Here is a 57,671-nt window from a genome sequence, read left to right as displayed (position 1 = left end):
GACTGGCCCATGGTCGGCCTGGCGCCCGGTTCTTCGAACTGCGCCCAGGCCGCGCCGGGCAGGAATACCAGGCACAGCGCGGCGGCAAGCAGGTGTGTCTTCCGCATCGTGTTCACCCAACGATGCTAGGAGATCGGCCCCGGGAGCGCCATGCCGGATAGACAACCCCTCCGCTGCCGGCCCTACCCGCTTGCGGCAGGCAATCGGCGGTCCCTCCTGGCGGTTAATTGCTAAATTTCGATCCAAAAGAAAACCCGCCATCGCGGCGGGTTTTCTCGTTGCGGCCGAAGCTTAGCGCTTGCGCGGCGGCGGCACGTCCGTGCAGACGCCTTCGTAGATCTCGGCAGCCATGCCGATCGACTCGCCCAGCGTCGGGTGCGGGTGAATCGTCTTGCCGATATCCACGGCGTCGGCGCCCATCTCGATGGCCAGGCACACTTCGCTGATCAGGTCGCCCGCATGGGTGCCCACGATACCGCCGCCGATGATCCGGTGCGTTTCCTCGTCGAAGATCAGCTTGGTGAAGCCCTCGTCGCGGCCATTGGCGATGGCGCGGCCCGAGGCGGCCCACGGGAACGTGCCCTTACCGTACTTGATGCCCTGCGCCTTGCACTGCTCCTCGGTCAGGCCGGCCCAGGCCACTTCCGGATCGGTGTAGGCCACCGACGGGATCTGCTTGACGTCGAAGTACGCCTTCTCGCCATGCGCGGCTTCGGCAGCCACGTGTGCCTCGTGCACCGCCTTGTGGGCGAGCATCGGCTGGCCGACGATGTCGCCGATGGCGAAGATATGCGGCACGTTCGTGCGGAGCTGGTTATCGACCTCGATAAAGCCGCGGTCCGTCACCGTCACGCCAGCCTTCTCGGCGCCGATCTTCTTGCCGTTCGGCACACGGCCGACGGACACCAGCACCAGGTCGTAGCGCTGCGGTTCGGCCGGCGCGGCCTCGCCCTCGAACTTCACGTAGATGCCATCCGGCTTGGCTTCCACGCCCACCGTCTTGGTCTTCAGCATCACGTTGTCGAAGCGATGCTTGTTCATCTTGTCCCAGACCTTGACGAGGTCGCGATCCGCGCCCTGCATCAGGCCGTCGAGCATTTCCACCACGTCGATGCGCGCGCCGAGCGTGCTGTACACCGTGGCCATTTCCAGCCCGATGATGCCGCCGCCAATCACCAGCATCTTGTTGGGGATGTCCGGCAGTTCCAGCGCGCCAGTCGAATCGACAATGCGCGGGTCCTCCGGCACGAACGGCAGCTTCACAGCCTGGCTGCCGGCGGCAATGATCGCCTTCTCGAAGCGGATCACCGTCTTCTTGCCGGTCGGGGCCTTGGCGTCACCTTCGGTTTCCTGCACTTCAAGGTGATGCGGATCCAGGAACGTGCCGATGCCGCGCACCACCTGCACCTTGCGGGCCTTGGCCATGCCGGCCAGGCCGCCGGTCAGCTTGCCGACCACGGTTTCCTTGTAGTGGCGCAGGCCGTCCAGGTCGATCTTGGCTTCGCCGAACAGGATGCCGTGCGCGGCCAGCGCCTTGGCTTCGTCGATCACGGCCACGTTGTGCAGCAGCGCCTTCGACGGGATGCAGCCCACGTTCAGGCAGACGCCGCCGAGCGAGCCGTAGCGCTCCACCAGCACGGTGTTCATGCCGAGGTCCGCCGAGCGGAACGCGGCCGAGTAGCCGCCGGGGCCGGCGCCGAGCACGAGCATGTCGCACTGGATGTCGGCGCTGCCCGCATGCGTGGCGGCGGCCGGCGCCGGGGCCGGAGCGGCCTTCGGTGCAGCGGCGGCAGCGGGGGCAGCAGCCGGTGCGGGAGCGGCGGCAGGTGCCGGGGCAGCGGCAGCAGCGGCGCCGGCTTCCACGGTGCAGATCACCGTGCCCTTGGCCACCTTGTCGCCCACCTTGACCTTCATGTCCACGATCTTGCCGGCCGACGACGACGGCACGTCCATGCTGGCCTTGTCGGACTCCAGCACGATCAACGACTGCTCTTCCTCGACCGTATCGCCGGCCTTGACCAGTACTTCGATCACTTCCACCGCGTCGAAATCGCCGATATCCGGCACCTTGACTTCGATCACACTCATACTTTTCCTCCTGGGATGCGCGCCCTGCCCGCCTGGGGCTCAGGCCGCGCCGTCGTTGTTGGTTGCCGCCCCGCCATCCGCGCCGTTCTCACCGTTTGAACCATCCGGTACTGGCGCGGGTGCCGGCTGCGCCTGCAGCCGCACGGTATGCACGTCGATGGGACCTGCCGAACTCTTGTCGAACTCCACGCCTGCGTCCACGCCGATCCGCGCGATCTCCCCGGCGCCGATGCCGGGCCGGTCGTAGACCGCGTGCATGGCCCCGAGCGCATAGTTGCGCCCCGAGCCAATGCCCCAGAAGCGGTCGAACGCGAACACCTCGCGGTAGGAATAGACGCCGAAGATGCCGCCCGGATTGGCGATCAGGCAGACGATCTGCGACGACTCGTACGGATCGTCCTCGTCTTCCTTGGTGTTGATGAAGTACTCGGTCTTGAGCTTTTCATGCACCTTGAGGAAGGTCCGGAACACATCGTCGCGGGTCAGCAGGCGGCATTCGTCGCCCATGCCGGTCAGCAGCGCCCGCATCACCGGAAAGTGCGCGGTGGTGCCGGCCAGCGCGACGAAGCTCTCGCCCACCGGGAACACCTTCTGGTTGCGCTCGTAGGCACGCGACAGCCGCGTGTCGCCGAACGTAACCAGCGCGTCTGCCGCAATGGCTACCTCGGCGCCCTTCCTTACGACTACGCATGTCGTCATGGTTCGCCCCTTGCAGTTCGTACAGGCCCGCGCGCCGGCAACCGAGGCCGCCGGCGCGCGCGTGGGCCGTGCTTACAGCAGAATCCGGCGGAAGTCCGCCAGCAGCTGGGCGAAGTACGTGTTGAAGCGGGCCGCCTCGGCGCCGTCGATGACGCGGTGGTCCCACGACAGCGACAGCGGCAGCGTCAGGCGCGGCGCGAACTGCTTGCCGTCCCAGACCGGCTTCATGTACGACTTGCACACGCCCATGATGGCCACTTCCGGCGCGTTGATGATCGGCGTGAAGTAGGTGCCGCCCAGGCCGCCCAGCGACGAGATCGAGAAGCAGCCGCCCTGCATCTGGTCCGGCTTCAGCTTGCCGTCGCGCGCCAGCTTGGCGAGTTCGCCCATTTCCTGGCTGATCTCGAGCACGCCCTTGCGGTCCGCGTTCTTGATGACCGGCACGACCAGGCCGTTCGGGGTGTCCGCCGCAAACCCGATGTTGAAGTACTTCTTCAGCACCAGGTTGTCGCCGTCCAGCGAGGCATTGAAGTTCGGGAACTTCTTCAGCGCCGCGACGGTGGCCTTGATCATGAAGGCCAGCATGGTTACCTTGACGCCCGACTTCTCGTTTTCCTTGTTCAGCTGCACGCGGAAGGCTTCGAGGTCGGTGATGTCCGCTTCGTCGCAGTTCGTGACGTGCGGGATCATGACCCAGTTGCGATGCAGGTTGGCGCCCGAGATCTTCTTGATGCGCGAAAGCGGCTTGTTCTCCACTTCGCCAAAGCGCGTGAAGTCCACCTTCGGCCACGGCAGCAGGTCCAGGCCGACGCCCGAGCCACCAGCGGCAGCCGCTGCGGCCGGCGCGGCGGTCGAGCCGCTCATCACGCCCTTGACGAAGCCCTGCACGTCTTCCTGCGTGATACGGCCCTTCGGACCGGTACCGGGCACGCGCGACACTTCCACGCCCAGTTCACGCGCGAACTTGCGCACGGACGGGCTGGCGTGGGCGGCCTTGCCGGTCACGCCCTGGGCGGCCGGGGCGGGTGCCGAGCTGGCCGGGGCGGGAGCCGGCGCCGAAGCCGCGGCGGGCGTCGGGGCCGGGGCAGCAGCAGCCGGGGCCGGAGCCGGGGCGGCGGCCGGAGCCGCCGCAGCGCCGGCAGCGCCAGCGGCTTCCAGCACCACGATCAGCGTGCCTTCGGCCACGTTGTCGCCCACCTTGATCTTGATTTCCTTGACGGTGCCGGCCTGCGGGCTCGGCACGTCCATGGTCGCCTTGTCCGATTCCAGCGTGACCAGCGCGTCTTCCGCGTTGATCGTGTCGCCCACCTTCACGTGGATGTCGATCACCGGCACGGCGTCGTAGTCGCCGATGTCCGGCACCTTGACTTCCACGATACCGCCACCGCCGGCAGCCGGCGCAGGCGCCGGGGCCGCTGCGGGCGCGGGTGCGGGGGCCGGAGCCGCCGCGGGAGCCGGTGCCGGGGCGGCGGCCGGAGCCGGGGCAGGCGCGGCGGCGCCGGCACCTGCCGGCTCCAGCATCACCAGCACCGAGCCTTCGGCCACGTTGTCGCCCACCTTGATGCGGACTTCCTTGACGGTGCCGGCCTGCGGGCTGGGCACGTCCATGGTCGCCTTGTCCGACTCCAGCGTCACCAGCGCGTCTTCCGCGTTGATGGTATCGCCCGGCTTCACGTGCACTTCGATGACGGGTACGGCGTCATAGTCGCCGATATCCGGCACCTTGATTTCAATCGCTTGACTCATTCAGTGTCTCTCCTGGGCAGCCGGCACTCGCGTCTACACACGACAAACGCTCGGCGAGGTTACTCTCGCCTCACGCTTCTGTCACGTTGCCACGCCGCAAGGCGCCGCCGGGCCAGCCGGGGGCGCCCGCGGCGCGGCGGGTGCCGCACTGCGGGGGGGTTCAGGCGTGTAAGTCCGGGAATCAGACCGACATCGGGTTCGGCTTGCTCGGGTCGAGGTTGTACTTCTTGATCGCCTCGGCGACCTTTTCACGACCGATCGCGCCTTCGTCGGCCAGCGCCTTCAGCGCGGCCAGCGTGACCCAGTGGCGATCCACCTCGAAGAAGTGGCGCAGCTTCTCGCGGGTATCCGAGCGGCCGAAGCCGTCGGTGCCCAGCACCACATAGCGGCGCGGCACGAACGGACGGATCTGCTCGGCGAACGCGCGGATGTAGTCCGTGGAGGCGATGACCGGGCCGCGCACGCCCTTGAGCTTCTGGGCGACGAACGACTCGCGCGGCGTCTCGGTGGGGTGCAGCAGGTTGTGGCGCTCGGCGGCATTGCCTTCGCGGGCCAGCTCGGTGAAGCTCGGGCAGCTCCACAGGTCCGACTCGACGCCCCAGTCCTTCTTGAGCAGCTCGGCGGCGGCGATCACCTCGCGGAAGATCGTGCCCGAACCCAGCAACTGCACGCGCGGCGCGTTGCTGTTCTCCACGCCCTTCCGGAACTGGTACATGCCCTGGACGATGTCGCGTTCCACGCCAGCCGGCATTTCCGGGTGCTCGTAGTTCTCGTTCATCACCGTCAGGTAGTAATAGACGTCTTCCTGTTCGGCGTACATGCGGCGCATGCCGTCCTGCATGATCACGGCCAGTTCGTACTGGAACGTCGGGTCATACGAGATGCAGTTCGGGATCACGGCGTGGAACACGTGCGAATGGCCGTCCTCGTGTTGCAGGCCCTCGCCGTTCAGCGTGGTCCGGCCCGAGGTACCGCCCAGCAGGAAGCCGCGCGAGCGCATGTCGGCAGCGGCCCAGCACAGGTCGCCGATACGCTGGATGCCGAACATCGAGTAGTAGATGTAGAACGGGATCATCTGCACGCCGTGCGTCGAGTACGACGTGGCGGCAGCAATCCAGTCGCACATGGCGCCGGCTTCGTTGATGCCTTCCTGCAGCACCTGGCCAGTCTGCGATTCCTTGTAGAACATCAGCTGGTCGTGATCCTGCGGCACGTACTTCTGGCCTTCCTGGTTCCAGATGCCGACCTGGCGGAACAGCCCTTCCATGCCGAACGTGCGCGACTCATCGGGCACGATGGGCACCACGTGCTTGCCAATCTTCTTGTCCTTGAGCAGCGTGTTCAGGATCCGCACGAAGGCCATGGTCGTGGAGACCTCGCGGCCTTCGCCGGTGGCCTTGAGCAGCGCGTCGAACGCGGCCAGCTCGGGCACCGGCAGCGCTTCCGCCTTCAGGCGGCGGCTGGGCAGGTAGCCGCCCAGTTCCATGCGGCGGGCGCGCATGTATTCGAGTTCCTTCGAGCCATCCTCGAAGGTCAGGTACGGCACGTCCTCGATCTTGTCGTCCGTCACCGGGATGTTGAACTGGTCGCGGAACTTGCGGATCGCGTCCACCGGCATCTTCTTCTGCTGGTGGGCCACGTTCATGGCCTGGCCGGCATCGCCCATGCCATAGCCCTTGATGGTCTTGGCCAGGATCAGCGTCGGCTGGCCCTTGTGCTCGCTGGCGGCCTTGTAGGCGGCGTAGATCTTGTGCGGGTCATGGCCGCCACGGTTCAGGCGCCAGATGTCGTCGTCGGACCAGTCGGCCACCATGGCCTTCAGCTCCGGCGTGTTGAAGAAGAACTCGCGCACGTAGGCGCCGTCCTTGGCCTTGAAGGTCTGGTACTCGCCGTCCACGCATTCCATCATGCGTTTCATCAGCAGGCCCTTGGTGTCGCGTGCCAGGAGCTGGTCCCAGCGGCTGCCCCAGACCACCTTGATCACGTTCCAGCCCGAACCGCGGAATTCCGATTCCAGTTCCTGGATGATCTTGCCGTTGCCGCGCACCGGACCGTCCAGGCGCTGCAGGTTGCAGTTGATCACGAAGACGAGGTTGTCCAGCTTCTCGCGGCCGGCCATGCCGATCGCGCCGAGCGATTCCGGCTCGTCGGTCTCGCCGTCACCCAGGAAGGCCCAGACCTTGCGGTCGCCGGCCTTGGCCAGGCCGCGGCTGTCCAGGTACTTCATGAAGCGCGCCTGGTAGATCGCCATGATCGGGCCCAGGCCCATCGAGACGGTCGGGAACTGCCAGAAGTCCGGCATCAGCCACGGGTGCGGGTAGGACGAGATGCCCTTGCCGTCCACTTCCTGGCGGAAGTTGTCGAGTTGCTCGGGGGTCAGGCGGCCCAGCAGGAAGGCGCGCGAGTACACGCCCGGCGCCGAGTGGCCCTGCACGAAGACGAGGTCGCCGCCGCTCTGCTCGGACGGGGCGCGCCAGAAGTGGTTGTAGCCGACGTCATAAAGCGTGGCGGCCGACGCGAACGACGAGATATGGCCGCCCACGTTGGTGTGCTTGTTGGCGCGCAGCACCATGGCCATCGCGTTCCAGCGCGTGTACGAGCGGATGCGGTGCTCGATATCCTGGTCGCCTGGAATGCGGGCCTGCTGCTCCACCGGAATGGTGTTGATGTACTGCGTCTCGGCGTGGAACGGCTGGGTCACGCCGTTCACGCGTGCGTATTCGATCTGCTTTTCGATCAGGAAAGCGGCGCGTTCCGCACCTTCGGCCGCCAGCACGCCCTGCAGGGCATCCAGCCATTCATGCGTTTCCTGGGGATCGGCGTCGTTGGCGCTGCTCGCGCCGAGAATCTGCTCTGGTACGGCTGACATGAGACTGTCTCCTGGTGAATTCCTGGCGAGCGCACGAGATCCGCCCGCATTGTCTGGTCGAAGCGATTCTATGGAAGCACAGCAGAGGCTGACAAGCGAAATTTTCAGATTACGGATTCGTTTCTTATAATGTGAAATATTGCGGCGGTGCACCAGAGCGCGCGCGCCGCAGGCCGATGTCGCCCGCGCATTGATCGGACGCCGCTTCCTCGCCAGCCCTGCCCGGGGCACGATCCGCGCAAACTTGAGCAGGTGCCGCATAGGCGCTTTCCCCAAGCGACGCACCGCAATAATCCCTATACACTGGCCGGTCAGCCGTCAATCCCTTATGCAGTTCTTCCAACGACTCCTCTCCGGCCTGCGCACGGCCATGCTTCCCCCAAATCCCTCCGGGGCCGTGACCCCGGCCACGGTGGAAGCGTCTGCCGCCGCGCACCATGCCGCCCAGCACGCGGCCCACGCCGGACGCGACGGCGATCCCCATGACGACGTGGCGCACGACGCCGCCGACGCCCACGAAGCCGACGGCCCCTTCGCCGCCGCGCCGCGCCGCCTCTGGTGGCTGCGCTGGCGCAACCTCGTGGCGACGAGCTGGTTCATGTTCATCCCGCTCGTGGCGATTGTGCTCTTCACCGTGGCGATGGGCGTCATCCTGTGGTCGCTGCACGAGACGGAGCGCCAGCAGCAGCGCGACGCCCTGTACCGCGACGCCGCCTGGGCGCAGCAGCGCGTGCGGCTCTCCCTGCTGAGCAACCAGGACCAGCTGGCCTCGCTGGCGCGCGACATCGCCGCCGCGCAGCTCGACCAGGGAGCCTATCGCACGGCCGCGCAGGAAATCTTGCGAGAGAACCCGGAAATCGTCTTTGTGAACTGGCTCGATGCCACGCGGCGCGGCCGCTGGTCGCTGCCGTCCACGTCGGAGTTTGCCGGCCGGTTGCGGGAGACCGTCGACCATCCGCTGGAGCCGGAAGTCCTCGACACCTTCGACGCCGCCCGCGAGACCCAGCGCGTGGTCTACTCCCGCCCGCTGATGAACGACCGCGGCGACAGCTTCATGCTGATGGAAGTGCCGATCGTGCGGGACAACGAGTTCCTCGGCACCCTCGGCGCGCTCTATTCGATCAACGGCATCCTGACCCACCTGCTGCCGCCCGAGCTGACGGAGCGCTACCGCTTCTCGCTCATCGACAAGAACAACCAGACGCGCGCGAGCACGTCGCTGCGGCCCGTGCCGGGCAATGCGCTGTCGTACGAAGTGCTGCTTGATCCACCTGGACACTCGCTCTCGCTGCGCGCGGATGCCTACCCGCCGCCATCGAACCTGCCTAACAACATGCTGCTGTGGCTGGTGGTGGGGCTGTCCTGCTTCCTGCTCTGGAGCCTGTGGAGCATGTGGCGGCACACCAGCCGCCGCTCCGAGGCGCAGCGCGCCCTGCTGGCCGAGACCTCGTTCCGCCGGGCGATGGAAAACTCGATGCTGATCGGCCTGCGCGCGCTCGACCTGAACGGCCGCATCACCTATGTGAATCCCGCCTTCTGCCGCATGACGGGCTGGTCCGAGGGCGCCCTGGTCGGCCGCGTGCCGCCGTTCCCCTACTGGCCGCCCAACGACCAGCAGGAGATGCAGAAGCAGATCGACCTGACGCTGCAGGGCAAGTCGCCCGCCACCGGCTACGAGATGCGCGTGATGCGCCGCGACGGCAGCAGCTTCTTCGCGCGGATGTACGTCTCGCCACTAGTAGACGGCCGGGGCCGCCATACGGGCTGGATGAGTTCGATGACGGACATCACCGAGCCCAAGCGCGCCCGCGAGGAACTGGCCGCCGCACACGACCGCTTCACGACCGTGCTGGAAAGCCTGGACGCCGCCGTGTCCGTGCTGGCCACCGACAAGGCCGAGCTGCTGTTCGCCAACCGCTATTACCGGCAGCTGTTCGGCTGGGAGGCCGAGGGGCACCTGAAACTGGCCGGCGACGACTTCGACCGCGAGCAGATGTCGAGCGACAACACTGACTTTGTCGACGCGTACGCCGGCCTGCCGGCCTCGGAGCTGATGCCGTACGCGTCCGACGCGCGCGAGGTCTTCGTGCCAGACATGCAGAAATGGTTCGAAGTGCGCCGCCGCTATATCCAGTGGGTGGACGGCCACCTGGCGCAGATGCAGATCGCCACCGACATCACGGTGCGCAAGGCCGCCGAGGAAATGGCGCGCCAGCACGAGGAACGGCTCCAGTTCACCAGCCGGCTGACCACGATGGGCGAGATGGCGTCGTCGCTGGCGCACGAACTGAACCAGCCGCTGGCGGCCATCAATAACTACTGCATGGGTGCCGTGGCGCGGCTCCATTCGGGGCGCAGCACGCCGGAAGAGCTGATTCCTGTGCTCGAAAAGACGTCGGCACAGGCCGTGCGGGCGGGCACCATCATCAGCCGCATCCGGGGGTTCGTGAAGCGCAGCCAGCCGCAGCGGCGCGAGGCATCCCTCCACGATATCGTGGCGGACGCCGTGGGCCTGGCCGACCTGGAAGCCACGCGCCGCCGCGTGACCATCCTCACCCGCCTGCCTGCCCCCCCGCTGCTGCTGTACGTGGACCCGGTGCTGATCGAGCAGGTGCTGGTGAACCTGCTCAAGAACGCCGTGGAGGCCATGGCCGGGCTGCCTGCCATGCGCGCCGCCGGCGTGGTGCGCCTGCATGCGCGTATCGAGCCGGTGGAGTTCGGCCAGTGCGTCTGCATCGACGTGATCGACCAGGGCCCGGGCGTGGACGAAACCACCAAGGAGCGCCTGTTCGAGCCGTTCTTCAGCACCAAGTCCGACGGCATGGGCATGGGCCTGAACATCTGCCGCTCGATCATTGAATCCCACCAGGGCCGGCTCTGGGTGGAAAACAATGTGGACGGGATCGGCTGTACGTTTAAAATCACGCTGCCGCTGCAGCCTGCGCTCCCCGAGCAATAAGCCCGGGCACCCCGGCGAGACAGACGCGATGAGACCTTCCGCCGCGGGGCTTGGGTGGGTCGCCGCAGATCTGCCACTCGACCGGATAGTGTTGCGCACGCCGCCAGGCGGTTACACTTAGTTGCAAACGACTTGGTCGTTAACGAATTTGCCCCAGGAGACTTCATGACCGCAACGCCCAGTCCCACTCCGCATCGTGGCGAGACCGTGTTCATCGTCGATGACGATGAAGCCATGCGCGACTCGCTGACCTGGCTGCTGGAGGGCAATGGCTACCAGGTGCGCAGCTTCAACAGCGCCGAGCAGTTCCTGTCCGCCTACGATGCCGGCCAGGTGTCCTGCCTGATCCTGGACGTGCGCATGCCCGGCATGAGCGGCCCGGAACTGCAGGAACGCATGCTGGCCGAGCACATCGACATTCCCATCGTGTTCATCACCGGCCACGGCGACGTGCCGATGGCCGTGTCCACGATGAAGCGCGGCGCGATCGACTTCATCGAGAAGCCGTTCGACGAATCCGAGCTGCGCGCGCTGGTGGAGCGCATGCTCCAGAAGGCCCGCACGGACCATTCGGCCGCCCGCGAGCAGCGCGCCGCCAAGGACCTGCTGGGCAAGCTGACCACGCGCGAGCAGCAGGTGCTGGAGCGCATCGTGGCCGGCCGCCTGAACAAGCAGATCGCCGACGACCTGGGCATTTCCATCAAGACGGTGGAGGCGCACCGCGCCAACATCATGGAAAAGCTCAACGTGAACACCGTGGCGGATCTGCTGCGACTGGCACTGTCGCGCAACAGCTGATCGGCTGGATGGACGGGGAAAAAACGGCGCAAAGGCGCCGTTTTTTTATGGATCGTCGATCAGGAGGTTGGCGGAAAAAGTAATGCAAACAGCACAATCATGCCGAACTGGGTGTGCCACAAACTGTCCCGTCCGAGCAGCTTGCACCGCGCCAACTGCCCGCCGATGGGCGCCAAACCCTTATAATCCGGCTTTGTCCGCGACGCCGCCGCCACGCGCGCGCCGCCTGCCCCGACTTCCCAGCCTCTCCCGCAGAATCCCATGCCCGCCCAACTGATCGACGGCAACGCCCTTGCCAAACAAATCCGTACCGAAGCCGCCCAGCGCGCCGCCCGCCTGACCGAGAAGGGTCACCAGCCCGGCCTCGCCGTGGTGCTTGTGGGCGAGGATTCCGCCAGCCAGGTCTATGTGCGCAACAAGGTCAAGGCTTGCGAGGACAACGGTTTCCATTCGTCGCTGGACCGCTATCCGGTCGATCTGTCCGAAGCCGACCTGCTGGCGCGCATCGACGAACTGAACGACGACCCGAAGATCCACGGCATCCTGGTGCAACTGCCGCTGCCGAAGCACATCGACAGCCACAAGGTGCTCGAAGCCATCGCCCCGGAAAAGGACGTGGATGGCTTCCACGTGGCCAACGCCGGCGCGCTGATGACCGGCGCCCCGTTGTTCCGCCCGTGCACGCCCTATGGGTGCATGAAGATGCTGGAATCGATCCAGTACCCGCTGCGCGGCGCGCGTGCCGTGGTGGTGGGCGCCTCGAACATCGTCGGCAAGCCGATGGCCATGCTGCTGCTCCAGGCCGGCGCAACCGTAACGATCTGCAACAGCAAGACGCGCGACCTGGCCGCCCATACGCGCGAGGCCGATGTGATCGTGGCCGCCGTGGGCCGCCGCAACATCATCACCGCCGATATGGTCAAGCCGGGCGCCGTGGTCATCGACGTCGGCATGAACCGTGACGATGCCGGCAAGCTGTGCGGCGACGTGGACTTCGCCGGCGTGCGCGAGGTGGCCGGCCACATCACCCCGGTGCCGGGCGGTGTGGGGCCGATGACGATCACGATGCTGCTGATCAACACCCTCGAAGCCGCCGAGCGCGAAGCCGGCCTGTAATCCGCCGGCCGCCGGGCCTGATCGGCCCCCAATCGGCCCGATAGGAAAGTCGAACTGGAAATTTCCGCGCAGACGCCTCATCTTTGCACGTGTGAACGTATAAAGACCGAGGCTCGCCAACCGAGAACCGCCATGACCGTGAACAACGACCGCGCTACCAATCCCCTGCTCGACTTTACCGACCTGCCCCGCTTTGCCGAGATTCGTCCCGAGCACATCAGCCCGGCGCTGGACGTGCTACTGGCCGACGCCCAGGCTGGCGTGGCCCGCGCCGAAGACCCGGCCACCCCGGCCACCTGGACCAGCGCCGTGGCAGCCCTGGAGGCCGCCACCGAGCCGCTCGGCCGCGCCTGGGGCGTGGTGGGCCACCTGAGCGCCGTGGCGGACACGCCCGAACTGCGCAAGGTCCACACCGACAACCTGCCCCGCATGACCGAGTTCTGGTCGTCGCTGGGCCAGAACCTCGCGCTGTTCGAGAAGTACAAGGCCGTGGCCACCGGCCCCGAGTTCGCGGGCCTGACGCCGGCGCGCAAGCAACTGCTCGAAAACGAGCTGCGCGGCTTCCGCCTCGGCGGCGCCGAGCTGCCCGAAGACCGCAAGCCGCGCTTCGCCGAGATCCAGGAGCAGCAGGCCCAGCTTTCCAAGGCCTTCTCGGACCACGTGCTCGACGCCACCAATGCCTACGCCCTCTATATAGAAGACGAGGCGCGCCTGGCCGGCATTCCCGCCGATGCGAAGGAAGCCGCCGCCATCGCCGCGCAGAAGGACGAGAAGGCCGGCTGGAAGTTCACCCTGCACTTCCCGTCGTACTACCCGGTGCTGCAATATGCCGATGACCGCGCGCTGCGCCAGACCATGTACGAAGCGAGCGTGACGCGCGCCTCGGAACTCGGTGCGCAGTACGGCAGCGGGCAGGCCGACTGGGACAACACCGCCAACATGCGCGAGCAGCTGACGCTGCGCCGCGAGGAAGCGCAGATGCTTGGCTACAACAACTACGGCGAGGTCTCGCTCGTGCCGAAGATGGCCGAGTCGCCGGCCGACGTGCTCAAGTTCCTCGACGAACTGGCCGTCAAGGCGCGCCCCTACGCCGAGCGCGACTGGGCCGAGCTGCGCCAGTTCTCCGCCGCCGAGCTGGGCCTGGCCGAGCTGAAGCCGTGGGACGTGGCCTACGCGTCCGAGAAGCTGCGCCAGCAGCGCTATTCGTTCTCGGACGACGAAGTGAAGCAGTATTTCCAGGAGCCGAAGGTGCTCGAAGGGCTGTTCGGCGTGGTCGAGAAGCTGTTCTCGGTCAGCATCCGCCCGGACGAAGCCCAGACCTGGCACAAGGACGTGCGCTTCTACCGCGTAGTGTCGCCGCAGGGCGCCCTGCTCGCCCAGTTCTACATCGACCTCTACGCACGCGAAGGCAAGCGCGGTGGCGCCTGGATGGACGATGCGCGCGGCCGCAAGGAACGCGACAACGGCACCGTGCAGACCCCGGTGGCCTACCTGACCTGCAACTTCACGGCGCCCGTGGGCGGCAAGCCGGCGCTGTTCACGCACGACGAGGTCATCACGCTGTTCCACGAGTTCGGCCACGGCCTGCACCACATGCTGACGCAGGTGGGCGACCTCGGCGTGTCCGGCATCAACGGCGTGGAGTGGGATGCCGTGGAACTGCCGTCGCAGTTCATGGAGAACTTCTGCTGGGAATACGAGGTGCTGGCGAAGATGACCGCCCACGTCGAGACCGGCGCCCCGCTGCCGCGCGCGCTGTTCGACAAGATGCTGGCCGCCAAGAACTTCCAGAACGGCATGATGACGCTGCGCCAGATCGTCTACTCATCGTACGACATGCACCTGCACACCGACTATGACCCGCAGGGCCAGACCTCGGTGCTGGAACTGTCGCGCGAGATCAACGACAGCAAGCACGTGGTGCCGCAGTCGCCGCTGTCGCGCTGGCCGAACACGTTCAGCCACATCTTCGCGGGCGGCTACGCGGCGGGCTACTACAGCTACAAGTGGGCCGAAGTGCTGTCCGCCGATGTCTACGCCGCGTTCGAGGAAGCCGGACAGCTGTCCGGCAGCGTGCTCGATTCGGCCACTGGCGAGCGGTATCGGCGCGAGATCCTGTCGGTGGGCGGCAGCCGCCCGGCGATGGAATCGTTCGTGGCCTTCCGTGGCCGCGCCCCGCAGATCGACGCGCTGCTGCGTCACGGAGGCATGGCGGCGTAATCGTCACATTTACTTCCCGCTTCGCTGACCAGGCGCCCGGCTCATGGACTTTCCTTTCCCAATTCGTCAGGAATGTCCGCCGGGCGCTTGCGTCTGCAACCGGGAGGTCTTGCTTGACGATCCCCAGGCCGACCATCGCATCCTGCGGCTGACGCAGCAGGAGGAAAAGAAGCTCGTGGCACGGCTGGAGCAGCTCACCTCGCTCGAGGAACTGCGGCACATGGAAGCCCGCATGGCCGAATTGCTTGGCATCGAGGTGACCATCACGCCGAGCGCGAACGAAGTCCGCACGACGCGCGGCTTCCGCATCGAACTGGCCGACCGCCCGGGCCTGTGCCGCAAGACCCGCCAGAATATTCCCGCCGCGATTCGCCGCTGCATGGACGCCCATCCGGAAATCGCCTACGCCATCCTCGATCAGGGCGACCTGCTGGGTGGCGGTTTGGGCGAATGAGCCTCCCTCCCCGACTAATAAGAACACTCCACACCGAACAACGATGAGAATCGCCTCCTGGAACGTCAACTCCCTCAAGGTGCGCCTGCCCCAGGTGCTGCAATGGCTTGCCGCGCAGGACGCCGCCGGCACGCCCATCGACGCGCTCTGCCTCCAGGAACTCAAGCTGCCCGACGACAAGTACCCGCTGGCCGAACTCGAGGCGGCTGGCTTCCATAGCGTCTACACGGGCCAGAAGACGTACAACGGCGTGGCGATCGTCGCCCGTGACGGCACCATGCCGGCCGCCGCCGACGTGGTGCGCAACATCCCCGGCTACGAGGACGCCCAACAGCGCGTGGTAGCCGCCACCTATGGCGACGTGCGCCTGATCAGCGCCTACTTCCCCAACGGCCAGGCGCTCGATTCGGACAAGTTCGTCTACAAGCTCGACTGGCTCCAGGCCATCACCGGGTGGCTGCGCGAGGAAATGACGCGCTACCCCAAGCTGGCGCTGCTCGGCGATTTCAATATCGCCCCGGAAGACCGTGACGTGCACGACCCCGCCAAGTGGGAGGGCCAGAACCTGGTCTCGCCCCAGGAGCGCGACGCCTTCAAGGCGCTGATCGCGATGGGCCTGGTCGATTCGTTCCGCCTGTTCGAACAACCGGAGAAGATGTTCTCCTGGTGGGACTACCGGATGATGGGCTTCCGCCGCAACGCGGGCCTGCGCATCGACCACATCCTGCTGTCTCCCGCGCTGGCGGCGGCCTGCACGACTTGTGGCATCGACAAGGAGCCGCGCCGCTGGGAGCAGCCGTCGGACCATACGCCGGTCGTGGCCACGCTGAAACTCGACTGAACGGCGCGGCTGCGGCATCATCGTCGGATGACTGCGCCCCCGCTTTCCCCACCATCCCCGCCATCCCCTAAACCGGCGGCGGATGCGGGCAATCGCCTGCTCCGGCTGTTCCCATGGCGCCACCGCGTAACGCGGGCCGCGCTGCGCGCCGATCTCATCGCCGGGCTGCTCGGCGCCGTGCTGGTGCTGCCGCAGGGCGTGGCGTTTGCCACGCTGGCCGGCCTGCCACCGCAGTACGGCATCTATACCGCCGTGGTGCCGTGCATCGTCGCGGCGCTGTTCGGTTCGAGCTGGCATGTGATGTCGGGGCCGACCAATGCCAACTCGCTGGCGCTGTTCGCCATGCTGAGTCCGGTGGCGTTCGTCGGCAGCCCAGCCTACATCGCGCTGGCGCTGGCCGTGACGATCCTCGTCGGGGTGTTGCAGCTGGCGGTGGGTGCCCTGCGGCTGGGGTCGCTGGCCAACTTCATCTCGCCGTCGGTGCTGCTCGGCTTCACCTGCGGCGCGGCCACGCTGATCGGACTCTATGCCTTGAAGGACCTGTTCGGGCTGGCGGTGCCCACCGGCACCAGCGCGTTCGGCGTGGTCCGCTTCCTGTTCGAGAATGCCGCCACGATCAACTGGAGCGCCGTGATTGTCGGCGCGGTCACGCTGGCGGTCACGCTGGTGGTGCGGCGCATCTCGCGCCGGCTGCCGTTCATGCTGATCGGGCTGGTGGGCGGCTTCGGCGTGGCGCTGGCGCTCAACCATTGGGATGGCGCGCACCATGTGAACGTGGTCGGGCCGATTCCGTCGGCGTTGCCGCCCTTCCAGGTGCCGGACATCAACTGGCGTACCGTGCCGGACCTGCTCGGCATTGCCGCCGCGCTGACCATTGTCGCGCTCGGGCAGTCGATCTCGATCGCCAAGGCTGTCGCGGCGCGCTCGGGCCAGCATGTGGATGCCAACCGCGAGTTCATCGGCCAGGGGCTCTCCAATATCGCGGGCGGATTGTTTTCCAGCTATATCTCGTGCGGCTCGCTGAACCGGTCGATGCCGAACTTCGAGGCCGGCGCGCAGACGCCGCTGGCGAGCGTGTTCTCGGCGGTGCTGCTGGTGGTGCTGGTCATGGTCAGCGCCCCGCTGCTGGCGCAGATCCCGCTGGCGGCCATCGCGGCAATGCTGCTGCTGGTGGCCTGGGGCCTGCTGGACCTGGCACGGCTGCGGCGCATCGCCGACCTCTCGCGCACGGAGTTCGCCATCGCGGTGGGCACCTTCGCCGCTACGCTGGTGATCCGGCTGGAGATGGCGGTGCTGCTCGGCACCATCCTGTCGCTGGTGGCCTACCTGTACCGCACCTCGCGTCCGGCCGTGCGTAGCCTCGTGCCCGACGCAGACGATCCCGGCCGCCGCTTCACCCCGCTCGACGAACTCCGTCGCCCGCAGCCCGAATGCCCGCAGCTGAAGCTGCTACGCATGGAAGGCGCGATCTACTTCGGCGCGGTGCAGTACGTGACGGACCGGCTGCACTGGCTGCGCACGGTCAACCCCGGCCAGACGCGCCTGCTGGCGATGACCAAGAGCATGAACTTCATCGACCTGGCCGGCGCCGAGATGTGGGAGACGGAACTGGCCGAGCGGCGCGCGGCCGGCGGCGACCTCTACTTCCACCGTCCGCGCACGCAGGTGCTGGAGACGTGGGAGCAGACCGGCTTCACCGACAAGCTCGGGCGCGACCACATCTTCCAGACCAAGCGGCAGGCGCTGCACACGATCGTCCGGCAACTGTCCCCGGAAATCTGCGCGCAATGCCACGTGCGCATCTTCGAGGAATGCGCACAGCAGCCCGGCGGCGCGGAAGCGCCCGCACCGGTACCAGCGGATGCCGAAGCGGCTGACGCACCGGAGACCGGCACGCAGGAAACCGCCAAGACCTAGGCCCTGAACCGGTAGGGAAAACGTAGAAAACTAAGGGATGTAGCCAGAATGTGCGCCGGTCGGCCGGTAGGGAAACCGTGCCGAAACCGGCGGCGGAGGGTTGCTGCCGTCGCCTTACACGGACGCCGTTGCCGACGCCATCAGACTGGCGCCACGTGGGCGCGCTTCACCACGACCGGCTGGGGCACGCCCTGCTCGATCAGTACCACGGCGGCGCGCTCGATGGTCTCGCGACCGGCGCGGAACGCCTCTTCCAGCGACAGCACCTGGTCGGCACTGAAGCCTTCCCACAGTGCCTCGCGTGTCACCACGCAGGTCACTTGCTCACCATCGACAATCGCGTGGAACAGCAGGCCCTCATTATTGATGTCGTAGCGATCTTGCTCTTGGAATTTGATTTCCATCATCACAGCCCTCCATATGCAAGTGGAGAAGCATCCTAACATGGCTCGACGCCAATCGTCTGCGATCCCCTGCACTGTGCCATGTGAATGCGATTCGTCTCACTGACCAGCGCGACGGGATGCAAGTTCCGTCGGCATGGCGCCGAGCGCAACAGGGTCGCACGGCGACATGACAATGCCGTGAGCGCCACTGGCGCGGGGCCATGCATGGAATATTTGACAACGCTGAAAACGGTGATAAAATCTCGGTCTTCGTTGGGGCGTTAGCTCAGTTGGTAGAGCAGCGGACTCTTAATCCGTAGGTCGAGTGTTCGAGTCACTCACGCCCCACCAGCGAATTCAAAAAGCCCGGAATCAGCAATGATTCCGGGCTTTTCTTATTCTTGGTCCGCCTGCATCAATCCGCGCCGGCCGCCCGCTCGAACAGCGTGCGCGCCAGCCGGCGGTGATCGCCAAGCACCACGGGCAGGTCGGCCGTCAGCAGTTCGCCGTCGCGCACCACCACGCGGCCGTTGATGATGCTCGTGGCCACATTGCCCGGCGTGCAGAAGACCAGTGCCGCCACCGGATCATGCCCGGCGCCCGCGTAGCCCACGCCCGACATGTCGAAGGCGACGATGTCCGCCGACATGCCCGGGGCCAGCGCGCCGATATCGTCACGGTTCAGCACCCGCGCGCCGCCGAGGGTGGCAATCTCCAGCGCCTCGCGCGCGCTCATCGCCGCCGGGCCGAAGCCCACGCGCTGCAGCAGCATGGCCTGGCGCGCCTCGCCCAGCATATGGGCGCCATCGTTCGATGCACTGCCGTCCACGCCCAGGCCCACCGGCACGCCGGCATCCCGCATCCGGCGGATCGGCGCGATGCCGGACGCCAGCCGCATGTTCGAACACGGGCAATGGGCCACGCCCGTGCCGGTGCGCGCGAACAGCGCCACGCCCTCGTCGTCCAGCTTCACGCAGTGCGCGTGCCAGACATCGTGACCGACCCAGCCCAGCTCCTCGGCGTACTGCGCCGGCGTGAGGCCGAATTTCTCGCGCGAATAGGCGATGTCGTTGTCGTTCTCGGCCAGGTGGGTGTGCAGGGAGACGCCGTAGTGGCGCGCCATGACCGCCGACTCGCGCATCAGGTCACGCGAGACCGAGAACGGCGAGCACGGCGCCAGCACCATGCGCAGCATGGCGTGGCGGGAATCGTCGTGATACTGCTCCACCAGCCGCTGGCTGTCGCGCAGGATGGCGGTTTCCGACTCCACCACCACGTCCGGCGGCAAGCCACCCTGGCTGCGCCCGACGCTCATCGAGCCGCGCGCCGCGTGGAAGCGCATGCCCATCTGCTGCGCCGCCTCGATCGAATCATCCAGCCGCGACCCGTTCGGATACAGGTAGAGGTGATCGCTCGTCGTCGTGCAGCCGGACAGCATCAGCTCGGCCATCGCCGTCTGCGTGGATACGCGGATCATCTCCGGCGTGAGGTGCGACCACAGCATGTAGAGATTGGTCAGCCACGAGAACAGCTCGGCATCCTGCGCGGCCGGCACGGCGCGCGTCAGGCTCTGGTACATGTGATGGTGCGTATTCACCAGCCCCGGCATAACCACGTGGCCGCGCATGTCGATGACTTCGGCGCGGCCTTCGTCGGCCATGCGCCGCCAGGCTTCCGGGAGATCCGCGGTGGGGCCGACCCACTCGATGGCGGGGCCGTTGGCGACCAGCGCGCCGTCCGCGATTTCGCGGCGTTGCGTGTCCATGGTCACGAGGACATCGGCGTGCTGGAGGATCAGGGTCATGGCGTAGGTGTATCGAAGTTGCGGACACCCCGGAGTCTACTGGCGCCACCCAGCGCGCCAAAGCGTCAAATTTCGACGTAGGTGTCCACAATTTGTGGACAGGTCGCCGCGCAAGAGCCCACCAAGTCAGCGGAACAACCCGTCCAGCGCTGCGCCGATGGCCTGCGCCATCAACTCGCCCGCCGCGCTCATCGGCCCGCGCGCCCGCGCCACCAGCCGCAGAGTCTGGCGCTGCAGGCCCCCATCGCGCAACGGTACGAAAACCAGCGCGCCGCGCGCGCGGTCTTCCATCACATCAAGCGGATTGAGTAGCGCCACGCCGCCGCCGGCCGCCGCCAGGCGCTGGATCAGCACCACCGAGGTCGATTCCACAGCGGGTGTGACGTCGATCGATTGGCGGGCGAAGGCGTCGTCCACCAAGGCGCGGATCGACAGTGTCGGCGCGGGCAGGATCAACGGATAGCCGGCCACCTCGGCGAGCAGCGCGGAGGGCTGCGCGGCCAGCGGATGACCGGGCGCGACCACCGCGCCAATCGACCAGTCACGGCTCGCGGCCACGCGGAAGGCGGCCACTTCGGGCAGGTCGTAGCCGAGCCCGAGGTCAGCATCGCCCTGCTCCACCGCGGCGACGATGCCGTCCACCGGCAGATCCGCCACGCGCACGGCGATGCCCGGATGCTGCTGGCGGAAGTCGTGGACGAGCGAGGGCATCAGCGCGCCGGCCAGCCCGGAGGTGGTGGCCACGGTAACCATGCCGCGCCGCGCGCCCTTGATCTCGGCGATGCGCGCCTGGAGCGCGTCGTGCTCGCGTAGCGTCTGGCGCACATGGGCGAGCACCATCTCGCCCAGCGGCGTCAGGTGCAGGCGTTTGTGGATGCGCTCGAACAGCGGCGCGCCCAGTTCGGCCTCCAGATCGAGGATCTGGCGATTGATGGCCGTCGGCGCCACATGCAGATGCTCGGCCGCGCGGCGGATGGAGCCGCGCCGGACCACCTCGTCGAAATACCGCAGAACGCGCGCGTGCATGGAGATGCCCGGAAGCCGAAGTGCGCGCATTGTAATCCGCTGGCATTGCGGTGCAAAAAAATGCGCCGAGGGGCTTGCGTCGTATTCGGTACCTTGCTACAATCTTTTTCTTCGTTGGGGCGTTAGCTCAGTTGGTAGAGCAGCGGACTCTTAATCCGTAGGTCGAGTGTTCGAGTCACTCACGCCCCACCAGCGAATTCAGAAAAGCCCGGAATCCACAAGGTTCCGGGCTTTTTGCTTTGCATCGACGTTTTTGCTTCGCCTCAGCGGCATTGCGCCGCACTTTCCCGCCCGCCACCGGGTTCTCACCGATTTCCCTGCAGAACCCTTTCAGGGTTGAATGCCTGTCAACGCACATCACGGAACGAAGTTCCGTATTGCGGAACTAGACAATACCGGAGGCATCTCTTGAAAGCAGTTCTGAAAGCGGGCGCGGCCGTCGCCCTGGCCATGCTGGGCCTGGCACAAGCGGGCATCGCCCACGCGCAGGCGTATCCCAACAAGCCGATCCGCCTGATCGTACCGTTCGCGGCGGGCGGCACCACCGACATCGTCGGCCGCGCCGTGTCCGACGCACTGGGCCGCGAGCTGGGCCAGCCCGTGGTGGTGGAGAACCGTGGCGGTGGCGGCGGCGCAATCGGCGCCGACGCGCTGGCCAAGTCCGCGCCGGACGGCTACACGCTCGGCATCGCCACCGTGAGCACGATGGCGACCAACCCGGCCACCAACGCCAAGAATCCGTACGATCCGATCAAGGACTTCGCGCCGATCACCAACCTGGTGAACGTGCCGAACGTGCTGACCGTGAACCCCAAGGTGCCGGCGAAGAATCTCAAGGAATTCGTCGCACTGCTGAAGGCCAACCCGGGCAAGTACAGCTACGCCTCGGCCGGCAAGGGCAGCATTTCGCACCTCGATGGCGAGCTGTTCAAGTACATCACCAAGGCCGATATGGTCCACATTCCTTACCGTGGATCGGGCCCCGCCCTGAACGACACGCTGGCCGGCCAGGTCAACGCCCAGTTCGACAACCTGCCGTCGTCGATGCCCTTCATCCAGTCCAGCCGCCTGCGCGCGCTGGCGGTCGCCGCGCCCAAGCGCGTGGAAGGCCTGCCTGACGTGCCCACCTTCGCAGAGGAAGGCATGAAGGACATGAACAACATGGCCTGGTACGGGCTGGTGGCACCGGCCGGCACGCCGCCGGCCATCGTCGCCAAGATCCACGATGCGGCGATCAAGGCACTTCAGGACCCCGCCGTGAAGAAGCGCCTGCATGACAGCGGCGCCTATCCGGACGGCAACACCTCGCAGCAGTACGCCGCCCAGATCAAGCGCGAACTGGACCTCCGCAAGAAGATCGCGGTGGACCAGAACATCACGCTGGAGTAATACCTGCCTCCCCTGCCGCCACCGTGGTGTGGCGGCAGCATCGCCCGAGCGCAGGATCTACAAAATTGCTGGCTGCTGCACGCGCACCCCGGTACAGTAGTAACAAAGCCATTTTTCTCATCTGCTGTATCTGTACGGAATCTGACGACCTCCGACGAATTCCCGGATATGGCGCATTACCTGCGAGGATTGAAGATGCTGAAGAAGACCGTACCGACCCTGATCATTGCTGCGCTGGCCAGCCTGGGCACCATGCAACTGGCGCACGCACAGAAGAACTACACGGACGGTGGCGACATCCACAGCGGCAGCCATACCAAGAAGGCCAGCCCGCACGCCAACACGGCCAAGTCCGGCAAGTTCGACCCGTACACCGACGGCGCGAAGAAGTCCACGCAGACCGATCTCGCCCCGAAGAAGGCCGATCCGTACACGGACGGCGCCAAGGTCGGCAAGGCTGACCCGTACACCGATGGTGCGAAGTCCGGCAAGCCTGACGTCTACACCGACGGCGCCAAGAAGCAGTAAGCGACCCAGGTCGTCGTTTTGCGAAAGCAGCCCGCGCATGTCGCGGGCTGTTTTGTTTTTGGGGCCACACGCCCCCGCCACGAGGTGCGCACGGCACCTCGTGCAAAAGGCTGATTAGGACTTACCCGATCTGTCACACCCATGTCCATACATTACTGATAGTGTCTCGCCTACCGGATGACCCGCCCACTATCAGAGGCAGGCAGCGGTGCCGCCCGGGCCGGCCAATGCACCGGCCCATGCACAGACGATGCAAGCAGGCGGCAAACCCAGATTGGGAGACCTGAGCCAATGCAGCCGAAAGCACTCGAAATCAATGAGCCGATCGTGCTCGCGCTTGTCGACGCCGTGACCGCGTGGCAAGCCGCCCTCGAACAGACCTTGTCTGTCTCGGGGCTGACCTATCCGAAATGGCTGTTGCTGCGCGCCATCCACACCGGCACCTTCCGCCGCGGATTGCCGTTGTCGGCCGCCGTGTTCATGGACGTGGCCCAGACCGAACGGCTGCTCAACGAGTTGCGCGAGGAAGGCTGGCTGGCGTTCGAGGCCAATGGCGCCCCGCGCATCGCGGCCAGCGCCGCCGCGCGGCTGGACCGTGCCGGCCAGGGCGTGAAGGCCCTGCACTCGGTCTCGGTGGGCCAGTTCAATGCCGAGGAGCGCGTGGCGCTGACCGGCCTGCTGCATCGCATGACCGGCACGCTGCAGGACCATGCCGAGCGCCATCGCCGCAATGCCGCATGGGAGCGCTCCGAAAGCTCCGTGGTCGTACCGCCCGAGGTCGGCCGCGCCGCGCTGCGCGCCGTGGCCGCCTGACCCGCTTGCGCTTCATCTGATCCCCGGGCGCCTCGCCCGTCTCAACCTGCCCGCTGACGTGTTTTGTCACCCGGGCAGGTCAAAACTTTCCTACAGTATGAGCATGCACCGGCACACGCCGAGGAGATGCCATGCCTCCGGAAAACGAAGAAAAAGTCGCGCAGTTGCTGGATGACCTCGTCGCGCTCGCGCGCGAGCGGCTCCCCGCCGCCACGTTCGAGGTGCTGGAACCCCTGCTGCGCCACTACTACGACCTGGCCGATGCCGAGGACCTGCTCGCACGCAACGTGGCGGACCTCTACGGCGCGATCATGGCCCATTGGCAGACCGCCCAGAAGTTCGTGCCGGGCACCGCGCGCGTGCGGGTCTACAACCCGAAGCTCGAGGAACACGGCTGGCACTCGGACCATACGATCATCGAGATCGTCAACGACGACATGCCGTTCCTCGTCGATTCGATCACGATGGAGATCAACCGGCTCGGCCTGACGCTCCATTCGACCATCCACCCGGTCTTCAACATCTGCCGCGATGCCAAGGGCACGATCCTGCGGGTGGGCCTGGGCGGGCGGAACGACGCCGACCCGGCCGGCAACACCACCTGCCGGCTCGAATCGTTCATGCATTTCGAGGTGGACCGCACCGGCGAAGGCGCCCGGCTGGAAACGCTGCGCACCGGCATCGCCCGCATCCTCGGCGATGTGCGCGCCGCCGTGGAAGACTGGCCGCGCATGCAGCAGGTGGCCGAGGACACCGTCGCCAGCATGGGCCGCGCGCCGGACGCCGCGAGCCCGGAATCGGTGGAGGCCCGCGCCTTCCTCGAATGGCTGCTCGACGACCATTTCACCTTCCTCGGCCAGCGCGACTACGAGCTGGTGCCACGCGACGGCCAGTACTTCCTGCGCGGCGTGCCGGGCTCGGGCGCGGGCATCCTGCGCGAAGCGCTGCGCGATCCGGGCGAGGACGACCTGACCCCGCTGCCCGCCGCCGCCGCGAGCGTCATCGAAGGGGCCTCGCCAATCTTCCTGACCAAGGCCAACTCGCGCGCGACCGTCCATCGGCCCGGCTATCTCGACTATGTGGGCGTGAAGCTGCTCGACGCCAACGGCAAGCTGTTCGGCGAACGACGCTTCGTGGGGCTGTACACGTCCACGGCCTATATGGTCAGCACCAGCGAGATTCCGCTGGCGCGGCGCAAGTGCGCCAACATCCTGGCGCGCGCCGGCTTCCTGACCAAGGGCCACCTGTACAAGTCGCTGGTCACCATCCTCGAGCAATATCCGCGCGATGACCTGTTCCAGGCCGACGAGGACGAGCTGTTCGAGATCGCCATCGGCATCCTGCGGCTGCAGGAGCACCAGCGCATCCGGCTGTTCGTGCGGCGCGACCGCTTCGACCGATTTATCTCGTGCCTGGTCTTCGTGCCGCGCGACAAGTACAACACCGACCTGCGCCAGCGCATCCAGAAGCTGCTGGTGGAGGCGTTCCATGGCACCAGCTGCGAGTTCACGCCGCTGCTGTCCGAATCCCCGCTGGCGCGCATTCAGCTCACCGTGCGTGGCGAGCCGGGCACCATGCCCGAGGTGGACACCCGCGAGCTGGAAGAGCGCATCGTGCAGGCCACGCGCCGCTGGCAGGACGACCTGGCCACCGCGCTCCACGTCAGCCGGGGCGAGGAACAAGGCATCGTGCTGCTGCGCCGCTACTGCGACGCCTTCCCCGCCGGCTACCGCGAGGACTACGCTGCCCGCACCGCCGTGCGCGACATCGAGCTGATGGAGCACGCGCGCCAGCACCCGAGCGGCCTCGCCATGAACCTGTACCGGCCCATCGAGGCCGCGCCGGGCGCGTTCCGCTTCAAGGTCTTCCGCGCCGGGGAGCCCATCGCGCTGTCCCTGAGCCTGCCGATGCTCGAACACCTGGGCGTGCGCGTGGACGAGGAGCGCCCCTACCTGATCGAGCCCGATGCCGGCGCGCCGGTGTGGATCCACGACTTCGGCCTGGAGATTGCCGCTGACCCCGAGGGCCGCCCTCTGGACGTGGAGATCGAGCGCGTGAAGCCGCTGTTCGAGGACGCCTTCGCGCGGGCCTGGAACGGCGAGATCGAAAACGACGATTTCAATCGGCTCGTCCTACGCGCCGGGCTGGCCGCGCGCGACGTGACCATCCTGCGTGCGTTTGCCAAGTACCTGCGGCAAGTGGGCTCGACCTTCAGCAATGCCTATATCGAGCGCGCGCTGACCAGCAATCCGAATATCGCCGCGCTGCTTGTGGCGCTGTTCGTGGCCCGCTTCGACCCTGCCGTGGCCACGCCGGGTGACGAGACGCGCACCCAGCGCCTGCTGGCCGAGATCGACGCCGCGCTAGACAAGGTGCCCAACCTCGACGAGGACCGCATCCTGCGCCTGTTCCTGAACGTGATCGCGGCCACGGTGCGGACCAACTACTTCCACCGCGACGCGGAGGGCCAGCCGCGCCCCTACGTCTCATTCAAGTTCAATCCGGCGCTGGTGCAGGGCCTGCCCGAGCCACGGCCGATGTTCGAGATCTGGGTCTACTCGCCGCGCGTGGAGGGGGTGCATCTGCGCGGCGGCCGGGTGGCCCGGGGCGGGCTGCGCTGGTCGGACCGGCGCGAGGACTTCCGCACCGAGGTGCTGGGCCTGATGAAGGCGCAGATGGTGAAGAACGTGGTGATCGTGCCGGTGGGCTCGAAAGGCGGCTTCGTGGTCAAGCGCCCGCCGCCCGCCACCGACCGCGACGCCTATCTGGCCGAAGGCGTGGCCTGCTACCAGACCTTCCTGCGCGGGCTGCTCGACCTGACCGACAACCTCGTCTCCGGCGACATCGTGCCGCCGCCCGAAGTGGTGCGCCACGACGAATCGGACCCCTACCTCGTGGTGGCCGCCGACAAGGGCACCGCGACGTTCTCCGACTACGCCAACGCCATCTCGGGCGAGTACCGCTTCTGGCTCGACGACGCCTTCGCGTCGGGCGGCTCGGTCGGCTACGACCACAAGAAGATGGCGATCACCGCGCGCGGCGCGTGGGAGAGCGTGAAGCGCCATTTCCGCGAGATGGGCGTTGATATCCAGACCACGCCGTTCACGGTAGTGGGCATCGGTGACATGTCCGGCGACGTGTTCGGCAACGGCATGCTGCTTTCTCCGCACATCAAGCTGCTGGCCGCGTTCGACCATCGGCACATCTTCCTCGACCCGGACCCCGACTGCGCCAGGAGCCTGGCCGAGCGCGCGCGGCTGTTCGCCCTGCCCCGTTCGAGCTGGGCCGACTACGACACCGCGCTGATCTCGGCCGGCGGCGGCATCTATCCGCGCACGGCCAAGACCATCGCGCTCACGCCGCAGGTGCAGGCGGCGCTGGGGATCACGACCAGCACGCTGTCGCCGGCGGACCTGATCCACGCGCTGCTGATGGCGCCCGTCGACCTGCTCTACAACGGCGGCATCGGCACCTACGTCAAGGCTGCGTCCGAGACCCATCAGCAAGCCGGCGACCGCACCAACGATGCGGTGCGCGTGAACGGCGCCGAACTGCGCTGCAAGGTGGTGGGCGAAGGCGGCAATCTCGGCTTCACCCAGCTTGGCCGCATCGAGTTCGCGCGCAAGGGGGGCCGGATCAATACCGATGCCATCGACAATTCGGCCGGCGTCGATTGCTCCGATCACGAGGTCAATATCAAGATTCTGCTAGGCATCGTGATGGCCGACGGCGAGATGACCATCAAGCAGCGCAATACGCTGCTGGCCGAGATGACCGACGAGGTGGGCCTGCTGGTGCTCCAGGACAACTACTACCAGACCCAGGCGCTCTCCGTGGCGGGCCGTCAGGCCACGGAACTGCTCGACGCCGAGGCGCGGCTGATCCGCTGGCTCGAGCGCGCGGGCCGGCTCAACCGTCCGCTCGAATTCCTGCCGCCCGAGGACGAGATCGCCGAACGCAAGGCACTCGGCGCGGGGCTGACGTCGCCCGAGCGTGCGGTGCTGCTGGCCTATAGCAAGATGTGGTTGTACGACGAGCTGCTGGTCTCGGACCTGCCCGAGGACGCGCTCGTCTCGACGCTGTTGGCCGACTACTTCCCCGAGCCGCTGCGCGTGCGCCATGCCGAGCCGATGCAGCGGCATCCGCTGCGGCGCGAAATCCTCGCCACGCACCTGACCAACATCCTCGTGAACCGCGTCGGGCCGACCTTCGTCCATCATCTGATGGAGGAGACCGACGGGCGTCCGGCCGATATCGTGCGCGCCTGCCTGCTGGCGCGTGACGTGTTCGGGCTGTCCGGGATCTGGGCGCGCATCGACGCCTTCGACAACCGCGTGGACGACGCCATCCAGGCGCAGATGTTCGGCGCGCTGGCGCGGCTGCTCGAGCGCGCCACGCTCTGGTTCGTGCGCTACCTGCGCGGCGGCGGCACGGTAGAGCCCGGCGCGACGCGCTTCGTCGAAGCCGCGCGCTGGCTCACGCCGCAACTGCCCAAGCTGCTGCCGCCCGAGGGCGCAGAGGCCATGGCTGAGCGGGCGATGACGCTGATCGAAGCCGGTGTGGACGACGACCTCGCCCTGCGCGTGGCCGCCAGCGATGCGGCTGCGGCCTCGCTCGACGTGGCCGAGGTTGCAGCCGCCTGCCAGCGCAGCCTGGACACCGTGGCAGCGGTCTACTTCGCCCTCGATTCGGAACTCAATTTCGGATGGCTGCGCGAGCGCGCGTTCTCACTGCCGGCGGACACACACTGGGACCTGCTCGCCCGCACGACCACGCTGGAAGACCTGGGGCGGCTCAAGCGCGCGCTGACGACCAGCGTGCTGGGCCAGTCGCGCGAGGTGGAGGACGCCCCGGCGCTGATCGAGGACTGGCGCAAGAGCCGACAGGTGGCGCTGGACCGCTTCGCACAGATGCTGGCCGACCAGCGCGCGTCGGGCGCCACGGGGGCCTCGGCGTTGTCGATGCTGTCCGTTGCGGTGAAGGAAATCGGCTTGCTGGAGCGCGCCTGACCGGCCCCAGGCGGCGGGCGCTGATTGACGGCTAGCGACGGCTAGTGGCTAGCCGTCAGCGCTCGTCGATGTCGATGACATCGTCATCGTCGTCCATGTCGCGCAGCGCGGGCAGGTCGTCGTCTTCGGCGCCGTCAAGGTCGTCGCTGCCGTCGCCGCGCGCGCGGAACTCCAGACCCAGGCGGAGGAAGAGGTCGAACGCATCGGCCAGCAGGTGCTTCTGACGCGGCAGCAAGCTCGCGTACGGCATGTCGTAGATCGACTGGTGCGTGCCGCGCGCGCCCTTCAGGCCGCGGTCGCGCGCAATGTCGGACAGCAATGCGGCGAAGCCGGACAGGTCCTGCGCGGCCAGCGCGGCATTGAGCACGCGGGCAATCACTTGTGGGGATGCACCTGACCATCCAATGAGCTCGGCATTGGAGGCGGCGTCGTGGGATAAGTCGCTGATGTCCATCTCCGTCTTAACGGTCCCACAGTCGCCGGCTTGAGGCGTCTTGCTTTTCGCCATGCGCGTCGACCCCCTTTACGTCGATCAGCTCCGTCGAGCTTTCGGCGGCGCGGCATCCGCGCCCGAGGCTTCGCGCCGGAGTTGCTTGTAGTCGATGCTGCCGTCCGCACGATGCGAGGCCATCAGGCGGTTGCGCGCGCCGCAGAGCGGGCAGCGGAAGATGGGGCCCTGCCCCTCGTTCTTGATCACCACCTCGGCGGGCTTCCAGCGCGCACCACAGGGTTGGTTCTGACATACAAACATCACGGACTCCAAAAGACGCTGCAAATCGTAACACGTGTGTCTGTCGCGTCACACCATGCAGGGCCGCCATTTGGCCCCTACCTTGGCGGGATAGCGGGCGTCACAGCGGCGTTATGTTGAGAATAGATTGGGATCGATCAGGCCACGAAGCGTGCTTCGTTTTACCGAATCTGCGACATCAGCCGTTGTTCTGGACCCAGTGCCGTGCCCAGGCGCCAGCCGCCATGCGTGCCTCGGCAGCGGTCGGATACGTGGCCGGCGGACCGCCCGCCTCCTGCACTATCGCGCCGGCCTCCCAGATATCGCACCAGGCCTTGTACCGTGCCGGAGCGAGCGCCTGCCAGAACAGGTGCACCACGAAGCCGCGGTATTCGAACATGTCCGCGCCGCTCTCCGGCGCCGCGGACGGTGCCCGGGCGGCATCCTCGACGGGCGAGGCAGCCGGCGAGACATCCGCCGAGACATCCGGAGACAAATTCGCGGACACATCGGTCCGTGCGCGAGACATGGCGCGCATCGCGCACAGGCTCGCGGCCATCGCGCCGACCAACACGCCCGCGCCAAACCAGCAGGCCCTGAGTTCACGTTGCCCCATCGCGCCCTCCCGCAGCGATGCTCTCCTATGGCGAGACGCGCAGGAGAATCGGAGGTTCCCTGATTTCAGGTTATACCAAAGCGACCTGCACGGTGCATTCAAACGGCGCCGCCGCAACCCATAATGAAAAACGCCGCGCCGAGAAAATCGGGCGGCGTTTCTTCGTCGGGGGATTACGTACGGAACGCGCCGTTCATTCGAGGAGTTTCACCACCGTGGTCAGCAGCCAGCCAACCGCCATACAGGCACCGACCCAGCCGGTGCCGATCAGGAAAACATCACGCCAACTCATGACTCACCCTGCGTTTCAAATCATCGTCCTAGGCTAGGCCACGATGCCGCGTGAGGGAACGCAGGAAATGTAAAGAAGTTTTGCGACGCATCAAGCGCCGGGCGCGAAACCCGTGCGCAATGCCAAAGAAAAACCCGCTTGGTTTTGACACCAAGCGGGTTCCTTGTCTGGTCGGGGCGAGAGGATTTGAACCTCCGACCACCTGCACCCCATGCAGGTACGCTACCAGGCTGCGCTACGCCCCGAAGCAAAAGATTATATCAGCAACAATCGATCGGTGGCTAGTCATTGGCACGGCGCATTGCAAAATTATCCATGCCGCGCGATCTCTTTCAATTGCGCCAGCAGGTTTTGCACTGCCACCAGCTCGCCGCGCAAAGTATTGAGGTCGACCGACAGCACAGGCGCCGTGGCGACCGGCACCACCGACTCGGTCTCGCCCTCCTCCAGCGGCGCGCCGAGGCCATGATGGCGACCATCGTCGAGGCGGTTGCGCGCCCCGTTGATGGTGAATCCCTGCTCGTACAGCAACTCGCGGATACGCCGGATCAGCAGCACTTCGTGATGCTGATAGTAACGTCGATTGCCGCGCCGCTTCACCGGCTTGAGCTGGGTGAACTCCTGTTCCCAGTACCGCAGCACGTGCGGCTTGACGGCGCAAAGCTCGCTCACTTCGCCAATCGTGAAGTAGCGTTTTGCGGGAATCGGCGGCAGCGCAACGCGCTCGCTGGATTTTTCCGACATGCGATGGGAAGTCAGGCGTCAGGCCGAAAGGCGCGACTCGGTTGGCGCGACATGCGCGCGAGCATTGCAGGATACAGACTGCAAGTGCCGTGGGCAATCCACCGTTCGAGGCAGGAGGCGTGGCGTGGCGTGTCGGACAGCCGCGACGCGCCGGGAGGCGCCAGCGCGAAACGCCAGCGGAAAACTCCCAGCAGCGGACCGTCAGCCCGGCACAGCCAGATCGGCGCGCTCCTCGACCAGGCCCTTGAGTTTCTGGCTGGCGTGGAACGTCACCACGCGGCGCGCGGTGATGGGGATGATTTCGCCCGTCTTGGGGTTGCGGCCTGGACGCTGCGGCTTGTCGCGCAACTGGAAGTTGCCGAAGCCGGACAGCTTGACGCTGTCACCATGTTCCAAGGCTTCACGAATCACGTCGAAGAAGGCTTCGACCATGTCCTTGGATTCACGTTTGTTCAGGCCAACCTGGTCGAACAGCATCTCTGCAAGTTCGGCCTTCGTGAGGGTGGGCACTTCGGTCGCGCGGGCTTCCGGCGATGCGTCGTCCAGTGAGGCGGCGTGCCGGTCGCTGACCTCGCCCAGGTCTGCAGCATTCATGGAATTCGCGTCTCGATCGTTCATTCTTGATCGCTCTTCTGAGGTCTGTCTGGCGATCCGCCCGGGAGCTGTGCCCGGACGCCCCAGGTTTCAGCGACCTATCCGCGCAGACGGGCCGAGAAGCCCGCTGCCAGCGCATCGATCATACAGCGCACCGCGCTGTCGACCGTCTCGTCCTGGAGGGTCGCCCCAGTATCTTGCAACGTCACACGGAACGCAAGGCTTTTCTCGTCAGCCCCGATGGCGGCCGAAGCCGCCTTCGGACGGAACTCGTCGAACAGCACCAGGCTCTGCACGTAGTGGCCAAAACCGCCTTGGTCCAGCGCCGCGCGCATCGCATCGAGCAGGTCCTGCACGCGCACCGACTGCTTGACCACCACGGCCAGGTCGCGCACGGCGGCCGGGAACTTCGAGATCTCTGTGTACGCCGGCAGACCGACGTCGCGCAGGGCATCAAGGTCCAGCTCGAAGGCCACGGGCGCTTGCGTCAGCTCGTATTCCTGGAGCCAGCGTGGGTGCAGCTCGCCCACCACGCCAACCGGCTTGCCGTCCACGATCACACGCGCGGCGCGGCCCGGATGCAGCGCGGGATGCGCCACCGGCTCGAAACGCGCCGTACGCGGATGGAACAGCGACTCCACGTCGCCCTTCACATCGAAGAAGTCCACCGGACGCGTGGCGATACCCCACTGCTCGTCGAATGCCGGGCCGTAGGCGATGCCGGCGGCCACCATCGGCTGGTGATAGCCAGCCACGGTCAGGCCGCCATCCGTCACGTTGCCGTCGCGATGGAACACGCGGCCCACTTCGAACAGGCGCACGCGCGCGGCCTTGCGGTTGAGGTTGTAACGGACCTTGTCCACCAGCCCGCCAAGCAGCGTCGAACGCATCACGGCCAGCTGGCTCGCGATCGGGTTCAGCAGGCGGATCGGGTTGTCGTTGCTGGCGAAGTCACGCTCCCACTTCTCTTCCACGAAGGCGAAGTTGATCACCTCCTGGTAGTCGCGGGCGGCCAGCGCGTGACGCACCACATGGGTAGAGCGGCGTGCCTCGTTGGTCGGACGCATCTCGCTCTCGGCGATCGGCGGCAGCGTGGGAATCCGCTCGAAGCCATAGATGCGCGCCACTTCCTCGATCAGGTCTTCCTCGATCTCGATGTCGAAGCGGTAGCTCGGCGGCGTGACGGCGAACACCTCGCCCTCGGCGCCTTCCGAGCGCGTGAACGGCAGGTTCAGGCGCTGGAACACGTCGGCGATGGCGGCCGAAGACAGTTCGATGCCCAGCACGCGCTCGGCACGCGCCACGCGCAGGCTCACCGGCTTGCGCTCGGGCAGGTTCACGACCTGATCGTCCACCGGGCCGGCCTGGCCGCCGCAGATGTCGAGGATCAGCGCGGTAATGCGCTCGATGTGCTCTACCGTCGTGGCGTAGTCCACGCCGCGTTCGAAGCGGTGTGCGGCATCGGTCGAGAAGTTGTAGCGGCGCGCGCGGCCCTGGATGGCGTTCGGCCACCAGAATGCGGCTTCCAGGTAGATGTTGGTCGTGTCCAGCGACACGGCGGTGCTGTCGCCGCCCATGATGCCGGCCAGGCTCTCGATCTCCTTGTCGTCGGCGATCACGCCCACCTGCTCGTCCACGTCGACCGTGTTGCCGTTCAGCAGCTTGAGCTGCTCGCCCTTGCGGCCCCAGCGTACGTCCAGCCCGCCGTGGATCTTGTCGAGATCGAACACGTGGCTCGGACGGCCCAGCTCCAGCATCACATAGTTGGAGATGTCCACCAGCGCCGAGATGCTGCGCTGGCCCGAGCGCTCCAGGCGCTGCACCATCCACGCGGGGGTGGCGGCACGCGCGTTCACACCGCGGATCACACGGCCCGAGAAGCGGCCGCAGAGGTCCGACGCCGAGATCTTCACCGGCAGCTTGTCGGCGAGCGTGACGGTCACCGGCTTCATGTCCGGCAGCGTCAGCGCGGCGCCGGTCAGCGCGGAAACTTCACGCGCCACGCCGTGGATCGACAGGCAGTCCGCCTTGTTCGGCGTCAGCTTGATCGTGAAAATCTGATCGTCCAGATCCAGATACTGACGAATATCCTGGCCGACCGGGGCGTCGTCCGGCAGGACCATCAGGCCGCCGTGATCCTCGGACAGCTTCAGCTCGCGCGCCGAGCACAACATGCCGTAGCTTTCCACGCCACGCAGCTTGCCGATCTTGATCTCGAACGGCGCGCCGCCCGCTTCCGCCGGCGGCAGCACGGCGCCGACCATCGCGCACGGCACCAGGATGCCGGGCTTGACGTTGGGCGCGCCACAGACGATCTGGAGCGTCTCGCCGGTGCCGGCATCGACCTGGCAGACATTGAGACGGTCGGCGTTGGGATGGCGCTCGGTGGCCAGCACACGGGCCACGACGATCTTGCTGAACGGCGGCGCGACGGGGCCAACCTCTTCCACCTCGAGCCCGGCCATGGTCAGGCTGTGCGACAGCGCGTCGGTCGAGATCTTTTCAGGATTGGCGAAAGTACGAAGCCAGGATTCCGAGAATTGCATGGCGCTTCTGATCCGGTAGGTATTCTGTGATGTTCTGTGACGATGGGCGATGCGGCCTGGGACAGGTCAGGCGAACTGGCGCAGGAAGCGCACGTCGCCTTCGAAGAACAGCCGCAGGTCGTTGATGCCATAGCGCAGCATCGTCAGGCGCTCGAGGCCGGAGCCGAACGCGAAGCCGATATAGCGCTCGGGGTCGAGGCCCATGTTGCGCAGCACGTTCGGATGTACCTGGCCCGAGCCCGAGATCTCCAGCCAGCGGCCGCTGCCGAAGGCCATGTCGATTTCCGCCGACGGCTCGGTGAACGGGAAGTACGACGGGCGGAAGCGCACCTGGATGTCATCGCGCTCGAAGAACTTGCGCAGGAAATCGGTGTAGACGCCCTTCAGGTCGGCAAAGCTCACATGCTCGCCAATCCACAGTCCTTCCACCTGGTTGAACATCGGCGAGTGCGTAGCGTCGCTGTCCACGCGGTAGGTGCGGCCCGGGCAGATCACCTTGATCGGCGGCATGTCCTTGCCGGCGTACTTCTGCACGTGCATGCGGGCGTAGCGCACCTGCATCGGGCTGGTGTGCGTGCGCAGGAGCAGCAGCTTGTCGTCGCTGTCGCGGCCGTCCACATAGAACGTGTCCTGCATCGAACGGGCCGGATGGTTGTCCGGGTTGTTCAGCGCGGTGAAGTTCATCCAGTCGGTCTCGATCTCGGGACCATCCGCCACGTCGAAGCCGATGGAGCCGAAGATCTGCTCCACGCGCTCCCACGTGCGCATGACCGGATGCAGGCTGCCGCGCGACGTGGCGCGGCCGGGCAGCGTCACGTCGATGGCCTCGGCGGCCAGACGCGCGTTCATCAGCGCATCAGCCAGCGCCTGGCGGCGCGCTTGCAGCGCACCTTCCACCTGCTGCTTGATCTGGTTGATACGCGCGCCTTCGGTCTTGCGCGCCTCGGGGTCGAGCTTGCCCAGGCCCTTGAGCAGCTCGGTCAGCGCCCCGGTCTTGCCCAGGAAGCGGGCCTTTTCATTTTCCAGCGTGGCGTTGTCGTTGGCGGCGGCGAAGGCGGCCTGTGCATCGGCGACGATTTGATCCAGATCCAGGGACATGACGGCAATCGTGGAAAGGGTTAGCACTGTGTGCGGTATCTCATTTCGGGTGCCGTTTCAGTGCGCATGACACGGCATTCGAAATGAAAACGGGGCTCGGTGAGGAGCCCCGTTTCAGCAGACCTGGCGGTCGGCGCTTGCCGGGAAGCGCCCTGGGGCGCTTCCGCAGCCGGCATCAGGCAACGGAGGCTTTCACCTGGTTGACGATGGCGGCAAAGGCAGGCTTGTCGTGGATAGCCATGTCCGACAGCACCTTGCGGTCCAGTTCAATCGAAGCCTTCTTCAGGCCGTTCATGAACACGCTGTAGGTCAGGCCATGCTCACGCGTTGCCGCGTTGATACGTGCAATCCAGAGCGCGCGGAACACGCGCTTCTTGTTGCGACGATCGCGGTATGCGTACTGGCCAGCACGCATGACCGCCTGCTTGGCGATACGATAGACGTTATTGCGACGGCCGCGGTAACCCTTGGCAGCGTCGATGACTTTCTTGTGACGGGCCCGTGCAGTGACCCCACGTTTGACTCGAGGCATGTATTACTCCTTTCGTTGTCGTTGGGTTATGCGTAGGGCATCATCGCGCGAACCGACTTCAGGTTCGTCTCATGGACGTCCTGGGTGCCGCGCAGTTGACGCTTGTTCTTGGTGGTCTTCTTGGTCAGGATGTGACGCTTGAAGGCCTGGCCGCGCTTGAACGAACCGTTCGGGCGCGCCGTAAAGCGCTTGGAGGCGCTTTTCTTGGTCTTCATCTTAGGCATGAAAAACTCCAGCTCTATGACATGCATGCAGGTGGACGGCTCACGCCGACGCTTGCAAGACCCGCATCCACTTGTTTTTGTACGCAGCCACGGGGACCGCATACTGTTTTCCGCGCAGCACGACGCCGGGATGCACCTGGCACCCCGGCCGTCGCCCCGCGCGAGAATTACTTCTTCTTCTTGGGGGCCAGCACCATCACCATCTGGCGGCCTTCCATCTTCGGCATCTGCTCGACCTGACCCAACTCCTCCAGGTCCGCCTTCAGACGCTCCAGCACGCGCGCACCGATTTCCTGGTGGGCCATCTCACGGCCGCGGAAACGCAGCGTGATCTTGGTCTTGTCACCATCTTCCAGGAAACGCTTCAGGTTGCGCAGCTTGACGTTGTAGTCGCCATCATCCGTGCCAGGGCGGAACTTCACTTCCTTGACCTGGATGATCTTCTGCTTGAGCTTGGCGTCATGGGCGCGCTTGGCTTCCTCATACTTGAACTTGCCGTAGTCCATGATGCGGGCCACGGGTGGAGCCGCGTTGGGCGCGATTTCCACGAGATCCAAGTCCTTGTCCTCGGCCAGGCGCAATGCGTCCATGAACTTGACGATGCCGAGCTGCTCGTTATCAACCCCTACCAGGCGCAGTTCCGGCGCGCTGATCTCACGGTTGATACGGTGACCTTTGTCTGTAGCGATGTTCCGTTACCTCAAGAAGACAAAAAAACAAGCCGTGCTCAGCACCCTCAGGCCTTGTTGGCAACGTCCTGTTGGAGACGTTCCACAAACGCGGAGACGGGCATCACACCCAGATCCACGTTGCCACGGGCACGCACGGCCACTTGACTGGCATCCTTCTCCTTTTCGCCCACTACCAGCAGGTAGGGAATCTTCTGGAGAGAATGCTCGCGGATTTTATACGTAATTTTCTCGTTACGCAAATCGGCCTTGGCCCTAAACCCTTGTTTTTGCAAGAGTTGCACGACGCTTTCGGCATATTCCGACTGCGAATCGGCAATATTCAGGACCACCACCTGCTCCGGCGCGAGCCAGGCGGGCAAGGCACCCGCATGGTTTTCGAGCAGGATGCCCAGGAAGCGCTCGAACGAACCGAGAATGGCGCGGTGGAGCATGACCGGACGCTTGCGCGAGTTGTCCTCGGCGACGTATTCAGCACCCAGCCGCTCCGGCAGCACCAGATCCAGCTGCAGCGTGCCGCACTGCCACGAGCGGCCGATGGCGTCCTTGATGTGGTATTCGACCTTCGGGCCGTAGAAGGCGCCCTCACCCGGCAGCTCTTCCCACTCCACGCCGCAGGCACGCAGCGCCAGGCGCAGGCCTTCCTCGGCGTGATCCCAGATCTCGTCCGAACCGGCGCGCTGGGGCGGGCGCAGCGACAGCTTGACCGCCACGTCCTTGAAGCCGAAATCGTCATAGATCGAGAACGCGAGTTCGTTGAACGCCTTCGCCTCTTCCACGATCTGCGCTTCCGTGCAGAAGATGTGCGCATCATCCTGCACAAAGCCGCGCACGCGCATCAGCCCGTGCAGCGCACCCGACGGCTCGTTGCGATGGCAGGCGCCGAACTCAGCCAGGCGCAGCGGCAGGTCACGGTACGAACGCAGCCCGTGGTTGAAGATCTGCACATGTCCGGGGCAGTTCATCGGCTTGATCGCGTAGTCGCGCTTCTCCGATTCCGTGACGAACATGTTCTCCTTGTAGTTCTGCCAGTGGCCGGACTTTTCCCAGAGCGAACGATCCATCACCTGCGGCGTGCGGACTTCTTCGTACTTGGCCTCGCCCAGGCGGCCGCGCATGTACTGCTCCACGGCCTGCCAGACCTGCCAGCCCTTCGGGTGCCAGAACACCATGCCCGGCGCTTCCTCCTGCAGGTGGAACAGGTCGAGCAGCTTGCCGAGCTTGCGGTGATCGCGCTTCTCGGCCTCTTCCAGCATCGTCAGGTAGGCGTCCTGGTCTTCCTTCTTCGCCCAGGCCGTGCCGTAGACGCGCTGGAGCATCTCGTTGTTCGAATCGCCGCGCCAGTAGGCACCGGCCACCTTCATCAGCTTGAAGACCTTGAGCTTGCCCGTGGACGGCACGTGCGGGCCGCGGCACAGATCGACGAAATTGCCTTCGCGATAGAGGCCGATTTCCTGATCCGCCGGAATCGACGCGATGATCTCGGCCTTGTACTTCTCGCCCATCGACTCGAACAGCGCCACCGCCTCGTCGCGGTTCCACACTTCGCGCGTGACTTTCTCGTCCTTGCGGGCCAGTTCCGTCATCTTCTTCTCGATGGCGACGAGGTCTTCGGGCGTGAAGGGGCGCTTGTAGGCGAAGTCGTAGTAGAAACCGTTGTCGATGACCGGGCCGATCGTCACCTGCGCCTCGGGATACAGCTCCTTGACGGCGTAGGCCAGCAAGTGAGCCGTCGAGTGGCGGATCACGTCGACGCCATCGGCGTCCTTGTCCGTGACGATGGCGAGCGCGGCGTCACGGTCGATCCGGTAGCTCGTATCGACGAGCTGGCCATCGACCTTGCCGGCGAGTGCCGCCTTGGCCAGGCCCGAGCCGATGCTCTGGGCCACTTCGGCCACCGTGACGGGGCCGGGGAACTCGCGACGGGAACCGTCCGGCAGCGTGATTGCGATCATCTTGCACCTTTTGAGGGGTCCGCTCGCCGGCATTCTGCGCCTTGGCGGGCGGATCAAAGTCAAAGTCTGCGGCAGCGGCGAAGCCAGCCACCATTTGTTTCTTGCCGCGCATCGCGGACGATGCGGCAGCTTATCAGGCCGCTGGCGAACGACAGACGAAAAAAAAACGCGGCCAAGGCCGCGTTTTTCTCAATCTACCCGGATCACCCCGGGGCGAAGGCGCACCTCGACTACTGTCGCTAACCAGCGGAAGTAGTTCGAGTTGTCTTGTTCATGATGCGTTTCCGTGCCTGTAGAAGTCGATCGGATCTGCCGTCACGCCAGCCTTCGATGCCGACGGGGTAATACGTATTTTTACTGCTTTACTGCAATTCGTTGGTAGGCTCGATTGGACTCGAACCAACGACCCCCACCATGTCAAGGTGGTGCTCTAACCAGCTGAGCTACGAGCCTAGCGAAGCCGCAAGTATAGCATCACTTTCTTTTCGCCTGCAACACCCCTTGTACATCTTCGATGATGGAAAGCGCACGTTGCAGCTGCGTGGCTTCCGAGACCTCGGCCGTGAACTGCATCTTCGCCACGCCCTTGCTCGAAAGCGTCTTCACGCCGGTGACGTTGATCTTCTCGCGTGACAGCACTTCGGAGATATCGCGCAGCAGGCCCTGGCGGTCCACCGCTTCCACGTGGATGTCCACCGGGTACACGGCATCGCTGCGCTTGCCCCATTCCGTCTGGATCACGCGCTCGGGCGCGCGCGACGACAACTGCTGGAACGTATGGCAATTGCGGCGATGGATCGACACGCCGCGCCCGCGCGTGACGAATCCGACAATCTCGTCCGGCGGCGCCGGCTTGCAGCAGCGCGACATCTGCGTCATCAGCGAATCCACCCCCACCACCAGCACGCCGCTCTTGGCGCCGCGCGCCACGCTGGTCGCGCGGCTCTTCTTGGTGACGGCCTCTTCCTCGTTGAATTGCGGCTGGGCCTCGCCCTCCGGGTGCCGCAGCGCATGCTCCACGTGACGCAGGCTGAACTCCTCCTTCGCCACCGCCGCGAACAGGTCCTCCGGCGTCTTGAAGCTGAGCCGGCTGGCCAGGTCGTCGAGGTTGACAGCCGTCTTGCCCTCGCGCTGCAGGGTTTTTTCGATCAGCGCCCGGCCCTGCGCGATGGTCTCCTGTGAGTCCAGCGCGTTGAACCACGCGCGCACCTTGGACCGCGCCCGGCTACTCGCAAGATAGCCAAGTTCCGTGTTGAGCCAGTCGCGCGACGGCCCGCCCTGCTTCACCGCCACGATCTCCACGGTCTGCCCGTTCCGTAGCGGCGTGTTCAGCGGCACCATCGCCCCGTCCACGCGCGCGCCACGGCAGCGGTGGCCGAGATCGCTATGCAGGTAATAGGCGAAGTCCACCGGCGTAGCGCCCTGCGGCATCGCCACCACGCGCGCCTGCGGGGTCAGCACATAGATATGGTCGTCGATGGCCGCATGCTTGAGTTGCTCCCACGGCGAATCCTCGTGCGCGACCGAGTGGTCGGCATCGTCCTTCCACGCCAGCAACTGGCGCAGCCACGCGATCTTCTCGTCGTAGCGTTCGCTGGCCGAGAACTGTCCGCTGTAGCCCTTGCTGCCGGCTTCCTTGTAGCGCCAGTGCGCCGCCACGCCGTATTCGGCGAAGTGGTGCATCTCCTGCGTGCGGATCTGCACCTCGAACGCGCGGCCATCGTCGCCGATGACCACCGTGTGCAGGGACTTGTAGCCGTTGGACTTCGGTCGGGAAATATAGTCGTCGAACTCGCGCGGAATCGGCTGCCAGATATGGTGGACGATGCCGAGGACCGTGTAGCAATCCTTGATGTCATCCACGATCACGCGGAACGCGCGCACATCGTACAAATCGGCAAAATCGAGTTCCTTGCCGCGCATCTTCTTCCAGATGCTGTAGATGTGCTTGGGCCGGCCGGTGACCTCGGCGGGGATGCCGGCCGAGGCCAGTTCCGACTGCAGCCGCTCGATCGCCTGCGAGATATAGCTCTCGCGCTCGATCCGCTTCTCGTCTAGCAGTTTTGCGATGCGCTTGTAGGTATCGGGCTGTTCGAAGCGGAAAGCAAGGTCCTCCAACTCCCACTTCATCTGCCAGATCCCGAGCCGGTTGGCCAGTGGCGCGTAGATGTCCAGCGTCTCGCGCGCCACGCCCGGCAGCGGCATGTTCTTGGTCTGCGCGAGCCAGCGCAGCGTCTGGAGCCGCGAGGCCAGCCGCACCAGCACCACGCGGATGTCCTGGGCGAAGGCCAGCAGCATCTTGCGCAGCGCCTCCACCTGCTCCTGGCGGGCGGCGACTTCGGATTTCGACGATTCCGAGACATCGGTCTGCGACACCGCGATGGCGCCGATGCGCAACAGTTGTCGCACGCCCTTCACCAGCCGCGCGACTTCCTCGCCAAAACGCGGCTCGATCTCGGGCTCGGTGTCCGGCACGAAGGCCGCCATCGCGAACAGGCAGGCCGCGGCGCGCGCGGCGTCATCCACGCGCAGGCCGTCGAGGATGCGCAGCATCCCCTCGGCGTGAGACAGGACGGTCTCGCCGGTGGGCAGCATCGCGGGCGTCGCCCCGTCGGCGGTCTCCCGCACGAAAGCCAGCGCGCGCTCGACCAGCCCGGCATCGGGCACGCCGGCGACCTGGCTCGTGAGATCGGTGGACGTCACCATGTCAAACCATCCACCATCAATTCAGGGCAGCCGTCACCACCACTTCGATCAGGTAGTCGGGGTTGCCCAACTTCGCCTCGACGGTGGCGCGGGGCGGCGTGTTGCCCTGCGGCACCCAGGCGTCCCAGACCTCGTTCATCTCGCCGATGCGGGTCACGTCGGTCAGGAAGATCTGGCACGACAGGATGCGCGTCTTGTCGCTGCCGGCCTCGGCCAGCAGGCGGTCGATATGGCCCAGCACCTCGCGCGTCTGGCCGCGCAGGTCCGCCTTGGGGTCCACTTCCGGCACCTGGCCAGCCAGATAGACCACGCCGTTGTAGACCGCGTACTCGGAGAGGCGCGCGCCCACATGGGCGCGCTTCAGGGCATTGGTACTCATCGCAATTCCATTAAGTTCGGGATAGGATCCGGCTCGGCCTCACGTGCCCAGGAAGAAGTCCCGGGCGATGGCTACCTGGGCCGGATCGATAAATGTCGGCGCATGCCCCACATCGGGGACTTCCACCGTGGAAACCTGTTTGCCACGTGCCTGCATCTCGGCCATGGTCTCGCGCAGCAGGAGGTCGGACTGCGCGCCGCGCACCACCAGCGTCGGGCCCTGGATGGCCTCGAACATCATCCAGAGCGCGGCCTCGCCGGCCAGCACCATCTCCGGCGTGGTCTCCTTGAACGGCACCGCCAGCGCGGGATCGTAATGCAAACCCCATTCCATGCCCTCTGCGGCCTGCACCGGCTTCAGGATCGCGCCGTTCAGCTCGCGCCACTGCTCGGGCGTGTGGCGGCCGAACGAGGCGCTGATGGTCTGGAGATAAGCCAGCCCTTCCTCGAAGGTCTTGAACCGCACCGGCAGCCCGAGGTAGGCGCCGATGCGCTCCACCGCCTGCGGGGCCAGCCGGGGGCCGACGTCATTGAGCAGCAGCTTGCGGATCGGCGACTTGGGCAGGCTCGCCAGCCCCATGCCGATCAGCCCGCCCATCGACGTGCCGAACCAGTCCACCTGCTCCACGTTGAGCCGGGCGATCAGCGTGACCATGTCCGAGACATATTGCGGCACGATGTAGCGGCGCGGATCGGCCAGCCATTCGGAGCGCCCGCGTCCCGCCACATCGGGGCAGATCACGCGATAGTCGCCAGACAGCGCGCGCGCCACGGTATCGAAGTCGCGCCCGGTGCGGGTCAGTCCATGCACGCACATCAGCACGCGCGGATTGGCCGGGTCGCCCCACTCGTGATAGGCCATGCGATGCAGGCCGGCGGGACTGATGCACTGAACGAAGCCGAGGCGCGGGCTGGAAGACATCTGAACTCCCTGCGAGAGTGGGGACTACGTTTCGGGGGCAAATGCTGGCCGCAATTCTCAGCAAATTACGACCCCGCTCCGGAAGATTCCGGGCGTTTGGGCAAAGCAGGATTGTACGCCCTGCGAGTACAATGCCACAGCACATCACCCCCCTACTCCCGACGGAGGCTTACATGCTCAAAGGCAAGACGGCACTGGTGACTGGCTCGACCAGTGGGATCGGACTCGGCATCGCGCAGGCACTGGCGGCGCAGGGCGCCAACATCATCGCCAACGGTTTTGGTGACGCGGACGGCGCAAAGGCGGAGATCGCGCGCGCGGGCAGCGGCATCCAGGTGGGCTACCACGGCGCGGACATGAGCAAGGCGGCCGAGATCGAGGACATGATGCGCTACGCCGAGCGCGACTTCGGCGGCGTGGACATCCTCGTCAACAACGCGGGCATCCAGTTTGTCGCGAAAATTGAAGAATTTCCGACGGACAAGTGGGACGCAATCATCGCCATCAACCTGACCTCGGCCTTCCACACGACGCGGCTCGCGCTGCCGTCGATGAAGGCCAAGAACTGGGGGCGGATCATCAACGTGGCTTCCACGCACGGGCTGGTGGCGTCGGCGGAAAAGTCCGCCTATGTGGCCGCCAAGCACGGCATCGTCGGTTTCACCAAGGTTACAGCGCTGGAAACCGCGCAGACCGGCGTGACGGCCAACGCGATCTGCCCGGGCTGGGTGCTGACGCCGCTGGTCCAGAAACAGGTGGAAGCGCGCGCGGAGCGCGAGGGCATTCCGATCGAGCAGGCCAAGCGCGAACTGGTGATCGAAAAGCAGCCGTCCGGCCAGTTCGTAACGCCGGAGGAACTGGGCGCGCTGGCCGTGTTCCTCTCCAGCGAGGCCGCCCGCCAGGTGCGCGGCGCGATCTGGAACATGGATGGCGGCTGGGTGGCGCAGTAAGGCCGACCCGGCCCCCGCCCCAAGACACAAAAACCCCCGCCGGCTTGCGCTGGCGGGGGTTTTTGTTTTTGCGGCAAGTGATTCGCTTACAGCAGCGTCGCGCCCGTCTTCGCCTGGATTTCCTCGCGGCTGACGCCGGGCGCCGTTTCCACGAGCTTCAGGCCATCGGAGGTCACGTCGATCACGCCGAGGTCGGTGATGATGCGGTTGACCACGCCCACGCCGGTCAGCGGCAGGTTGCAGTCGGCCATGATCTTGATGTCCTCGGTGCCGTCCTTCTTCTTGGCGGTGTGTTCCATCAGGACCACCACGCGGCCGACGCCGGCCACGAGGTCCATCGCGCCACCCATGCCCTTGACCATCTTGCCCGGGATCATCCAGTTGGCCAGGTCGCCGTGCTGGCTCACCTGCATCGCGCCGAGGATGGCCAGGTTGATGTGGCCGCCGCGGATCATCGCGAACGAGTCCGCCGACGAGAAGATCGACGAGCCCGCCAGCGTCGTCACGGTCTGCTTGCCGGCGTTGATCATGTCGGCGTCCACTTCGTCCTCGGTCGGGAACGGGCCGATACCGAGCAGGCCGTTCTCGGACTGGAGCCAGACCTCCATGCCTTCCGGCACGTGGTTGGCCACCAGCGTCGGCAGGCCGATGCCGAGGTTCACGTAGAACCCGTCCTGGAGTTCGCGGGCCGCGCGCGCGGCCATTTCGTCACGTGTCCATGCCATGATGTCTCTCCTTACTTGGCACGCACGGTGCGCTGTTCGATGCGTTTCTCGGGGGTGGCGTTCAGCACCAGGCGCTGCACGAAGATGCCCGCGAGGTGCACGTCGTCCGGATCGATCTCGCCCACTTCGACGATTTCCTCGACCTCGGCCACGGTGATCTTGCCGGCCATCGCGCACATCGGGTTGAAGTTGCGCGCGGTGCGGCGGAAGACCAGGTTGCCGGCCTTGTCGGCCTTGTAGGCCTTGACCAGAGCCACGTCGGCGGTCAGCGAACGCTCCATGACGTACTGCTGGCCGTCGAATTCGCGGATTTCCTTGCCGTCGGCCACGATGGTGCCCACGCCGGTCTTGGTGAAGAAGGCGGGGATGCCGGCGCCGCCGGCGCGCAGCTTCTCGGCCAGGGTGCCCTGCGGCGTGAATTCCAGCTCGAGTTCGCCGGCCAGGTACTGGCGCTCGAACTCCTTGTTCTCGCCCACGTACGACGAGATCATCTTGCTGATCTGGCGCGTGGCCAGCAGCAGGCCCAGGCCGAAGCCGTCCACGCCGGCGTTGTTCGAGATGCAAGTGAGTTGCTTGGCGCCGCTGTCGCGCAGGGCGCCGATCAGCGCCTCGGGGATGCCGCACAGGCCGAAACCGCCCACGGCGATCGTCTGGCCGTCGCGCACGACGCCCGCGAGCGCCTCCGCGGCACTGGCGTAGACCTTGTTCATGTTTGCTCCTTCCTCGGTAGTCCGGCGGGGATTCTCCCCGGATGGGGGCGGTCCCTCGGCATTTTGGTCCCACGGGCGCCATGCGCCACGCCGGGAAATTGTAACGGTACAATCGGCTGTCAGCCGGGTGACTGGCTGGCGTCCGCTGCCGACCGCAAGCATACGTCAACGGGTGCCGGCAGCGCCATTACGTAAAAGTACATAAGGGACAATGCCCCCCATCGACTACCAGACCGCTTTCCAGCTCGCCCCGGTGGGGCTGGTGCTGTCCCGCGCGCGCGTGATCGAGGACTGTAACGACGAGGTCTGCCGGATCTTCCACACCACGCGCGACGCGCTGGTGGGCGAGTCCTTCCAGGTGCTCTACCCCACCGCCGACGAGTTCGAGCGCACCGGCGCCCGCATCGTGCCGATCATGAACACCAAGGGCATGTATTCGGACGAACGGATCATGAAGCGGGCCGACGGGGAACTGTTCTGGTGCCATGTCACCGGCCGCGCGCTGGATCGGCACGAGCCGCTGGGGGCGGGGATCTGGACCTTCGAGGATTTGTCGCAGAAGCGGCCGGTCACGGCCGATCTGACCGCGCGCGAGCGGGACATCGCCGCGCAGCTGGTGGACGGCAAGACCAGCAAGGAAATCGGCAAGCTGCTGTCGATCAGCCCGCGCACGGTGGACATCTACCGCGCACGGCTGATGAAGAAGTACGGCGCGCACACGGCGGTGGACCTGGTGCAGCGGCTGGTGAATCACTAGGGGGCGTTGCACCCCCGCCGGATCAGGCGATCAGCGCCCGGATGACCTCGGGCACCGGCACGGACTTCTCCGCCGCGTAATCGCTCCACACCACCTTGGCGCCGCCCTCGGCCCAGATCACGTCGGGCAGGTCCGTGCGGCGGATCTCGATACGCGTCTCGAAGCTCGTGCGGCCAACCTGGCCCGCATAGACGCGCAGCTCGATGTCGCCCGGGAATCGCAACTGCTTCAAAAACGTCATGTGCGCGTTGATGATGACCGGCCCCTGGCCGTTCTCATCCTTGCCGTTCCGGCCAATCGACCGGAACCATTCGATCCGCGCCTGCTCCAGGTACTGGAAGTAGACCGTGTTGTTGACATGGCCCATGGCGTCCATGTCGCCCCAGCGGATGGGCATGACGTAGGTGAAGACGTGTTTCATCGCAAATCCCGGACGCTATCGTTTATCGCTTGGAAATCGCCGTTTCCGCCTTGGCGACGAGGTCCGAGCCAATCTGCTTCTTCCACTTGTCGTAGACCTTGACCGTGGCCTTGCGGAACGCGTCGTGCTCGGCCGGGCTCAGCTGCGTCACCTTCACGCCGTGCTGCTCCATCTCCTTCCACGCCGGCGCGCCGGATTCCACCAGGCCCTTGCGGGCCAGCGCGATTTCCTGCTTGCCGGCGTCGATGGCGGCCTGCTTCACGATTTCGCGGTCAGCCGGGGTCCACGATTCCCAGATCTGCTTGTTGACCACGAAGATCAGCGGATCGGCCACGTAGCCCCAGGTGGTCACGTACTTCTGGCCCACCGTGTACAGCTTGGCGGCGGCGAACACGCTTTGCGGGTTCTCCTGGCCGTCCACTGCGCCCGAGGCCATCGCCGGCTGCGCATCGGCCCAGCTCATCTGCGTGGGGTTGGCGCCCAGCGCGTTGAAGGTCTCGATGTACAGCGGCGAGCCCACCACGCGCAGCTTCAGGCCCTTGAGGTCTTCCGGCTTGCGGATTTCGCGCTTCGAGTTGGACACCTCGCGGAAGCCGTTCTCGCCCCAGGCCAGCGGCACCACGCCGGCCTTTTCCAGCGTGGCGAACATCGACTTGCCGACTTCGCCCTGCGTCAGCGCGTCCAGCGCCTTGTAGTCGGGCATCAGGAACGGCAGCGAGAACAGGTTCAGCTCCTTCACCTGCGGCGACCAATTGATCGTGGAGCCCACGGCCATGTCGATTACGCCCTGGCGGATGGCGGAGAACTCGCGCGTCTGGTCGCCGGCCACCAGCGACGTGCCCGGATACAGCTTGATATTGATGCGGCCGCTGGTGCGCTGGCGCACCAGGTCAGCCCAGATCTCGCCGCCCTTGCCCCACGGGAACGCGGGGCCCAGCACCAGCGACATCTTGTACTCGGACTTGTAGCTCTGGGCCATTGCACCGGCCGGCGCCAGGGCGGCGGCGGCAATCGTGGCGGCTACGGACAACATCAGGGCACGGCGTTTCATGCGGGAATCTCCTCGTCAGTTTCTAGTTTGATTTCGATCAATAGCCCAGGTAGTCGGGCAGCCACGTGGCCAGCGGCGGATAGGCCAGCACCATCAGCATGGCGATGAACATGGCCAGCAGCATCCAGATCACCCAGGGCACGGTTTCCTCCATGCGCACGCGGGCGATCCGGCACGACACCATCAGGTTCACGGCCAGCGGCGGGGTGAACTGGCCCAGCGCCACCTTGAGCGTCAGCACCACCCCGAACCACACCGGGTTCCAGTGGAAGGCATTCGAGATCGGCAGCAGCAGCGGCACGAAGATCAGGAAAATCGAGATGCCATCCAGGAACATGCCCACCGTCATCAGCAGCAGCACGATCAGCGCCAGCACGCCGTATTCGCCCAAACCGGAATTGGCGATGGCATGGGCCAGCGGGTCGATCACGCCGAGCGTGGACAGCGCGTAGGCGAAGATGCCGGCCAGCGCCACCACGAGCAGGATCACCGCCGAGGTCTCGGCCGCTTCCTGGAAGATCACGAACAGGTCGCGCAGGCCGATGCTGCGGTAGATCACCATGCCGACGAACAGCCCGTAGACCACGGCCACCACGGCGGCCTCGGTCGGGGTGAACCAGCCGGCACGCATGCCGCCGAGGATCAGGAACGGCGCTACCAGGCCCCACGCCGCCTCGCGCAGGCTCTTCCAGAACGGCGGACGCGGCAGCGCGGCCTCGATCTGCCCCATATTGTGCTTGCGCGCCAGCCACACGGCCGGCACGATCAGCGCCACGCCAGCCAGCACGCCGGGGATCAGGCCCGCCGCGAACAGCGCCGGCACCGAGGCGCCCGGCACCAGCACGCTATAGATAATGAAGGCGACGGATGGCGGGATCAGGATGTCGGTAGCCGCCGCCGCGCCCACCACGGACGCGCTGTACGCCGGCGGATAGCCCGCGCGCGACATCGCCGCGATCATCACGCCACCCACGGCCGCCGCGTTGGCGGGACCGGAGCCCGAGATGCCGCCGAGGAACATCGCCACGAGAATCGCCACCAGCGGCAGCATGCCCGGGCCACGTCCCACGACCGCAATCGCGAAGGTGACCAGCCGCGCCGCCACGCCGGAGCGGTCGAAGATCGACCCCACCAGCACGAACATCGGAATCGCCAGCAGCGGATATTTGGCCAGGCCGGCGTAGAAGTTCTGCGGCACGGCCAGCAGGCCGAACATCTGCGTATCGAGGTTGGACAGGCCGATGGCAACCAACCCGCCCAGCCCCAACGACACGCCGATCGGCACGCCCAGCAGCATCAGGCCGATAAAGACCACGAACAGGGTAATGGCGACGAGCGTCATTGCACGCCCTCCCCGCCCTGCTCGCTCAGCGCCCGCAGCGCACGGACATTGCGCCAGGCCAGCGCCAGCGCGCGCAGCACGATCGCCACGGAAAACAGCGGGAGCCAGATCGAGTACCACCAGCTCGGCACGCCAATGCCGGGCGAGGTCTCGCCGAACGCGTATTCGTCCCAGGTAATCCGCACGCCGAGCACCGCCAGCGCCAGGAACATCACCGCCACGCCCAGCGCGGAGACGATGGCCAGCCGCTTCTGCCGCGCAGCGCTGCCCCGTTCGAAGAAGAACTCGATGCGGATATTGCGGTCGCGCGCCACGGCGGCGCTGCCGGCCACCAGCGCCAGCACGATCATCAGGAAGACCGAGAACTCCTCGGTCCAGGCGAAGGATTCGTCGGTGAAGTAGCGGACCACCACGTTGGCGAACGTGATGGCCACCAGCAGCACCATGACGATCACACCAATCCAGTCCTCGATGCGCGGCGAAATGCGGAATTCAGTGTCGCGGGCTTCGTCGGCGGCTTCGGGAATGATCACCGAATCCACGACGTGTTGCGGCACGGCGTCGCGCCGTGCCTCATTGTCTTGCACCATCTCCCCCGGCCTCCGGTCCGGGCCGCTCGGGCCATTGCGGCCACTACGGCATATTTCTGATTATTTATGTAAGGACTTCATTCGAAACCAGCGGCGATTATGCCAACTCTGGCCTCTCGCGGCACAACTTTAGACGCGCAGGGGACCGGATAAGCCCTGCTCGGCCACGCGCCCGCCCCGCCGCGCTTGTGGCGCGTTGCGGGGCCGGCATCAGGATTGTGCGGTATTCGGCAATTCCTGTCGTTGAAGGCTTGCTTCAGATCCTGCTCAGACCATGCCGTCGTCCGCCGTGACCACCGCCCCGTTGATGAAGCGCGAGGCATCGGACGCCAGCAGCAACAGCAGGCCGTCGAGGTCCTCGGGCTGGCCCAGCCGCTTGCGCGGCAGCATCTGGATCAGCTTCTGGCCCGCATCGCTTTCCCAGTGATGATGGTTGATGGCGGTGTCGATGTAGCCGGGGCAGATCGCATTGGTGTTGATGCCATGGCGCGCCCATTCCAGCGCCATCGCCTTGGTCATATGGACCACGGCGGCCTTGCTCATGCAGTACACGCCGATCTGCGACAGCACCTTCAGCCCAGCCACCGACGCGATATTGACGATGCGCGCCTGCGGCAGCGGATTGCCCTGTTTCTCGGCGCCCTTGGCCCGCGCGATCATGCGCTTGGCCACTTCCTGGGCCACGAAGAACGCGCCGCGCGTGTTGGTATCGAAGACGAAATCGAAGTCCTCGGCCGTCACGTCGGTGAGCTTCTGCGTGGTGGAGACGCCCGAATTATTGACGAGGATATCGATGGCGCCCGCCTCGGTCTCGGCATGCGCCACAGCGGCGCGGATGCTGTCCGGGTCGGTCACGTCGAGCCGCACCACGTGGGCACTGCCACCATCGGCCTCGATCGAGGCACGCAACTCCTTGAGTCGCTCGGTACGGCGCGAGGCCAGTACCACCTTGGCGCCAGCGGAGGCCAGAACATTGGCGAAGCGCGTGCCCAGCCCGCTCGAGGCACCGGTCACCAGCGCGACCTTGCCTTCCAGATTGATCGACAAACCCATAATTACCTCGGTGTGGAGGCATCCGGCCGGGGCCCGATGCGTGCCGCCAGCCCCCATCTGCTGGGCGAAAGGCAGCATACCAAAAAAAAGAACGGTCGTTCCAAAAAATATCTTGCCTGAGGGTGTCGAGTCCCGGACAATGCCGGAGATTCTAAGAACTTGGCCCCTAAAGGGAAAGAGGAAAAACGCCTAGATCCTCACCGGGGCCCTCACAGATCTCCACAACCGCAGCTCCCCCGCCGCATCGCCGGACCACGGGCTGCAAGCTCGCGGCAGTATTGCCGCCCAGAAGAAACAGAGGGTTAGAGACAATGGATCAGCAACAGCTCCTGGAGCAATTCGGCCCACGCGAAGCCATGGAGTACGACGTCGTCATCGTCGGCGGCGGTCCTGGCGGTCTGGCCACAGCCATCCGCCTGAAGCAGCTGGCGGCGGAAAAAGGCGGCGACGTCAACGTATGCGTGCTGGAGAAAGGCTCCGAGCCGGGCGCGCACATTCTCTCGGGCGCCATCATGGACCCGCGCGCGCTCAACGAGCTGTTCCCGAACTGGAAGGAACTGGGCGCACCGCTGAACCAGCCCGTCACCGAGGACAAGTTCCTGTTCCTCAACGACACCGGCTCCAAGGGCGCTCCGCTGCTGCCCGAGTGCTTCCATAACGAAGGCAACTACATCGTCAGCCTGTCGAACTTCGTGCGCTGGCTCGGCCAGCAGGCCGAGTCGCTGGGCGTGGAGATCTTCCCGGGCTTCCCGGCCGCCGAAGTCCTCTATAACGATGACGGCTCGGTCAAGGGCGTGGCCACCGGCAACCTCGGCATCAACAAGGAAGGCGAGCCGACCGAGAACTTCCAGCTCGGCATGGAGCTGCACGCCAAGTACACGATCTTCGCCGAAGGTGCGCGCGGCCACCTCGGCAAGCAGCTGATCGCCAAGTACCAGCTCGATGCGGGCAAGGATCCGCAGAGCTACGGTATCGGCCTGAAGGAACTCTGGGAAATCGATCCGGCCAAGCACCAGCCGGGCCTGGTGATCCACACGGCCGGCTGGCCGCTCGACCCCGCCACCTACGGCGGCTCCTTCCTCTATCACATGGAGGACAACAAGGTGGCCGTGGGCTTCGTGGTCGGTCTCGACTACACCAACCCGTGGCTGTCGCCGTTCGAGGAATTCCAGCGCTTCAAGACGCACCCGGAGATCCGCAAATATTTCGAAGGCGGCAAGCGCATCGGCTACGGCGCGCGCGCCATCACGGCCGGCGGCCTGCTGTCGCTGCCGAAGACGGTGTTCCCGGGCGGCGCGCTGGTCGGTTGCGACGCGGGCTACCTGAACGCCTCGCGCATCAAGGGCAGCCACGCCGCGATCAAGACCGGCATGATGGCCGCCGATGCCGCCTACGACGCACTCCAGGCCGGCCGCCAGCACGACGAGCTGACCGCCTACCCGGCCGCGTTCGAAGCCAGCTGGCTCCACAAGGAACTGCTGCAGGCCAAGAACTTCAAGCAGTGGTTCAAGAAGGGCCGCACCACGGCCACGCTGATGACCGGCATCGAGCAATGGCTGCTGCCGAAGCTCGGCATCCGCAACCCGCCCTGGACCATCCACCGCGAGAAGCCGGACCACGTCTACCTGAAGCCGGCCGCCGACTGCCCGAAGATCGAGTATCCGAAGCCGGACGGCAAGCTCACGTTTGACCGCCTGTCCTCGGTGTTCATCAGCAACACGAACCACGAGGAAAACCAGCCGGCCCACCTGACGCTCAAGGACCCGAGCGTGCCGGTGGACATCAACTGGGAAAAGTACGCCGGCCCCGAAAGCCGCTACTGCCCGGCTGGCGTGTACGAGTTCGTGCAGAACGATGAAGGCAAGGAGCGCCTGCAGATCAACGCGCAGAACTGCGTGCACTGCAAGACCTGCGACATCAAGGACCCGACGCAGAACATCGTGTGGGTCACGCCGGAAGGCCCCGGCGGCCCGAACTACGTGGGGATGTAAGCCAGGGCGCGCAGCGAATGCGCGCCTGAGCGAAAAAAGCCGGCCAGTGGCCGGCTTTTTTTATGCTCGATCGGCAGTCAGACCTGCAATCGGGTGCTGGTCAGCAACTGCTCATAGATGAAGCACTGGAGCAAGGTCAGCTCGCGTTCGCCCAGCGCGTCGAAGGCGACGCCAAATGCCGGAAACTCGTCATCCTCCGATGCGGACGGCGCGCTGCGCACCCAGCCATCGACAATGACTTCGGCGTCGAGCGACGCCGTACGCAGCTGGAAGCTCAAACGCACCTTGCGGCCCACCGGCGGCGCCGGGTGCGAGGTCTGCACCAGCGCTCCACCGGTGCTCAGATCGGACAGCAGGCCAAGCCGCGCCAGGCCGCTGGCGACATGGGTATCCACATCGGTATCGACCAAGTCCGGTGCGACTTCCATCGACGGCGCACCCACCTCCCCCACGCCGTTTTCCACCAGATACGCGGCCAGCCGTGTCGGCACGCGCGCGGCGCTGCGCACCGGCATCTGCTCGGTCTGCGCCGGCGCGGACAGCACCAGGTAGCGGAACGGGCTGCGGCACACGGCCGTGATCGTTGACGTGAAACTGTGGATCGCCTGCCCCGAGAAGCCGCGCAGCAGCACGGTCTCGCCGGCCTGCACGGCCAGATCCCGGCCGCCAAGCGTCGGCCAGGTCACGAACAGGCCCTGATCGATGAAGCCGATCAGGCGGCTGGCGGCGGCGCGCGAGGCGTCGCCGGGCGTCTTCACATGCAGCAGCGTGCCCACCTGCAATCCGAGCGGGCCGGCGGCGAGCCGTGCCAGGCCGGTGCCATCGGCTTCGTTGCCGGCTTCCGGCATGTCGTCGGGACGGCAGACCGTGCCGTGGCGGAAGACGAGCGCAAGGTCACGCGCGTCCGGAATAACGCTGCCGCTGCCGAGCACGAGGTTGCCTTCGCCGTCATGTAGCGACCAGGGCAATGGCTGGCCGACGGGCAGGTCTTGCGGAGAAAGTTGGATCATGGCCTGAGTCTCCACGATGTAATCAGTCACTATCGACCGCCGGCCGCCAAGCTTGACCCCTCCTCCGGGGCAGAAAGTGTAAAACTCGCGCAAACCCGGCTTGACGCTGGGCGGCGGACCCGCCAGAATCGGCCGGATCGATGAAAGCTGTCAGACAGCCTGACACCTTCTACGCCCACCCCCCATTCCAATGGACCCCCTGTCCCGCCCCGCCTCGCTTGCCAGTCGCCTCGCCCAGACGCTGCGCGATGACATCGCCGCCGGCCGCTTCGCCGCTGGCGCGCGCCTGCCCGCCGAATCGGCGCTGGCCGATAACTTCGAAGTGAGCCGGCCCATCGTCCGCGAGGCCATCGCGCTGTTGAAGGCAGATGGCGTAGTCGTCACGCGCAAGGGCTCCGGCGCCTATGTATCCGAAACGCCGGGCGGCCAGGTCTGGCGCGTGGCGAGCCAGCCTGATGGGGGTCCGACACTGGCGCAGTTGTTCGAGCTGCGCCGCGTGGTGGAGACCGCCTGCGCCGAGATGGCGGCCATGCGCCGCACCGCTGCCGACCTCGCCGCCATCCGGGGCGCGCTGGCCGCGATGGCCGCCCATGCCACCGATTTCCCGAGCGCAGCGGCGGCTGACATCGCCTTCCATCACGCCATCGCCCACGCCACGCACAATCCCTGCTTCACCGGCCTGACCGATTTCGTGAGCCAGCAGTTGCTCGTGGCGCGCCAGCATGCGTGGGAGAACAGCGCGAGGCTTACCGCCACCCAGGGCACGCCGCGTGCCGCCGATGCCGAGCATGCCGCGCTGGTCGAAGCCATCGCCGCCGGCGACCCGGCCGCCGCGCGCGCCGCGGCCCGTGCGCACCTGACGGCCGCTGCCGCCCGCATGGGCTTGGCCTGAAATTCGAAGATTTCCAAGACATTCCGAGACAAGACACCAAGGAGAGCCCCAGATGGAACAAGTAGATTGCGTCGTGATCGGCGCTGGCGTGGTCGGGCTGGCCGTGGCCCGCGCGCTGGCGCTGCAGGGCCGCGAAGTCATCATCCTCGAGGCCGAAAACGCGTTCGGCACCATCACCAGCGCGCGCAACAGCGAGGTGATCCATGCCGGCATCTACTATCCGAAAGGCTCGCTCAAGGCGGAACTGTGCGTGCGCGGCAAGGCGATGCTGTACGACTACTGCGCCTCCCACCACGTGCCGCACCAGCGCTGCGGCAAGCTGATCGTGGCGACGAGCGCCGCGCAGGTGGCCACGCTCGAGGGCATCCGCGCCAAGGCCGAGGCCAACGGCGTGCACGACATGCAACTGCTGAGCCGCGACGCGGCGCGCGCGCTGGAGCCTCAGCTCGAATGCCATGCCGCGCTGCTCTCGCCCTCCACCGGCATCATCGACAGCCATGGCCTGATGACCGCGCTGCTGGGCGATGCCGAGAACGCCGGCGCGATGCTGGCCGTGCAGTCATCGGTCCGCACGGGCGCGGTGACGGCTGAAGGTATCCGGCTGGAGGTAGAAGCGGAGGACGGCGCGACCACGCTGCTAGCACGCACCGTGATCAATTCGGCCGGCCTGACCGCGCCGGACCTGGCGCGACGCATCGACGGCATCCCGGCCGAACACATCCCGCAGCAGTACTACGCCAAGGGCTGCTACTTCACGCTGGCAGGACGCGCGCCGTTCTCGCGGCTGATCTATCCCGTGCCGGAGGCGGCCGGGCTGGGCGTGCACCTGACGCTGGATCTGGGCGGGCAGGCGCGCTTTGGCCCCAATGTGCGCTGGATCGACGAGATCGAATACAGCGTGCCGCCGCACGATGCCGACAGTTTCTATGACGAGGTGCGCCGCTACTGGCCCGGGCTGGCCGATGGCGCGCTGCAACCGGGCTACGCCGGCATTCGCCCGAAAATCAGCGGCCCGACCGAGGTGGCGGCCGATTTCCGCATCGACGGCCCGGCCACGCATGGTGTGCCGGGACTGGTGAACCTGTTCGGGATCGAATCACCGGGGCTGACCTCGTCGATGGCGATTGCCGAGCGGGTCACGCAGTTGCTGGCCTGAAAGTTCGGGCGGACGCGGGCCGGCTCAGGCTGGCGCCCGCTCGCCGCGAAAACTCAGCGCGGCGCAGCAGGCCCCGGCCAACGCCGCCGCTGCGGCCAGCCCGAAGGTGTGCGATGGCGTCAGCGTCTTCCAGGTCCAGCCCATCGCCAATCCGCCCAATGTGCCGCCCACGCCATACGATATGCCGGTGTAGAGCGCCTGCCCCCGCCCCTGCAGCGGGCCGGCGAACCAGTGCTGGAGCCGCTTGAGGCTGGCGCTGTGGTGCGCGGCGAAGGTCGCGGCGTGGAGCACCTGCACGACGGCCATCAGCCACACATACTGACCGAAGTAGCCGGTCATGCCGAAGCGAATCGCCGCCAGCACGAAGGTGCCGGCCAGGATCGTCCGCAGCGCCAGCCGCGCGAACAGCCGGCCCTGGTAGAAGAAGAACACGATCTCCGCGACCACGCCGATGGTCCACATCGCGCCGATGGCGAGCTTGCTGTAGCCCAGCTGCTCCAGATAGAGCGAATAGAAGACGTAGAGCGCTGCGTGCGCGAACATCATCAGGAAGGCCGAGGCAAGGAACCACGCCACATCCGGCCGCCGCAGCAGAGGCAGCGCGGGCGGCGGTCGCACACGGGGGCCCTCGTCGGGCGCGTCGCGCATGCCCATGACCACAATGGCGAACAGCGCCAGCGTAGCGCTGGCGAGCCACGGGAAAGCGACCATGCCGAAGTGCTCGAACAACGCGCCGCCAGCCAGCACCGCGCCGATGAACCCGACCGAGCCGAACATCCGCACGCGGCCGTAGCGGTGGTCGAAGGCGCCATGACGGCGCAGCGTGGAAATGGTCAGCGCATCGCCCAGCGGCGACATCGCGCTGGTGATCAGGTTGAGCCCGATCATCATCGCCATCATGCCGCCATAGCTGTGCACGCCGGGCACCATCAGGAAGGCCAGGAGCGCTGACACAGCGGCCAGCCGCAGCAGGCGCACGCGCGTATGGAGGACATCGGACAGCCAGCCCCAGAGGTAGGGGCCGACGATGCGGCTCAACTGGAAGCACGCCATCAGCACGCCGATCTGCACCGGCGAGAAGCCACGGTCCGAGAAGAACAGGCTGACGTACGGCGAGATGACGCCTACATAGGCGTAGTAGCCGAGATAGAACAGCCCAAAGCGGAAATAGGTGGCCGGGTCGATCGAACCCGGCACGAAGGCGCGCTCCGGGGCGGCGTCAGCCGGGGCGCGGCCCAAGTCAGGACTTGTCGGGGGTCGGCAGGTGTGCCGCGATACGCGGCGTCTCCACGCGCACATCGCCGCACTGGGCGCGGTGGCGCAGCGCGTGATCCATCAGCACCAGCGCGAGCATCGCCTCGGCGATCGGCGTGGCGCGGATGCCCACGCACGGATCATGACGACCAAACGTTTCCACAGTCGCCTGTTGGCCGGCCTTGTCGATCGACTCGCGCGGCGTGCGGATGCTCGACGTCGGCTTGATGGCCAGGGACACGGTGATGTCCTGCCCGGTGGAGATGCCGCCGAGCATGCCGCCCGAATTGTTCGACCGGAAGCCCTCGCCGGTCAGTTCGTCGCCATGAACACTCCCGCGCTGGGCCACGCTGGCGAAGCCGGCGCCGATCTCGACGCCCTTGACCGCGTTGATGCCCATCATCGCGTGGGCGATGTCCGCGTCGAGCTTGTCGAATAGCGGCTCGCCCAGACCAACCGGCACGCCGCTGGCCACCACCTCGATACGCGCGCCGACCGAGTCACCGTCGCGGCGCAGGGCATCCATATAGGTTTCGAGTTCCGGCACGATGTCCGCATTGGGCGAGAAGAACGGGTTCTCGGGCACGTGCTTCCAGTCCTGGAACGGCACTTCCACCTCACCAAGCTGGGACATGTAGCCATGGATCTCGGTGCCGTACTGTTCGCGCAGCCATTTCTTGGCCACGGCGGCGGCCGCCACCACGGGGGCAGTCAGCCGCGCCGACGAACGGCCACCGCCACGATAGTCGCGGATGCCGTACTTGTGCCAGTAGGTGTAGTCGGCGTGGCCCGGCCGGAAGGTCTCGACGATATTGCCGTAGTCCTTGCTGCGCTGGTCGGTGTTGCGGATCAGCAGGCAGATCGGGGTGCCCGTGGTCTTGCCCTCGAACACGCCGGACAGGATTTCCACCTGATCGGCCTCCTGGCGCTGCGTCACGTGGCGCGAGGTGCCGGGCTTGCGGCGGTCCAGGTCGCCCTGGATATCGGCTTCCGTCAGGGCAAGGCCCGGCGGGCAGCCGTCGACCACCGCGCCAATCGCGGGCCCGTGCGATTCGCCGAACGTGGTGACTGTGAAGAGCAG

The 57,671-nt window shown here is 66.1% G+C and carries 48 protein-coding genes and 4 tRNA genes (2 of these 52 only partly in view); 18 read left to right on the top strand and 34 right to left on the bottom strand.

From position 1 onward, the window contains the following. The 5 genes from BM115_RS09135 to aceE all read right to left on the bottom strand — a co-directional run. Positions 1-107, bottom strand: partial view of an SAM-dependent methyltransferase gene (locus tag BM115_RS09135; RefSeq protein ID WP_092293311.1) — the 5' portion only. The gene continues 706 nt to the left of window position 1, outside the view; the window shows 107 of its 813 coding nt (coding positions 1-107); the start codon lies at positions 105-107; the stop codon falls past the left edge of the window. A gap of 184 nt (positions 108-291) precedes the next feature. After that, entirely contained in the window at positions 292-2,088 is a 1,797-nt protein-coding gene (gene lpdA, locus BM115_RS09130) for a dihydrolipoyl dehydrogenase (protein ID WP_092292851.1), read from the bottom strand. 39 nt (positions 2,089-2,127) lie between these two features. Then, complete coding sequence (locus BM115_RS09125) at positions 2,128-2,787, bottom strand: Ntn hydrolase family protein (RefSeq protein WP_092292849.1); 660 nt, start codon at positions 2,785-2,787, stop codon at positions 2,128-2,130. Positions 2,788-2,859: 72 nt separating this feature from the next. Then, positions 2,860-4,533 (bottom strand): dihydrolipoyllysine-residue acetyltransferase, encoded by a 1,674-nt coding sequence (gene aceF, locus BM115_RS09120; protein ID WP_092292847.1) that lies wholly within the window; start codon positions 4,531-4,533, stop codon positions 2,860-2,862. 181 nt (positions 4,534-4,714) lie between these two features. Further along, the gene (gene aceE / locus BM115_RS09115; protein ID WP_092292845.1) at positions 4,715-7,402 is read right to left on the bottom strand and encodes a pyruvate dehydrogenase (acetyl-transferring), homodimeric type; all 2,688 of its coding nucleotides are present in this window, start codon (positions 7,400-7,402) and stop codon (positions 4,715-4,717) included. 328 nt (positions 7,403-7,730) lie between these two features. On the opposite strand from aceE, the gene BM115_RS09110 reads away from it, so the two are divergent. From BM115_RS09110 to BM115_RS09075, 7 genes are all read left to right on the top strand, one after another. After that, complete coding sequence (locus tag BM115_RS09110; RefSeq protein ID WP_092292843.1) at positions 7,731-10,361, top strand: PAS domain S-box protein; 2,631 nt, start codon at positions 7,731-7,733, stop codon at positions 10,359-10,361. Positions 10,362-10,526: 165 nt separating this feature from the next. Next, positions 10,527-11,159, top strand: coding sequence for a response regulator transcription factor (locus BM115_RS09105; RefSeq protein WP_092292841.1), 633 nt, complete (start codon positions 10,527-10,529; stop codon positions 11,157-11,159). Between the two features lie 261 nt (positions 11,160-11,420). Next, entirely contained in the window at positions 11,421-12,275 is an 855-nt protein-coding gene (folD, locus tag BM115_RS09095; protein WP_092292837.1) for a bifunctional methylenetetrahydrofolate dehydrogenase/methenyltetrahydrofolate cyclohydrolase FolD, read from the top strand. Between the two features lie 132 nt (positions 12,276-12,407). Further along, entirely contained in the window at positions 12,408-14,495 is a 2,088-nt protein-coding gene (locus tag BM115_RS09090; RefSeq protein ID WP_092292835.1) for a M3 family metallopeptidase, read from the top strand. Between the two features lie 43 nt (positions 14,496-14,538). Next, complete coding sequence (locus BM115_RS09085; RefSeq protein WP_092292833.1) at positions 14,539-14,949, top strand: hypothetical protein; 411 nt, start codon at positions 14,539-14,541, stop codon at positions 14,947-14,949. 43 nt (positions 14,950-14,992) lie between these two features. Further along, entirely contained in the window at positions 14,993-15,790 is a 798-nt protein-coding gene (gene xth, locus BM115_RS09080) for an exodeoxyribonuclease III (protein WP_092292831.1), read from the top strand. A 27-nt stretch (positions 15,791-15,817) separates the two neighbouring features. Continuing rightward, entirely contained in the window at positions 15,818-17,707 is a 1,890-nt protein-coding gene (locus tag BM115_RS09075; RefSeq protein ID WP_092292829.1) for a SulP family inorganic anion transporter, read from the top strand. A 140-nt stretch (positions 17,708-17,847) separates the two neighbouring features. Here BM115_RS09075 and BM115_RS09070 read toward each other — a convergent pair whose 3' ends face one another. After that, on the bottom strand, positions 17,848-18,111 hold the full coding sequence (locus BM115_RS09070) for a DUF1488 family protein (protein WP_092293309.1): 264 nt from the start codon (positions 18,109-18,111) through the stop codon (positions 17,848-17,850). 257 nt (positions 18,112-18,368) lie between these two features. On the opposite strand from BM115_RS09070, the gene BM115_RS09065 reads away from it, so the two are divergent. After that, positions 18,369-18,444 (top strand) — tRNA-Lys (locus tag BM115_RS09065). Between the two features lie 64 nt (positions 18,445-18,508). Here the strand turns inward: BM115_RS09065 and BM115_RS09060 are convergent. Next, positions 18,509-19,897: an 8-oxoguanine deaminase gene (locus BM115_RS09060; protein WP_092292827.1), complete on the bottom strand. Its 1,389-nt coding sequence runs from the start codon at positions 19,895-19,897 to the stop codon at positions 18,509-18,511. 126 nt (positions 19,898-20,023) lie between these two features. Further along, the gene (locus BM115_RS09055; protein WP_092292825.1) at positions 20,024-20,923 is read right to left on the bottom strand and encodes a LysR family transcriptional regulator; all 900 of its coding nucleotides are present in this window, start codon (positions 20,921-20,923) and stop codon (positions 20,024-20,026) included. 116 nt (positions 20,924-21,039) lie between these two features. Between BM115_RS09055 and BM115_RS09050 the strand changes: the two genes are divergently transcribed. From BM115_RS09050 to BM115_RS09030, 5 genes are all read left to right on the top strand, one after another. After that, positions 21,040-21,115: transfer RNA gene (locus tag BM115_RS09050), tRNA-Lys, on the top strand. A 216-nt stretch (positions 21,116-21,331) separates the two neighbouring features. After that, on the top strand, positions 21,332-22,312 hold the full coding sequence (locus BM115_RS09045; protein ID WP_092292823.1) for a Bug family tripartite tricarboxylate transporter substrate binding protein: 981 nt from the start codon (positions 21,332-21,334) through the stop codon (positions 22,310-22,312). A 195-nt stretch (positions 22,313-22,507) separates the two neighbouring features. Then, positions 22,508-22,840, top strand: a complete 333-nt coding sequence (locus BM115_RS09040; protein WP_092292821.1) for a hypothetical protein — start codon at positions 22,508-22,510, stop codon at positions 22,838-22,840. 291 nt (positions 22,841-23,131) lie between these two features. Beyond that, a complete protein-coding gene (locus BM115_RS09035) occupies positions 23,132-23,653 on the top strand; it encodes a MarR family transcriptional regulator (RefSeq protein ID WP_092292819.1) in 522 nt (173 codons plus the stop codon). 131 nt (positions 23,654-23,784) lie between these two features. Next, positions 23,785-28,662, top strand: a complete 4,878-nt coding sequence (locus BM115_RS09030; protein ID WP_092292817.1) for an NAD-glutamate dehydrogenase — start codon at positions 23,785-23,787, stop codon at positions 28,660-28,662. 55 nt (positions 28,663-28,717) lie between these two features. Here BM115_RS09030 and BM115_RS09025 read toward each other — a convergent pair whose 3' ends face one another. From BM115_RS09025 to BM115_RS08950, 16 genes are all read right to left on the bottom strand, one after another. After that, the gene (locus BM115_RS09025) at positions 28,718-29,116 is read right to left on the bottom strand and encodes a hypothetical protein (protein WP_092292815.1); all 399 of its coding nucleotides are present in this window, start codon (positions 29,114-29,116) and stop codon (positions 28,718-28,720) included. A 78-nt stretch (positions 29,117-29,194) separates the two neighbouring features. Then, complete coding sequence (locus BM115_RS09020; protein ID WP_092292813.1) at positions 29,195-29,413, bottom strand: hypothetical protein; 219 nt, start codon at positions 29,411-29,413, stop codon at positions 29,195-29,197. A gap of 178 nt (positions 29,414-29,591) precedes the next feature. Continuing rightward, a complete protein-coding gene (locus BM115_RS09015; protein ID WP_092292811.1) occupies positions 29,592-30,008 on the bottom strand; it encodes a hypothetical protein in 417 nt (138 codons plus the stop codon). A gap of 460 nt (positions 30,009-30,468) precedes the next feature. Next, a tRNA-Pro gene (locus tag BM115_RS09010) sits at positions 30,469-30,545 on the bottom strand. A 64-nt stretch (positions 30,546-30,609) separates the two neighbouring features. Beyond that, positions 30,610-31,044, bottom strand: a complete 435-nt coding sequence (locus tag BM115_RS09005) for a MerR family transcriptional regulator (protein WP_092292809.1) — start codon at positions 31,042-31,044, stop codon at positions 30,610-30,612. Positions 31,045-31,245: 201 nt separating this feature from the next. Then, positions 31,246-31,662 (bottom strand): integration host factor subunit alpha, encoded by a 417-nt coding sequence (locus tag BM115_RS09000; protein ID WP_092292807.1) that lies wholly within the window; start codon positions 31,660-31,662, stop codon positions 31,246-31,248. 74 nt (positions 31,663-31,736) lie between these two features. After that, positions 31,737-34,184 (bottom strand): phenylalanine--tRNA ligase subunit beta, encoded by a 2,448-nt coding sequence (gene pheT, locus BM115_RS08995; RefSeq protein ID WP_092292805.1) that lies wholly within the window; start codon positions 34,182-34,184, stop codon positions 31,737-31,739. Between the two features lie 66 nt (positions 34,185-34,250). Further along, positions 34,251-35,276 (bottom strand): phenylalanine--tRNA ligase subunit alpha, encoded by a 1,026-nt coding sequence (gene pheS / locus BM115_RS08990; RefSeq protein ID WP_177219888.1) that lies wholly within the window; start codon positions 35,274-35,276, stop codon positions 34,251-34,253. Between the two features lie 181 nt (positions 35,277-35,457). Next, the gene (gene rplT / locus BM115_RS08985) at positions 35,458-35,814 is read right to left on the bottom strand and encodes a 50S ribosomal protein L20 (protein ID WP_092292801.1); all 357 of its coding nucleotides are present in this window, start codon (positions 35,812-35,814) and stop codon (positions 35,458-35,460) included. Positions 35,815-35,840: 26 nt separating this feature from the next. Beyond that, on the bottom strand, positions 35,841-36,038 hold the full coding sequence (gene rpmI, locus BM115_RS08980; RefSeq protein WP_006575466.1) for a 50S ribosomal protein L35: 198 nt from the start codon (positions 36,036-36,038) through the stop codon (positions 35,841-35,843). A gap of 167 nt (positions 36,039-36,205) precedes the next feature. Next, complete coding sequence (infC, locus tag BM115_RS08975) at positions 36,206-36,727, bottom strand: translation initiation factor IF-3 (protein WP_092292799.1); 522 nt, start codon at positions 36,725-36,727, stop codon at positions 36,206-36,208. 47 nt (positions 36,728-36,774) lie between these two features. Further along, positions 36,775-38,682, bottom strand: a complete 1,908-nt coding sequence (thrS, locus tag BM115_RS08970) for a threonine--tRNA ligase (RefSeq protein WP_092292797.1) — start codon at positions 38,680-38,682, stop codon at positions 36,775-36,777. A 376-nt stretch (positions 38,683-39,058) separates the two neighbouring features. Then, positions 39,059-39,135 (bottom strand) — tRNA-Val (locus tag BM115_RS08965). Positions 39,136-39,156: 21 nt separating this feature from the next. Further along, positions 39,157-41,388 (bottom strand): RelA/SpoT family protein, encoded by a 2,232-nt coding sequence (locus BM115_RS08960; RefSeq protein ID WP_092292795.1) that lies wholly within the window; start codon positions 41,386-41,388, stop codon positions 39,157-39,159. Between the two features lie 16 nt (positions 41,389-41,404). Beyond that, positions 41,405-41,767 (bottom strand): RidA family protein, encoded by a 363-nt coding sequence (locus tag BM115_RS08955; protein WP_092292793.1) that lies wholly within the window; start codon positions 41,765-41,767, stop codon positions 41,405-41,407. A 39-nt stretch (positions 41,768-41,806) separates the two neighbouring features. Continuing rightward, on the bottom strand, positions 41,807-42,688 hold the full coding sequence (locus tag BM115_RS08950) for an alpha/beta fold hydrolase (protein ID WP_092292791.1): 882 nt from the start codon (positions 42,686-42,688) through the stop codon (positions 41,807-41,809). A 173-nt stretch (positions 42,689-42,861) separates the two neighbouring features. Between BM115_RS08950 and BM115_RS08945 the strand changes: the two genes are divergently transcribed. Then, positions 42,862-43,638, top strand: coding sequence for a 3-hydroxybutyrate dehydrogenase (locus BM115_RS08945; protein WP_092292789.1), 777 nt, complete (start codon positions 42,862-42,864; stop codon positions 43,636-43,638). Positions 43,639-43,724: 86 nt separating this feature from the next. On the opposite strand, the gene BM115_RS08940 is transcribed toward BM115_RS08945, so the two are convergent. Further along, positions 43,725-44,363, bottom strand: a complete 639-nt coding sequence (locus BM115_RS08940) for a CoA transferase subunit B (protein ID WP_092292787.1) — start codon at positions 44,361-44,363, stop codon at positions 43,725-43,727. Between the two features lie 11 nt (positions 44,364-44,374). Then, positions 44,375-45,073 (bottom strand): CoA transferase subunit A, encoded by a 699-nt coding sequence (locus tag BM115_RS08935; protein ID WP_092292785.1) that lies wholly within the window; start codon positions 45,071-45,073, stop codon positions 44,375-44,377. A gap of 211 nt (positions 45,074-45,284) precedes the next feature. Between BM115_RS08935 and BM115_RS08930 the strand changes: the two genes are divergently transcribed. Next, on the top strand, positions 45,285-45,830 hold the full coding sequence (locus tag BM115_RS08930; RefSeq protein ID WP_092292783.1) for a PAS and helix-turn-helix domain-containing protein: 546 nt from the start codon (positions 45,285-45,287) through the stop codon (positions 45,828-45,830). Between the two features lie 22 nt (positions 45,831-45,852). Here the strand turns inward: BM115_RS08930 and BM115_RS08925 are convergent, their stop codons facing one another. The 5 genes from BM115_RS08925 to BM115_RS08905 all read right to left on the bottom strand — a co-directional run bounded on the left by BM115_RS08925 (position 45,853) and on the right by BM115_RS08905 (position 50,287). Continuing rightward, a complete protein-coding gene (locus BM115_RS08925) occupies positions 45,853-46,251 on the bottom strand; it encodes an acyl-CoA thioesterase (protein WP_092292782.1) in 399 nt (132 codons plus the stop codon). 22 nt (positions 46,252-46,273) lie between these two features. Beyond that, on the bottom strand, positions 46,274-47,302 hold the full coding sequence (locus BM115_RS08920) for a DctP family TRAP transporter solute-binding subunit (RefSeq protein ID WP_092292780.1): 1,029 nt from the start codon (positions 47,300-47,302) through the stop codon (positions 46,274-46,276). A 37-nt stretch (positions 47,303-47,339) separates the two neighbouring features. Next, positions 47,340-48,644, bottom strand: coding sequence for a TRAP transporter large permease (locus BM115_RS08915; protein WP_092292778.1), 1,305 nt, complete (start codon positions 48,642-48,644; stop codon positions 47,340-47,342). Further along, on the bottom strand, positions 48,641-49,234 hold the full coding sequence (locus BM115_RS08910) for a TRAP transporter small permease (protein ID WP_092292776.1): 594 nt from the start codon (positions 49,232-49,234) through the stop codon (positions 48,641-48,643). Before BM115_RS08910 ends, BM115_RS08915 begins: the two co-directional genes overlap by 4 nt. Before the next feature lie 267 nt (positions 49,235-49,501). After that, entirely contained in the window at positions 49,502-50,287 is a 786-nt protein-coding gene (locus tag BM115_RS08905) for an SDR family oxidoreductase (RefSeq protein WP_092293307.1), read from the bottom strand. Positions 50,288-50,598: 311 nt separating this feature from the next. On the opposite strand from BM115_RS08905, the gene BM115_RS08900 reads away from it, so the two are divergent. Further along, positions 50,599-52,278 carry an electron transfer flavoprotein-ubiquinone oxidoreductase gene (locus BM115_RS08900; RefSeq protein WP_092292774.1) on the top strand — a complete coding sequence of 560 codons (1,680 nt, stop codon included), beginning with the start codon at positions 50,599-50,601 and terminating at the stop codon, positions 52,276-52,278. Positions 52,279-52,355: 77 nt separating this feature from the next. Here BM115_RS08900 and BM115_RS08895 read toward each other — a convergent pair whose 3' ends face one another. Further along, positions 52,356-53,288, bottom strand: a complete 933-nt coding sequence (locus tag BM115_RS08895; RefSeq protein WP_092292772.1) for a flagellar brake protein — start codon at positions 53,286-53,288, stop codon at positions 52,356-52,358. Positions 53,289-53,478: 190 nt separating this feature from the next. On the opposite strand from BM115_RS08895, the gene BM115_RS08890 reads away from it, so the two are divergent. Both BM115_RS08890 and BM115_RS08885 read left to right on the top strand, forming a co-directional pair. After that, positions 53,479-54,180, top strand: a complete 702-nt coding sequence (locus tag BM115_RS08890) for a FadR/GntR family transcriptional regulator (RefSeq protein WP_092292770.1) — start codon at positions 53,479-53,481, stop codon at positions 54,178-54,180. Between the two features lie 52 nt (positions 54,181-54,232). Further along, positions 54,233-55,336 (top strand): NAD(P)/FAD-dependent oxidoreductase, encoded by a 1,104-nt coding sequence (locus BM115_RS08885; RefSeq protein ID WP_092292768.1) that lies wholly within the window; start codon positions 54,233-54,235, stop codon positions 55,334-55,336. Positions 55,337-55,360: 24 nt separating this feature from the next. On the opposite strand, the gene BM115_RS08880 is transcribed toward BM115_RS08885, so the two are convergent. Beyond that, positions 55,361-56,575: an MFS transporter gene (locus BM115_RS08880; RefSeq protein ID WP_255370745.1), complete on the bottom strand. Its 1,215-nt coding sequence runs from the start codon at positions 56,573-56,575 to the stop codon at positions 55,361-55,363. A gap of 1 nt (position 56,576) precedes the next feature. Then, positions 56,577-57,671 carry the 3' portion of a chorismate synthase gene (aroC, locus tag BM115_RS08875; protein ID WP_092292764.1) on the bottom strand. It continues 21 nt past the right edge of the window, so 1,095 of the gene's 1,116 nt are visible here — the last part of the coding sequence; its start codon lies off the right edge, out of view; it ends in the stop codon at positions 56,577-56,579.

It is taken from the genome of Cupriavidus sp. OV096 (assembly GCF_900115455.1).
GTDB lineage: Bacteria > Pseudomonadota > Gammaproteobacteria > Burkholderiales > Burkholderiaceae > Cupriavidus.
The sequence above is the reverse complement of the archived record's forward strand: the minus strand, read 5'-3'. Positions and strand labels throughout refer to the sequence as shown.

Excerpts from the sequence above, each read along its gene's own strand:
- lpdA (WP_092292851.1), bottom strand. The coding sequence starts at position 2,088 with ATGAGTGTGATCGAAGTCAAGGTGCCGGATATCGGCGATTTCGACGCG.
- BM115_RS09125 (WP_092292849.1), bottom strand. The coding sequence starts at position 2,787 with ATGACGACATGCGTAGTCGTAAGGAAGGGCGCCGAGGTAGCCATTGCG.
- aceF (WP_092292847.1), bottom strand. The coding sequence starts at position 4,533 with ATGAGTCAAGCGATTGAAATCAAGGTGCCGGATATCGGCGACTATGAC.
- aceE (WP_092292845.1), bottom strand. The coding sequence starts at position 7,402 with ATGTCAGCCGTACCAGAGCAGATTCTCGGCGCGAGCAGCGCCAACGAC.
- BM115_RS09110 (WP_092292843.1), top strand. The coding sequence starts at position 7,731 with ATGCAGTTCTTCCAACGACTCCTCTCCGGCCTGCGCACGGCCATGCTT.
- BM115_RS09105 (WP_092292841.1), top strand. The coding sequence starts at position 10,527 with ATGACCGCAACGCCCAGTCCCACTCCGCATCGTGGCGAGACCGTGTTC.
- folD (WP_092292837.1), top strand. The coding sequence starts at position 11,421 with ATGCCCGCCCAACTGATCGACGGCAACGCCCTTGCCAAACAAATCCGT.
- BM115_RS09090 (WP_092292835.1), top strand. The coding sequence starts at position 12,408 with ATGACCGTGAACAACGACCGCGCTACCAATCCCCTGCTCGACTTTACC.
- BM115_RS09085 (WP_092292833.1), top strand. The coding sequence starts at position 14,539 with ATGGACTTTCCTTTCCCAATTCGTCAGGAATGTCCGCCGGGCGCTTGC.
- xth (WP_092292831.1), top strand. The coding sequence starts at position 14,993 with ATGAGAATCGCCTCCTGGAACGTCAACTCCCTCAAGGTGCGCCTGCCC.
- BM115_RS09075 (WP_092292829.1), top strand. The coding sequence starts at position 15,818 with ATGACTGCGCCCCCGCTTTCCCCACCATCCCCGCCATCCCCTAAACCG.
- BM115_RS09070 (WP_092293309.1), bottom strand. The coding sequence starts at position 18,111 with ATGGAAATCAAATTCCAAGAGCAAGATCGCTACGACATCAATAATGAG.
- BM115_RS09060 (WP_092292827.1), bottom strand. The coding sequence starts at position 19,897 with ATGACCCTGATCCTCCAGCACGCCGATGTCCTCGTGACCATGGACACG.
- BM115_RS09055 (WP_092292825.1), bottom strand. The coding sequence starts at position 20,923 with ATGCACGCGCGCGTTCTGCGGTATTTCGACGAGGTGGTCCGGCGCGGC.
- BM115_RS09040 (WP_092292821.1), top strand. The coding sequence starts at position 22,508 with ATGCTGAAGAAGACCGTACCGACCCTGATCATTGCTGCGCTGGCCAGC.
- BM115_RS09035 (WP_092292819.1), top strand. The coding sequence starts at position 23,132 with ATGCAGCCGAAAGCACTCGAAATCAATGAGCCGATCGTGCTCGCGCTT.
- BM115_RS09030 (WP_092292817.1), top strand. The coding sequence starts at position 23,785 with ATGCCTCCGGAAAACGAAGAAAAAGTCGCGCAGTTGCTGGATGACCTC.
- BM115_RS09025 (WP_092292815.1), bottom strand. The coding sequence starts at position 29,116 with ATGGACATCAGCGACTTATCCCACGACGCCGCCTCCAATGCCGAGCTC.
- BM115_RS09020 (WP_092292813.1), bottom strand. The coding sequence starts at position 29,413 with ATGTTTGTATGTCAGAACCAACCCTGTGGTGCGCGCTGGAAGCCCGCC.
- BM115_RS09015 (WP_092292811.1), bottom strand. The coding sequence starts at position 30,008 with ATGGGGCAACGTGAACTCAGGGCCTGCTGGTTTGGCGCGGGCGTGTTG.
- BM115_RS09005 (WP_092292809.1), bottom strand. The coding sequence starts at position 31,044 with ATGTCGGAAAAATCCAGCGAGCGCGTTGCGCTGCCGCCGATTCCCGCA.
- BM115_RS09000 (WP_092292807.1), bottom strand. The coding sequence starts at position 31,662 with ATGAACGATCGAGACGCGAATTCCATGAATGCTGCAGACCTGGGCGAG.
- pheT (WP_092292805.1), bottom strand. The coding sequence starts at position 34,184 with ATGCAATTCTCGGAATCCTGGCTTCGTACTTTCGCCAATCCTGAAAAG.
- rplT (WP_092292801.1), bottom strand. The coding sequence starts at position 35,814 with ATGCCTCGAGTCAAACGTGGGGTCACTGCACGGGCCCGTCACAAGAAA.
- rpmI (WP_006575466.1), bottom strand. The coding sequence starts at position 36,038 with ATGCCTAAGATGAAGACCAAGAAAAGCGCCTCCAAGCGCTTTACGGCG.
- thrS (WP_092292797.1), bottom strand. The coding sequence starts at position 38,682 with ATGATCGCAATCACGCTGCCGGACGGTTCCCGTCGCGAGTTCCCCGGC.
- BM115_RS08960 (WP_092292795.1), bottom strand. The coding sequence starts at position 41,388 with ATGGTGACGTCCACCGATCTCACGAGCCAGGTCGCCGGCGTGCCCGAT.
- BM115_RS08955 (WP_092292793.1), bottom strand. The coding sequence starts at position 41,767 with ATGAGTACCAATGCCCTGAAGCGCGCCCATGTGGGCGCGCGCCTCTCC.
- BM115_RS08950 (WP_092292791.1), bottom strand. The coding sequence starts at position 42,688 with ATGTCTTCCAGCCCGCGCCTCGGCTTCGTTCAGTGCATCAGTCCCGCC.
- BM115_RS08945 (WP_092292789.1), top strand. The coding sequence starts at position 42,862 with ATGCTCAAAGGCAAGACGGCACTGGTGACTGGCTCGACCAGTGGGATC.
- BM115_RS08940 (WP_092292787.1), bottom strand. The coding sequence starts at position 44,363 with ATGGCATGGACACGTGACGAAATGGCCGCGCGCGCGGCCCGCGAACTC.
- BM115_RS08935 (WP_092292785.1), bottom strand. The coding sequence starts at position 45,073 with ATGAACAAGGTCTACGCCAGTGCCGCGGAGGCGCTCGCGGGCGTCGTG.
- BM115_RS08930 (WP_092292783.1), top strand. The coding sequence starts at position 45,285 with ATGCCCCCCATCGACTACCAGACCGCTTTCCAGCTCGCCCCGGTGGGG.
- BM115_RS08925 (WP_092292782.1), bottom strand. The coding sequence starts at position 46,251 with ATGAAACACGTCTTCACCTACGTCATGCCCATCCGCTGGGGCGACATG.
- BM115_RS08920 (WP_092292780.1), bottom strand. The coding sequence starts at position 47,302 with ATGAAACGCCGTGCCCTGATGTTGTCCGTAGCCGCCACGATTGCCGCC.
- BM115_RS08915 (WP_092292778.1), bottom strand. The coding sequence starts at position 48,644 with ATGACGCTCGTCGCCATTACCCTGTTCGTGGTCTTTATCGGCCTGATG.
- BM115_RS08910 (WP_092292776.1), bottom strand. The coding sequence starts at position 49,234 with ATGGTGCAAGACAATGAGGCACGGCGCGACGCCGTGCCGCAACACGTC.
- BM115_RS08905 (WP_092293307.1), bottom strand. The coding sequence starts at position 50,287 with ATGGGTTTGTCGATCAATCTGGAAGGCAAGGTCGCGCTGGTGACCGGT.
- BM115_RS08900 (WP_092292774.1), top strand. The coding sequence starts at position 50,599 with ATGGATCAGCAACAGCTCCTGGAGCAATTCGGCCCACGCGAAGCCATG.
- BM115_RS08895 (WP_092292772.1), bottom strand. The coding sequence starts at position 53,288 with ATGATCCAACTTTCTCCGCAAGACCTGCCCGTCGGCCAGCCATTGCCC.
- BM115_RS08890 (WP_092292770.1), top strand. The coding sequence starts at position 53,479 with ATGGACCCCCTGTCCCGCCCCGCCTCGCTTGCCAGTCGCCTCGCCCAG.
- BM115_RS08885 (WP_092292768.1), top strand. The coding sequence starts at position 54,233 with ATGGAACAAGTAGATTGCGTCGTGATCGGCGCTGGCGTGGTCGGGCTG.